Genomic DNA, 56961 nt, shown 5'->3' on the forward strand with positions numbered 1-56961 from the left:
GGCCATGGTCTGGCCGACCAGCTGCGGGACCGTGACCTTCTGCGGGCCGTCCTTCTTGTCGAAGAGCGAGACACCGATGAAGATCGCGCCGACGAGCACCAGGACACCCGCGAGGGCCAGCAGGATCGTCGAGGTGTTCGACTTCTTCTGGCCACCGCCGCGACGGCGGTCCGGACGGTCGTCGTAGCCGTAGCCGCCGTCGTCCGGGTTGACCGGCGGCAGCATCGACGTCTGGCCGGCCGGGTCGGCCTGGCGCAGCGCCGTGGTCGGCTGGTCCTCCGGCGGATAGCCGCCGTAGCCCCCGCCGTACGCGGGCGCGCCCGCCATGCCCATCCCCATCGCGGCGGCGGCCGCGACCGGCTGACCGTCGAGGCAGGCCTCGATGTCCGCGCGCATCTCGTCGGCGGACTGGTAGCGGTAGTCGGGGTCCTTGACCAGCGCCTTCAGGACGATGGCGTCCATCTCGGGCGTGATCTCGGGGTCGAAGTTGCTCGGCGGCTGCGGCTCCTCGCGGACGTGCTGGTACGCGACCGCGACCGGGGAGTCGCCGATGAACGGGGGCCGGACGGTGAGCAGCTCGTAGAGCAGGCAGCCGGTGGAGTACAGGTCGGAGCGGGCGTCGACCTGCTCGCCCTTGGCCTGTTCCGGGGAGAGGTACTGGGCCGTGCCGATCACCGCGGCGGTCTGCGTCATGGTCATGCCCGAGTCGCCCATGGCGCGCGCGATGCCGAAGTCCATGACCTTGACCTGGCCGGTGCGCGTCAGCATGACGTTCGCCGGCTTGATGTCACGGTGCACGATGCCGGCGCGGTGCGAGTACTCCAGCGCCTGGAGGATGCCGACCGTCATTTCGAGCGTGCGCTCGGGCAGCAGCTTGCGCCCGGAGTGAAGCAGCTCACGCAGGGTCGACCCGTCGACGTACTCCATCACGATGTACGGGATGGAGACCTGGTCGACGTAGTCCTCGCCGGTGTCGTAGACCGCGACGATCGCCGGATGGTTCAGCGAGGCGGCGGACTGTGCCTCACGGCGGAACCGGGCCTGGAAGGACGGATCACGGGCCAGGTCGGCCCGCAGCGTCTTCACGGCGACGGTGCGGCCGAGCCGGGTGTCCTGGGCGAGGTACACCTCGGCCATGCCACCACGGCCGAGCACCGGGCCCAGCTCGTACCGGCCGCCGAGGCGACGCGGCTCTTCCATAGCTAATCCAGCCCTCTCCGTCTGTCCCGACCGCACCCATGGGTGGTCCGGCGGTGTGTGCTGTTCGCGCATACGCTACCGGCCCCGGGAAGGCGTTCCGCCCGGGGCCGGTAGCTGATACCTGACCGGTACCTGGCTCGTACGGGGTCCGGGGGGTCAGCCCCGGCTCTTGATGACCGCCTTCATCACGGCCTTCGCGATCGGGGCGGCCAGGCCGCCACCGGTGATGTCCTCACGGTCGGTGCCCGCCGAGTCCTCGACGACGACGGCGACCGCGACCGGGGAACCCTCGGCCGTCTTGGCATACGAGATGAACCAGGCGTAGGGACGCTTGGCGTTCTTCTCGCCGTGCTGGGCCGTACCCGTCTTGCCGCCGACCTTCACGCCGTCCATGTTCAGGTCGGCGTTGCCGCCGGTGCCGTTGGAGACGACGTTCTCCATCATCTGCTGGAGCTTCTGGGCGGTCTCAGGGGAGACCGGGCGGCTCATCTCCTCGGGCTCGTTCTGCTTGATGATGTCGAGGTTCGGGGCCCGCAGCTGGTCGATCATGTACGGCTTCATCAGCTTGCCGTCGTTGGCGATCGCCGCTGTGACCATCGCCATCTGCAGCGGGGTGGTCGCGGTGTTGTACTGGCCGATGGACGAGAGCGCGTTGCCGCCCTTGTCGGCCTTCTTGTCGAAGACGGAGGCCGAGGAGCGGACCGGGGTGAACTGCTCGGCGTTGAAGCCGAACTTCTCCGCCATCTCGACCATCTTGTCGCGGCCGACGTCGTCGCCGAGCTTCGCGAAGACCGAGTTGCAGGAGATCTCCAGCGCGTGGTTGAGGCTGGTGTTCGCGCAGCCCTTGGCGTGGTTGACCATCTCCCTGTTGGAGAGCGGGATCTTCCAGCCTTCGGGGGTGTCGGTCGGCGCGTTGATGTCGGTGACCTTGCCGTTCTCCAGCGCGGCGGCGGCGGTCACGACCTTGAAGACGGAGCCGGGCGGGTAGATCTCGCGGATCGCGCGGTTCAGCTTCGGCTTGTTCTTGTCCTTCTCCAGCGCGACCCAGGCCTTCTCGTCCTTGCCGGAGTAGCCGGCGAAGGTGGAGGGGTCGTACGAGGGCGTGGACGCCATCGCGAGGATCTTGCCGGTGCTCGGCTCGATGGCGACGACCGCGCCGGTCTTGTCGCCGAGGCCCTCGTAGGCGGCCTTCTGCGCGGCGCCGCTGAGGGTGGTGACGACGTCGCCGCCCTTCTTCTTCTCACCGGTGAACATGGCGAGGGTGCGGTCGAAGAACAGCCGGTCGTCGTTGCCGGTGAGGATGCCGTCCTCGATCTTCTCGATCTGGTTGGCGTCGTACGCCTGCGAGGCGTAGCCGGTGACCGGGGCCCACATGGGGCCGTCCATGTAGGTCCGCTTGTACTTGTAGAACTTGTCGCCCGAGTCGGCGGAGCCCGTGATCGGCTTGCCGTCGACGATGATGTTGCCGCGCTCGTTCGAGTACCGCTCGATCTGGACGCGCCGGTTCTTGGGGTGCGCGTTCAGCTCGTCGGCGCGGACCAGCTGGAGCCAGTTGTCCCGCAGGAGCAGGGCGAGGACCAGCAGGCCGCAGAAGATCGCGACCCGCCGCAGCGGCTTGTTCACGGACGGACCACCTGGGTCATCTCGGCGTCGGGGGACGGGGCGGGCGCGGGCGCGGGACGGCGCGCGGTGTCGCTGATCCGGATGAGGATGCCGATCAGGGCCCAGTTGGCGATCACGGACGAACCGCCGTACGCGAGGAACGGCATGGTCATACCGGTGAGCGGGATGAGGCCCATCACACCGCCGGCGACGACGAAGATCTGGAGCGCGAAGGCGCCGGACAGGCCCATCGCGAGCAGCTTGCCGAAGGGGTCGCGGGCGGCGAGGGAGGTACGGATGCCGCGCTCGATGATCAGGCCGTACAGCAGCAGGAAGACCATGACGCCGGTCAGGCCGAGCTCTTCGCCGACCGTGGCGAAGATGAAGTCGGAGTTGGCGGCGAACTGGATGAGGTCGGAGTTGCCCTGGCCCAGACCGGTACCGAGGATGCCGCCCGAACCGAACGACATGAGCACCTGTGTCATCTGGTCACAGGCGTTCAGCATGTTCTGGTCGGTGGCGGTCTCCAGGCAGCCGAAGGGGTCGAGCCACGCGGCCACACGCGACTTCACGTGACTGGCCGTGGAGCCGACGACCACCGCGCCCGCGACGGCCATCAGCAGACCCATGACGATCCAGCTGGTCCGCTCGGTCGCCACGTACAGCATGATCACGAACATGCCGAAGAACAGGAGCGAGGTACCGAGGTCGTTCTCGAAGACCAGGATGAGGAGGCTGACCGCCCAGATCGTCAGGATCGGGCCGAGGTCACGGCCGCGCGGCAGGTAGAGCCCCATGAAACGGCGGCTGGCCAGGGCCAGCGCGTCCCGCTTCACCATCAGGTAGCCGGAGAAGAAGACGGCCAGCACGATCTTGGCGAACTCGCCGGGCTGGATCGAGAAGCCGCCGATGCGGATCCAGATCTTGGCGCCGAAGACGTCCGCGCCGAGGCCCGGGACGAGCGGCAGCAGCAGCAGGACGAGGGCCACGACCATGGAGATGTACGTGTAGCGCTGGAGGACGCGGTGGTCCTTGAGCAGCAGCAGCACGCCCGCGAACATGGCGACGCCGACCGCCGAGTACATCATCTGGCTGGGGGCGTCGGGGCTGAAGCTCTTGTACAGCCGCATCGAGGTCGCGATCAGCCGCGGCGACTGGTCGAGACGCCAGATCAGCACCAGGCCCAGCCCGTTGAGCAGGGTCGCCAGCGGCAGCAGCAGCGGGTCCGCGTACGGGGCCCACTTGCGCACCACGAGATGGGCGACGGTCGCGAGCAGCGCCAGGCCGAGGCCGTACCCGGCCATGCCGGCCGGGACCTTGCCGTCGATGGCCAGGCCCACGTTGAGGTACGCGAACACCGGGATGACGACGGCGAACGCGAGCAGCGCCAGCTCGGTGTTGCGGCGGCTCGGCGCCTCGATCGCGCCGATGGTGGTCGTGTTGGTGACAACGCTCATGGTGGTGAAAGGCCCCCTACGGGTGCTTACTGCTTGCCGCAGTTCGAGGCCAGCTTCTGCTCCTCCGCGGTGAGGGTGGGACCCGGGGACGGAGCGGCTGTGGTGGGCTTGGAGTCAGGGGTGGCGGTGCCGTTCGGCTTCTGGGTGGCCGGCGGCTTGCTCGCCTGGTCGGCGGCCTTCTCGGCGGCGGCGTGCCGCTGCTCGGCCTTCTTGCAGGCCGAGGCCTGCACGGCGAGCTCGGAGATCTTCGTCTCGGCCTTGCCGAGGCTGCCGCCCGCGATCGTGTCCTCGACCTGCTTCCGCTGGTAGGCGGGGAGGTACTTGAGTTCGATCTCGGGGTGGTCCTTCTCGACCTTCGAGAGCGACACCCACGCCAGGTCCTGGCTGATGCCCTGGTACAGCGCCACGTGCTGGTCCTTGGCACCCACGAAGTACTGCGTCTGGGTCCAGCGCCAGGCGCCGTAGAGGCCGCCGCCGACGACGGCGAGGGCGAGGACGATGAAGAAGGAGCGCTTGAGCCACTTGCGGCCGGTGCGCGGCTTGACGAAGTCGTCGTCCGCGTACGAGTCGAAGGAGCCCTGCGGGGGCATGCCGCCGTAGCCGTGGTCCTCGCCGCTGCCGGGCGGACCGAAGCCGCCGGCGGGCGGCTGCTGGTGCGGCGCGGGGCGGCCGAGGCCCGAGGCCCGGCCGGCCGGGGTCTGCATCGCCCCGCCGTCGTTCAGCTGTGCCTGCTGGTTCTCGGCGACGGCGCCCACGATGACCGGGGTGTCGCTGAGGTGACCGGCGAGGGTGTCGCCGCCGTCGACGTCGAGGACGTCGGCGACGATCACCGTGATGTTGTCGGGGCCGCCGCCGCGCAGCGCGAGCTGGATCAGCTCCTGCACGGTCTCCTGCGGGCCCTGGTAGCTGGCGAGGGTGTCCTCGAGGGTCTGGTGCGAGACCACGCCGGACAGGCCGTCGGAGCAGATCAGATAGCGGTCGCCGGCCCGGACCTCACGGATGGAGAGATCGGGTTCGACGTGGTCGCCGCTGCCGAGCGCGCGCATCAGGAGCGAGCGCTGCGGGTGGGTGGTGGCCTCTTCCTCGGTGATCCGGCCCTCGTCGACGAGGCGCTGGACCCAGGTGTGGTCCTGGGTGATCTGGGTGAGGACACCGTCGCGGAGCAGATAGGCGCGCGAGTCTCCGACGTGCACGAGACCGAGCCGCTGGCCGGTCCACAGGAGGGCGGTGAGCGTGGTGCCCATGCCCTCCAGCTGCGGGTCCTCCTCGACCATCATCCGCAGCTGGTCGTTGGCGCGCTGCACCGCCGTACCCAGCGAGGTGAGGATGTCGGAGCCGGGGACGTCGTCGTCGAGCGTGACGAGCGTGGAGATCACCTCGGAGGAGGCGACCTCGCCGGCGGCCTGGCCGCCCATGCCGTCCGCGATGGCGAGCAGCCGGGGACCGGCGTAGCCCGAGTCCTCGTTGCCCTCGCGGATCATGCCCTTGTGCGAGCCCGCGGCGAATCGCAGGGACAGAGTCATGCGCACCTGCCCTGTCGACGCTGCATCGGGGTACAGCCGGTCTCGACCCACACTGCCCACCCTCCGGTCGCTCCGGCCACGCCGGTCGATTCAGTCGCTCCGGTCGGGAGCGCGGCACGTCCCGCGGCGGGGACCGTCCCGGCTCGCTCGCTCCGCTCGCGCTCATTCATGATGTAGCACTACTTCCGAAGCTCGATGACGGTCTTGCCGATCCGGATCGGCGCGCCCAGCGGAATGGGTGTGGCGGTGGTGAGACGGTTCCGGTCGAGATACGTGCCGTTGGTGGACCCGAGGTCCTCGACGATCCACTGGCCGTCCCGGTCCGGGTAGATCCGGGCGTGGCGGCTGGACGCGTAGTCGTCGTCGAGGACGATCGTCGAGTCGTGCGCCCGGCCCAGCGTGATCGTCTGGCCCTGGAGGGCGACGGTCGTGCCGGTGAGGGTGCCCTCGGAGACGACCAGCTTGGTCGGGGCGCCGCGGCGCTGGCGGCCGCCCGTGTTCTGCTGGCCGCGCTGCTGCGGCGGCGTGGCGGCCTGGCGCGCGTTCTGCTGGGGTCGCGCCTCCTGGCGCCGCGAACCGCGCTGGGTGACCCGCGTACCGAAAAGGTCGCTGCGGATGACCTGGACGGCCACGATGACGAACAGCCACAGAACGGCCAGGAAACCCAACCGCATGACCGTCAGGGTCAGCTCTGACATTGCCCCCGCTTCACCCTTCGGCTTGCCGGTAAACGATGGTGGTGCTGCCCACGACGATCCGCGAGCCGTCGCGGAGCGTAGCGCGGGTGGTGTGCTGCCCGTCCACCACGATGCCGTTGGTGGATCCCAGATCCTGGATCGTCGAGGGCGTTCCGGTCCGGATCTCGCAGTGCCGGCGGGAGACGCCGGGATCGTCGATCCTCACGTCCGCGTCGGTGCTGCGGCCGAGGACCAGGGTCGGGCGGGAGATCTGATGGCGGGTGCCGTTGATCTCGATCCAGCGGCGCACCGGAGCGCCCGCTCCGCCGTGGGTGGCGGGGCCGGGCATGGATCCGGGGCCGCCCGCCGGGCGTCCGGCGGGCGCCGTCGGCCGGTGGCCGGGCGCGCCGGGAGGCGGGGAGGCGGGCATGGGCGGGGCGCCGGCCGGGGGGTACCCGTAGCCGCCGCGGCCCTGCTGCTGCTGGTGCTGCGGCCCCCCGGAGGGCGGCTGCGGCTGTGACGTACTCGACGCGAGCGTGCGGCTGCGGACGCGGTACAGGCCGGTGTCGAGATCCTCGGCCTTCTCCAGGTGGACCTTGATCGGGCCCATGAAGGTGTACCGCTGCTGCTTCGCGTAGTCCCTGACCAGGCCGGCGAGCTCGTCGCCGAGCTGGCCCGAGTAGGGGCTGAGACGCTCGTAGTCGGGCGTGCTCAGCTCCACGATGAAGTCGTTGGGGACGACGGTCCGCTCGCGGTTCCAGATCGTCGCGTTGTTGTCGCACTCGCGCTGGAGCGCGCCGGCGATCTCGACGGGCTGGACCTCGGACTTGAAGACCTTGGCGAAGGTGCCGTTGACCAGACCTTCGAGACGCTGCTCGAAACGCTTCAGGACTCCCATGGGGCACCTCCTCCGTCGTTGTCGCCCTGGTACTGCTTACTGATCGTATCCACGCGTCGGGAAATCGGCTGGTTCCCCTTCTCTGCCCTGTGGACGAGTGTCACCTCTCACAGGCTTTCCCCACGGATCGTAGAGGCGGCCTGTGGACAGTGTCCCGCACCCGGCTGTGGGAGCGGAGGCTCGGGCCGGGGTTCCGGCACGGTCCGTCCGCTTCCTCCCTCCTTCTCCCTTCCTTCTCCCCCTCCTCCCTCGTCCCTTCCTCCCTCCTCCCCTGCTCCTCTCCGTGCCTGCGCTTCCCCACTCCTCCCCGCTTGCGCTCTCGCGGTCCAGGCGCGCCTCCCTCCCTCCCTCTCCTTGTTCTCCGGGAGCGGGGGCGAAACAACGGATGTGAATCCACGGTCTGCGACGTGCTAATCTTCAGATGTCGCCAGGCGCTCCCACCGAAAAGTGAGAGGGCAGGGAGATCACCCAATGCGCGGGTGGCGGAATAGGCAGACGCGCTGGATTCAGGTTCCAGTGCCCGCAAGGGCGTGGGGGTTCAACTCCCCCCTCGCGCACCAGACGGAAGCCCCGTAGGTCATCGACCTACGGGGCTTCCGCGTTTGTCGGTACGGATGTGACCCTTCCCACCTCGTACGGGTGAGGGGGACGGGGAGCCGGAGGCTCGGCGGGTGGTCGGGGCCGCGACTTTGGTCGTCCGACCGCGAGACGAAAGAGGGACGTCCGGGACCCCGGCCGCTGCCTAGGGTTCGAGCGTGGACGACATGTCGAAGTCGGGGAGCCGGACCACGCGGGGGATCAGGTCAAGGGCCGCCGCCGGGTGGAGCTGGTTCGCCGTGCCCGGTCAGTGGTCGCGGCGCAGGATCACCGGTGAGGTGGCCCTCGCCGTGGTCCTCGCGCTGCTCGCGGCGGGGATCGAGGAACTCATGGGCGGCGAGGGATGGAGCCTCGCCGCGGTCGCCGCCGGCGCGGCCCTGCTGTCGCTGCTGCGGCGCAGACTTCCCGCGAGCGCGCTCGTCCTGACCGCCGCGCTCACGCCCTTCCTGCCCGGCCTCGCGCTCCTGCTCATCGTGCTCGGCTGGTCGTCCGGCCGGTACGTGGCCAGTGCCGGGCGTGCGCTCGCCGCCTTCATCGCCGCCTTCGTCCTCAACGTCGGCGGGACGCTCCTGGAGACCTGGGACCGGCAGAGACTGCTCTCCGTCGCCTTCCTGGCGACCCTCTACTACCTGGGCACCACCCTGGCTCCCGGGCTCGCCCACCGGTACTGGACCCAGCGGCGGACCCTGCTCCACGCCCTCCAGGAACGCAACGCGCAGCTGCTGCGGGAGCGGAGCATGGTGGTCTGGCACGCCCGGCTGCGCGAGCGGCAGCGGATCGCCCAGGACATGCACGACAGCCTCGGGCACCAGCTGGCGCTGATCGCCGTGCACACCGGGGCCCTCGAAGTGGACCGGGAGCTGGGCGAGCGGCAGCGCGAGGTGGTCGGCGTCCTGCGGACCGCCTCGGTGACCGCCATGCACGAACTGCGGGAGGTCGTCGGGATACTCCGCGACGGCGTCGCGGCGGAGGACGGGACGGCGTCTGCGCCCGCCCTGGCCGGGGACGAGACGGGACGGGCCGCCCGCGGGATCGCCGGCATCGAGGGGCTCGTGGCGGCGGCCCGGGCGGCCGGCACCTCGGTCGGACTGCGGCGGCTGGGGGACCGGAGACCGCTGGCGCCGGCCGCCGACCACGCCGCGTACAGGATCGTGCAGGAGGCCCTGACCAACGCCTACAAGTACGCGCCGGGCACGCCGATCGGCGTCGAGCTGCGGTACGAGCCGGACACCTTCGTCGTCGAGGTCGTCAACGGGGAGCCGGTGGACGGACCGGTGAAGGACGTCGTGAGCGGCGGGCAGGGCCTGGCCGGGCTCGCCGAGCGGGCCCGGCTCGTGGGCGGCATGTGCCACGCGGGCCCGGCCGACGGCGGCGGGTTCCGGGTGGCCGGGATGCTGCCGTACGGAGCGGCGCCGGTCGCCGAGGCAGCGCCTTTGGTCGATGCGGCCGACGACTTCCGGCAGCAGACCACGAAACCGCTGGCGGGCGATGGTCGTCCGGTCGCGGTCGGACCTGCCGACTGGACGTTCACGGAGCGGGAGCTGGCGATGGCGGTGCGTGGGGGCAGGGGCAGGAGCACGGGCGGGTCGATCGCGCTGGGCTGCGGGATCGCGTTCGCGGCGCTCGTCCTGCTGGTGGTGGCCGGTGGCTTCGGTCTCTACTTCCTGATGGGCTCGCTGAAGGAAGGGATGATCGACCCCGCCCAGTACGAGGCGGTGAAGGTCGGGATGACCGAGAAGGAAGTCCGTGACCAGCTGCCCTCGGGCGACACCATAGCCACGGCAGGCCTCGGCGGGTCGGGGCCCGCCCGGCCGGAGGGCTCCAGCTGCCTGGTGCTGATGTCCTCCGAGATGGGCGAGACCTATGAGGAGGAGCCGGTTTTCCGGTTCTGCTTCAAGGACGGCAAGCTGATCGAGAAGAAGTCGTACGTGGTCGAGCAGCGGTAGCGCCGCACCGCCCGTACCGGAGGCGTGGGGGAGAAGCTGTGGCAGGGCAGCCCATCAGGGTCGTGATCGCCGACGACGAGCCTCTGATCAGGGCCGGGATCCGGATGATCCTCATCTCGGACCCGGGGATCGAGGTCGTGGGGGAGGCGGCCGACGGACGGGCGGCGGTCGAGGCCGCGCGGGCGCACGCCGCCGACGTGGTGCTGCTCGACATCCAGATGCCGGTGCTCGACGGACTCTCGGCCCTGCCGGAGCTGCGCCGGGCGGCGCCCGCGGCCCGCGTGATCATCCTGACGACCTTCGGGGAGCGGGAGAACGTCCTGCGGGCCCTGGAGCACGGGGGTGCCGGGTTCCTGCTCAAGGACACCGCGCCCGCCGAGCTGATCGGGGCGGTGCGGGCGGCCGCGGCGGGCGACGCGTATCTGTCGCCGGCGGCGACCCGGCACGTCGTGGAGCGGCTGGCCGGCGGCCGGGAGTCGGCCCGCGCCGAGCAGGCGCGGGCACGGGTGGCGGCCCTCAGCGAGAAGGAGCGCGACGTCCTGGCGCTGCTCGGGGAGGGACTCTCCAACGCGGACGCCGGAAGGCGGCTGCACATGAGCGAGGCCACGGTGAAGACGTACGTGAGCCGGATCCTGTCCAAGCTGCACTGCGAGAACCGCGTACAGGCGGCCCTGCTCGCGCGGGACGCGGGGCTGTAGGAGGGGCGGGGGCGCGGCTCAGTTCGCCGGGGTGCCCCGCGGCTCAGTTCGCCGGGGTGCCGGGGCCGGGGCCCGGGGCCGCGGCGTTGTAGCGCAACAGGTACGCGGCGAAGCGGTCGAGGTCCTCGGCCGACCAGTCCCCCAGGCGCTCCTGGAAGGCGGCCATGCGGCTCGTCTGGGCCGCGGCCAGGACCTTCGTACCGGCCTCCGTGGGATGCAGGACGTGCACCCGGTGGTCGTCCGGGGCCGGGCGGCGCTCGACGAAACCGAGCTTCTCCAGGCCGGCGACCTGACGGCTCACCGTCGACTTGTCCAGGAGGTAGTGGGCCGCGAGGTCGGTGGCGCGGCAGCCGCGCTGCTCCTCGATGTGGGCGAGGAGCGTGTACGAGACGAGCGGGAGCTCGGGATGGACCCGGGCCGCCGCGGCGCGGGCCCGGCGGGCGAAGGCCGTCAGCTCGCGCTGGATGACGTCCAGGGACGCCTCGCGGGATGGCTGTGCGCCGCCGGTCATCGTGCGCTCCCTGCTGTGGTTCGGGGTGGTCCGGACGCCGGTCGACCCCTGCGGGCTTTCGGTTGTATAGTACAACGGTTCTTTAGTTGTAAAAGCCAACCATGGAGGTCTCGGTGTCCGCAGGACCGAACACCGGCGGTGCGTTGCGGCATGTCCTCGGACATCTGCTCACCCCCCTGTTGATGTGCGTCGGCATGGGGCTCGCCTACCTCGGCGCCTTCCACGCGCCCGAACCCCACGACCTGCGCGTCGACGTCGTCGGCTCCGGCCCCACCACACAGGTCCTCGCACAGACCCTCCAGGACAAGGGCGCCGGCGCCCTCGACGTCCGTACCGTCGCCGACCGGGACACGGCCGTCTCCGCACTGCGCGAGCAGCGCAGCTTCGGCGCCTACCTCCCCGGCGAGAAGCCCGAGCTGCTCGTCGCCTCGGGCTCCTCCGACACCAGCGCCATGGCGGTCGAGAAGGTCTTCACCCAGGTCGCCGCCGCCCAGGACGCACCCCTCGAGGTCACCGACATCGCCCCCACCGCCTCCGGCGACCCCACGGGCCAGGGCGTCTTCTTCCTCCTCGTCGCCCTCAGCATCGGCGCCTACGCCTCGGTCGCCGTCATCGGCGGAGCCGGAGCCGTCCTGTCCATGCGGATCAGGGCCCTCCTCGCCGCCGGCATGTCGCTCGTCGTCAGCCTCATCGGCACCCTCTTCGCCGGGCCCGTCTTCCACCTCGTCGACCAGGGCCTCGGCGGCGTATGGGCGCTGTCCTGGCTGTACGCGGCGGGCATCCTCGCCGTCGGCGTCGGCCTGCACACCTTCCTGCGCCGCTGGACCACGCTCGGCGTGATGGTGCTCTTCGTCATGCTCAACTTCACGAGCTCCGGCGGCATCTACCGGCCCGAGCTCCAGCCCGGCTTCTTCGGCGCGCTGCACGCCTTCTGGAACGGCGCGGGCTTCGTCGAGGGCGTCCGCGGCCACGTCTACTTCGACGGCCACGGGCTCGGCCGCAACATCCTCGTCCTCGCCCTCTGGCTCCTCGCCGGTGCCACGCTCGTCGTCCTCGCCGGGCTCACGGAAGCCCGCCGCAAGAGGGCGGGCGGCCCGCTCGTCCAGAGGCCGGCCCCGGCCGAGATCGCGGAGGAAACGGAGAAGGAAGCGGAGAGGGAAATGGAGGAGGCCGTCGCGGTCTGAGAGTTGTCCACAGGGCGTTGTCCACAGGGGGAGACGGCTGATCGGGAACGGCGGTACGGTCTGGGCCGGATGATGTTGGACATCGCATCGGGGGAGGGCGTCCCATGGACGAGATCCGGGCCGTCGTGCCAGGACAGCGCGGTACGGACGGAGCGCAGGACGGGGCGCGCGTCCCGCACGTGCCGGGCTTCGCGCGCCGCGCCGCCCCCGGCGCCGGCGTCTCCCCCAGGGACCGCGGCAAGCAGCTGCGCGAGCGGGTGCCCCGTTCCTCGCACGACCGGCCGGCCCTCGCCGCCGACCGCCCGGACGCCGTGCGCGCCGTCGAGGAATCGAGCCGCGGCCGGGTCCCCGAGCTCGCGCCCATACGGGTCGGCAGGATGGCGGCGAGCCCCTTCGCCTTTCTGCGCGGCTCCGCCGGGCTGATGGCCCAGGACCTCGTCGGGACGCCCGTCACCGGGATCGCCGCCCAGATATGCGGCGACGCGCACGCCGCCAACTTCGGCCTCTACGGTGACGCCCGCGGCCGGCTCGTCATGGACCTCAACGACTTCGACGAGACCGTCGTCGGCCCCTGGGAATGGGACCTCAAGCGGCTCGCCACCTCACTCGTCCTCGCCGGCCGTGAGGTGGGGGCGAGCGAGGACGTGTGCCGGGCCGCCGCCTTCGACACCGTCGGCGCGTACCGGCGGACCATGCGCCTGCTCGCCCGGCTGCCCGCACTCGACGCCTGGAACGCGATCGCCGACGAGGAACTCGTCTCGCACACCGACGCCCGCGACCTCCTCGGCACCCTGGAGCGGGTCTCCGCCAAGGCCCGCAACAACACGAGCGCCCGGTTCGCCGCCCGGTCGACCGAGGCCGTCGCGGACGCCGAGGGCGGCGGCCGCAGGTTCGTGGCCGCTCCCCCGGTACTGCGCAGGGTCCCGGACGCCGAAGCGGCCGAGGTCGCCGAATCCCTCGGCGCGTACCTGGAGACCGTGTCCGAGGACAGACTGCCGCTCCTCGCCCGGTACGCCGTCCACGACGTGGCCTTCCGAGTGGTCGGCACCGGGAGCGTCGGCACCCGCTCCTATGTGGTCCTGCTGCTCGACCACCGGGGCGAGCCGCTGGTGCTCCAGGTGAAGGAGGCCCGGCCCTCGGCCCTGCTGCCCCACCTGCCGGCCGCCGGCTTCACCGTGCCGGACGCCGGTCACGAGGGGCGGCGCGTGGTGCTCGGGCAGAAGCGGATGCAGGTCGTCAGCGACATCCTGCTCGGCTGGACCACGGTCGACGGGCGGCCGTTCCAGGTGCGGCAGTTCCGCAACCGCAAGGGCAGCGTCGATCCCGCCGCCCTCACCGCGGACCAGCTCGACGACTACGGACGGATGACCGGCGCCCTGCTCGTCCGTGCGCACGCCCACAGCGCCGATCCGCGCTTGATATCCGGCTACTGCGGCAAGAACGAGGAGCTCGACGAGGCCGTCGCCTCCTTCGCCGTCGCGTACGCGGACCGCACCACGGCCGACCACGCCGACCTGCTCGCGGCCGTCCGCACGGGCCGCATAGCGGCGGAACTGGGCGTCTGACGTTCGCCCGCGCGGGAGCACGCGGGAGCGTGCGTCCGGGCCGGTGCGAGCCCGCGGGGCGGGCGGGGCAACTGAGGGGGGAGGGGGAGGGAGGGGGGGAGGCCCCCCGGAGGACCGTAGGCTGGGTGGGACGAGGCGGAACGAGGACTTGGGCGGCGTGGACGTGAGCGTGGACCAGGGTGTGAACGAAGGACCCGGGGACGAGCGGCCCGAGGCCGGCCGACTCGGGGACGAGCAGGCGGAGGCCGCGCAGGCGGAGACCTCGCGGGCCGGGGACGAGCAGGCGGAGGCCGCGCAGGCGGAGACCTCGCGGGCCGGGGATGAGCAGGCGGAGGCCGCGCAGGCCGGGGGCGAGCGGCCCGAGGCTCGGTTGGAGCGGGCCGTGCGGGTGGCCGAGCAGGCGCTGATCGAGTTCGAGATCGCCGTCGAGACCTTCCGGGTCGAGGTGGACAACTTCTCGCGGCTGCACCACCAGAAGCTCGGGCCCATGTACGCGCGGCTCGACGAGCTCGACGCGCGGATCGCCGAGGCGCGGGCGGCCCGTACCGGGGACCCCGAGGATCTGCGGCGGGCGCAGGAGGCGCGGGCCGCGGTGCTGCCGATGCCCGGGGTGGACGAGCTGTTCCACGACTGGATCGACTCCGACGGCATCTCCCCCGAGGCCGCCGCGATGCTCACCGACCGGCCGGTGCAGCCGCCGAAGCGCGTCCGGCCCGGCGAGGAGGTCCGCAGGCTCTACCGCGAGCTGGCCCGCAAGGCCCACCCCGACCTGGCGCGCGAGGAGGACGAGCGGAAGCGGCGCGAGGAGTTCATCACGCGGGTGAACGCCGCCTACGCCCGCGGCGACGAGGCCCTGCTGCGTGAGCTCTCCGCGGAGTGGGAGGCCGGACCGGTGCCGGTCGAGGAACGGCTCAGCGAGAGCGAGGAGCTGTACGCGCGCCTGGAGTGGCTGGCCGAGCGCAAGGACATGCTGTCGGCGGTGGCGCGCGAGCTGGAGGAGAGCGCGATCGGCGCGATGCTGCGGATGGCGCCCGACGACCCGGATCAGCTTCTGGAGGAGATCGCCGAGCAGCTGCTCGCCCAGGTCTCCGAGCGGGAGGACGAGCTGGCGGAGCTGGTGCAGTAGGTTTTCCGTGCGCCCGAGCCCTTCGGGCGGTACTGACGAGAGAAGGCCTGTCCCATGAATTTCTCCCCACTGCCCTCGGTGGACGCGGCTTCCGTGCCGGCCGATGCCCTGGTGCTGGACGTCAGGGAGGACGACGAGTGGGCTGCCGGTCATGTCGAGGGCGCGCTGCACGTGCCGATGAGCAACTTCGTGGCCCGCTTCGGTGAGGTGACGGAGGCCGTGGCCGAGCACGGTCGCGCGTATGTGATGTGCCGGGTGGGCGGCCGTTCGGCGCAGGTCACCCAGTACCTGGTGCAGCAGGGCTTCGACGCGGTGAACGTGGACGGCGGGATGCAGGCGTGGGACGGCGCCGGGCGTCCGATGGTCGCGGAGAGCGGCAGCCCGGCGTTCGTCCTCTGACGCGGGTCTGAGGCTTCAGTCGAGGGGGTGGGCGGCCAGCAGGTCGCCCAGGGCCTCCTCGTGGGCCGCGGCGGGGCCGAGGGACAGTTCGAGGTGCTTGGCCCAGGCGTGGTAGCGGTGCAGAGGGTAGTCGGTGTCGGCGCCGAAGCCGCCGTGCAGGTGCTGCGCCGTCTGCACGACGCGGCGTACGCCTTCGGAGGCCCAGATCTTCGCGACGGCGATGTCCCCCGCGGCGGGGAGGGCTCCGTCCGCTCCGCTGGACAGACGCCAGGCGGCCTGCCAGAGGGTGGCTTCCATGGCGCGCAGGTCGATGTAGCGGTCGGCGGTCTGGACGGCGACCGCCTGGAACGTGGCCACGGGGTGCCCGAACTGCTCGCGTTTCCCGGTGTACTGGCTCGTCATGGCGAGGACGGCCTCGCCGAGACCGAGGGCGAGCGCGCAGGTGCCGGTGGTGAGGAGGTCGCGCAGCCGTTCCCAGGCGCCGTCGGTGTCGATGACGTCCGTGTCGTCGAGGCGTACGGCGTCGAGGCGCAGCTCGGCGAGGAGTTCGCCGCTCGTCGAGTACTGGGCGGTGAGGGTGAGGCCCTCGTGGGTGCGGGGCAGCAGGGCGAGGAGCGTGCGGTCCTCGGTGGTGTGTGCCGGTACGGCGATGAGGTCGGCGCTCCGGGCCCAGGGGACGGCGGTCTGGAGGCCGTCGAGGATCCAGCCGGCTCCGTCGCGGCGCGCGGTGACGGCTCGGTCGGCGGGTTCGTGGCCGGTGCGTCCCTGGGAGGCGGCGGTGAGGACGAGTTCGCCGCGGGCGACCCGGGGGAGGAGTGCCGCGGCCGTACGGGGGTGGGCGTACCGCTCGACGGTCAGGGCGACGGCGCTGGTCTCCAGGAGGGGGACGCGGGCCAGGACGCGGGCGGACTCGCGCAGGACGAGGCAGAGGGCGACGGGATCGAGTCCGGCGCCGCCGTGCTCGGGGGCCAGGGTGAGGCCGAGGAGGTCGGCTGCGGCGAGGCGGGACCAGAGCGGCCGGTCGTGTTCCTCGGCCACGGCGCCCGGGGTGAGGGCGGGGCTCGGGACCGCGTCGGGTGCGACGTCCTTGAAGACCGCCTTGGCCGTCTCGACGGCCGCCTGCTGTTCTTCGGTGAAGGTGAAGTCCACGGTGCTGCCTTCCCGTTGCCGTCGCCTGTCTCTCTGTCTGACGGATCGTCAAGATAGAACAGGTTCTAGGGGAAGGGAATGGTGGCGCCGCACTTCGTCGGCGCCACCCTCTCGGTACTTCTCCGCGGTCCTCAGCGGTGCTCAGCGGTCGAAGTCCAGCTCCACGTCCGGGGTGGCCGGGTGGGACTGGCAGGCCAGGACGTATCCGGCGTCGGTCTCCTCCGGCTCCAGGGCGAAGTTGCGGTCCATCCGCACCTCTCCGCCGACGACGAAGGCACGGCAGGTGCCGCACACCCCGCCCTTGCAGGCGTACGGGGCGTCCGCGCGGGCGCGGAGCACGGTGTCGAGGAGTGTCTCCCCCCGCTCCACCGGCCAGGTGCCGGAACGGCCGTGCAGCGTCGCGGTCAGGGTGGCGTGCGCCGGGGCGTCGGCCGCGGGGGCCGGGGCGGGCGCGGAGCCGTCGTCGACGTGGAAGATCTCCTGGTGGATCCGGCCGCGGTCGACGCCCAGGCCGCGCAGCGCCTTCTCGGCGCCCTGGACGAGGCCGAAGGGGCCGCAGAGGAACCAGCCGTCGATCGCGTCGACCGGCAGCATCGCGGGCAGCAGCTCGGCGAGCCGCTCGCGGTCGAGACGGCCGGACGGCAGACCCGCCTGCTGCTCCTCCCGGGAGAGGACCGTGACGAGCTGGAAGCGGTCCGGGTAGCGGTCCTTGAGGTCGGCGACCTCGTCGAGGAACATCGTGGACGCGGCGGTGCGGTCGCTGCGGATCAGGCAGAACCGGGCCTCCGGCTCGCGGGCGAGCAGGGTGGCCGCCATCGACAGGACCGGGGTGATGCCGCTGCCGCCGACGACGGCGGCGAAGTGGCCGGGGCGCGGGGTGAGCGCGAAGCGGCCCATCGGCTCCATGACCTCGACGAGGTCGCCGACGGCCAGTTCCTTGAGCGCGTACGTCGAGAACGAGCCGCCGTCGACGAGGCGGATGCCGACGCGCAGGACGGGGGGCTCGCCGGCCGGGGCGGCGGGGGCGCAGATCGAGTAGGTGCGCCGGATCTCCTCCCCGTGTTCGCCGGTGCGGCGCAGAGCGAGGTGCTGGCCGGGGACGTGGCGGTACGCCTCGTGGAGTTCGGCCGGGACCGCGAAGGTGACGGCCACGGAGTCGTCCGTGAGCCGGTCGACCTCGCTCACCCTGAGGGAATGGAATCCGGCCCGTGCGGCGGCTGAGGACTCCATCTACAACTCCTTGAAGTGGTCGAACGGTTCGCGGCAGGCGGTGCAGCGGCGCAGTGCCTTGCACGCGGTGGAGGAGAAGCGGCTCAGGAGCTCGGTTTCCGTGGATCCGCAGTGCGGGCAGCGGATCGCCAGGGTGAGGGCCACGGGGCCGTCGGCGGGGCCCTGTGGGCGGGGTGGGGCGATGCCGAACTCGGTGAGCTTGCGACGCCCTTCCTCGCTGATGTCGTCGGTGGACCAGGCCGGGGCGAGGACGGTGACGATGGTGACGTCCGGTACGCCGTGCTCGTGGAGGGCCTGCTCGATGTCGGCTGCCATCGCCTCGATCGCGGGGCAGCCGGTGTAGGTGGGGGTGAGGGAGACCTCGACCCGGCCGGGGCCGAGGACGTGCACGCCCCGCATGACGCCGAGTTCCTCCAGGGTGAGGACGGGCAGCTCCGGATCGGGGACGGAGCCGGCGACGCGGCTCAGTTCCTCTTCCAGGGCCGTCATGGTCACCATGTCGCACCCGGGTGGCTGCGGTGCAGGTGCTGCATTTCGGCGAGCATCCGTCCGAAGGGCTCGGTGTGCAGGCCCTGCCGGCCGGCGCCCGCGCTCCAGGCGCCGGTGCGGGGTCCGGAGGGGACGGTGAGGGAGGCCCGGCCGAGGACGTCGGTGAGCGAGTCCAGCCAGGCGGTCTCCAGGGCGGGGAGGTCCAGGTCGAGGCCGTCGACGGGCTGGAACAGTTCGCCGGTGTACCGCCAGAGGGCGTCGCAGGCCCGCTGCATCCGCTGGTGGCTCTCGGGGGTGCCGTCGCCGAGGCGGAGGGTCCAGTGCTCGGCGTGGTCCTGGTGGTAGGCGACCTCCTTGACGGCCTTGGCGGCGAGGCCGGCGAAGGGGCCGTCGCCGGTGGCCAGCTGCCCGTACAGGAGGTGCTGGTAGGTGGAGAAGTAGAGCTGCCGGGCGATGGTGTGGGCGAAGTCGCCGTTGGGCTGCTCGACCAGCTGGCTGTTCCGGAAGGAGCGCTCCTCGCGGAGGTAGGCCAGTTCGTCCTCGTCGCCGACGAGGGAGAGCAGGACGCGGGCCTGGCCGAGGAGGTCGAGGGCGATGTTGGCCAGGGCGACCTCCTCCTCCAGGACGGGGGCGGAGCCGGCCCACTCCCCCAGGCGGTGGGAGAGCACGAGGGCGTCGTCGCCGAGGGCGAGCGCCGCGGCGGCGGTGACGGTGTCGAGGGTGCCGGTCACAGGTGCTTCACCCCCTCCGGGATCTCGTAGAAGGTCGGGTGGCGGTAGGGCTTGTCCGCGGCCGGCTCGAAGAAGGGGTCCTTCTCGTCGGGCGAGGAGGCGGTGATCGCCGCCGAGGGGACGACCCAGATCGACACGCCTTCGGACCTGCGGGTGTACAGGTCGCGGGCGTTGCGCAGGGCCATCTCCGCGTCGGGTGCGTGGAGACTGCCCGCGTGGGTGTGGGACAGTCCGCGGCGGGAGCGCACGAACACCTCCCACAGCGGCCAACCGTCGGTCGTCATGCCTGTGCCTCCCCGTGCTTTCCGGTGTGCTTCTGCGCGTAGGCCGCCGCCGCTTCCCTGACCCAGGCGCCGTCCTCGTGGGCCTGGCGCCGCTTGCTCAGCCGCTGGTCGTTGCAGGGGCCGTTCCCCTTGAGGACGTCCCAGAACTCGGTCCAGTCGATCGGGCCGAAGTCGTAGTGCCCGCGCTCCTCGTTCCACCGGATGTCGGGGTCGGGGAGGGTGAGGCCGAGGGCCTCGGCCTGCGGGACGGCGATGTCGACGAAGCGCTGGCGCAGCTCGTCGTTGGAGTGGCGCTTGATCTTCCAGGCCATCGCCTGGGCGGTGTGCGTCGACTCGTCGTCGGGCGGGCCGAACATCATCAGCGAGGGCCACCACCAGCGGTCCACCGCGTCCTGCGCCATGGCGTGCTGGGCCTCGGTGCCGTTCGACAGGGCGAGGAGTGCCTCGTACCCCTGGCGCTGGTGGAAGGACTCCTCCTTGCAGACCCTGACCATCGCGCGAGCGTACGGGCCGTAGGAGCAGCGGCAGAGGGGGACCTGGTTGGTGATCGCGGCGCCGTCGACCAGCCAGCCGATCGCGCCGACGTCGGCCCAGGTCAGCGTGGGGTAGTTGAAGATCGAGGAGTACTTCTGGCGGCCGGAGTGGAGCTTGTCGAGGAGCTCGTCGCGGCTGGTGCCGAGGGTCTCGGCCGCGCTGTACAGATACAGGCCGTGGCCGGCCTCGTCCTGCACCTTGGCCATGAGGATCGCCTTGCGCCGCAGGGAGGGCGCCCGGGTGATCCAGTTCGCCTCGGGCTGCATGCCGATGATCTCGGAGTGGGCGTGCTGCGCGATCTGGCGGACGAGCGAGGCCCGGTAGGCCTCGGGCATCCAGTCGCGCGGCTCGATCCGCTCGTCGGCGGCGACGGCGGCGTCGAACACGGCCTCGTAGGCGGCCTGCTCCGCCGCCGCGGCCGTGTCCGACACGCCGGGCACGCCCGTGGTCCCTGCCGTCCCTGCCGTCACTGCGGTCATCAGACCCCCTACCGACCGATCGTTCGGTTGAATGACTTCAATGGTGGGTCGACGGCCCGTATGGTGTCAACCCTGTGGATAACCGAGGTGGGCCGATCGGGATCGGGGCGGGATGGACGCGTACGTCGAAAAGGACGCGGTCGAGGTGAGTGACGGCGGGCGGAGACCCCCCGAGGACCCGCCGGTCAGCCCTCCCGAAGACCCGCCGGTCAGCTCTCCCGAGGACCCGCCGGTCAGCTCTTCCGAGGCCCCGGGCACCGATGCCCGGACCCAGGACGGAAGCCAGGGGACGGGAACCCCCGGCACCGGTACCACCGGCACCGGGATCATGGCCCTCTCGCTGCCGTACCAGGTCGTCGTCGCCGTCGCGCTCGCCGTCGTCGCGGTGTTCACCTGCGTGCACCTGGCGATGGTCTTCCTGCACGTGGCGCCGTCCAACACGCTGACCAAGCGGCACGGCGAGGCCGTCGACGACTGGATCTACCCCGAGTTCGAGCAGAACTGGAAGCTCTTCGCGCCCAATCCGCTCCAGACGAACATCTCCGTCGAGGTCCGCGCCGAGCTCGCCACCGCCGGCGGCCGCCGCACCACCGGCTGGATCGACCTCACCGCGCAGGACATCGACGCCATCCGGTACAACCCGATGCCCAGCCACGCGCAGCAGAACCAGCTCCGCAGGGCCGTGGACTTCTACCTCAACACGCACGACGACGCCAACCGCTCCAACGGACTGCGCGGCGACCTCTCGGAGCAGTACATGCGCCGGATCGCGATGCTCAGGCTCGACGACCTCGAAGGCACCGACGGGCGCGCCCTGGGCCCCGACGTGCGGCGCATCCAGCTCCGCACCGTCTCCCGGCCCGTCTCCTCCCCTCAGTGGAGCACCGAGAAGTCGCGCTCCAACCCGTCCTACCGGGACTTCCCGTGGTGGGGGATCACCGAGGCCGACCGGTCCGCCGGCGCCGACGCGAGCCGCACGGAGGCGGGCCGATGAGTACTTCCCACGCCACGCGCGCGGGTGCCCGCGAGCCCTTCGACCGCCGGCTCGCCCGCGGGGTGCAGGCCGTCACGGGCCGCACCCTCGCCCCGTACCAGAGCGCGATCGTACGGATCGGCTTCTCGCTGACCTGGCTGCTCTTCCTGCTGCGCGAGCTGCCGCACCGGCATCTGCTGTACGGGCCCGAAGGCCCCTGGTCCTTCGAGCTGGCGCAGCGGCTGATCGCCGACAACCGGGCCTTCACCGTGCTCCTGTGGTCGGACGGCCGGGTGTGGTTCGAGCTCGTCTACGGGCTCGCGGTGCTCTCCGCCGCACTGCTCCTGGTGGGCTGGCGCACCCGGGCCGTGTCCGTGGTCTTCATGGTCGGTGTGCTCTCGCTGCTGAACCGCTCCGTGTTCGTGGGCGACGGCGGCGACAACGTCCTCCACATCGTCTCGATCTATCTGGTCTTCACCCGCTGCGGCCAGGTGTGGTCCCTCGACGCCCGACGGGCGGCCCGTGAGGCCCGCGCGGCCGAGGCCGGGGAGGCCCCGCGCCGCGATGTCGTCGGACCGCTGCTGTGGGTCGTGCTCGGAGGCTTCCTCCTCGCCGCCACGTGGTTCAGCGATGTCACCGGCGAGTGGTGGGTGCCGGTGCTGCTGTGGGTGCTGTGGCTGGGGAACGGCCTGTGGTGGCTGGTCTGCCGGCTGGCGCCCGGGGAGCCGCGGACCATGCTCGACGCCCTCGCCAACCTCGCGCACAACGCCGTCCTCGTCGTGCTCATGGTGGAGGTCTGCCTGATCTACGCCACGGCCGGCTGGTACAAGATCCAGGGCTCGCGCTGGCAGGAGGGGACGGCGCTGTTCTACCCGCTCCACCTGGACTACTTCGCGCCCTGGCCCGCCCTGTCCGACCTGCTCGGGGCCAGCGGGATCATGGTGATGCTGCTGACCTACGGCACGGTGATCGTCCAGGTCGCCTTCCCGTTCACGCTCTTCAACCGCAAGGTCAAGAACGTCCTGCTCGTCGTGATGATGATGGAGCACGCCGGGATCGCGGTCCTTCTCGGACTGCCGGTCTTCTCGCTCGCGATGATCTCCGCGGACGCCGTGTTCCTGCCGACGGCGTTCCTGGTGTGGCTGGGCGCCCGGGTGGTGAAGGGCCGGGACCGCCTGCTGAGGCGGGCCCCCGCGGGGGCCCCGGCCGGGACGCCCGACGGCACCTCCGGCGAGCCGCTGCCCGAGCAGCGCCGTACGGGTGAGGAGCAAGGCCCCCGTACCCTCGTCGGGTGAGCACCACGGAAGAACAGCCCGAGCCGGTCCAGTACGACGAGGGGTTCGGCCCCGAGATCGGCGTCGGGCCGCACCCGGAGCCGTGGCCGCGGGACGAGCGGTACGACCCCGAGCTGCTCGCCGGCGGCGACCGGCGCAACGTCGTGGACCGCTACCGGTACTGGACGCGCGAGGCGGTCGTCGCCGACCTGGACACCCGCCGCCACGACTTCCACGTGGCGGTGGAGAACTGGGGCCACGACTTCAACATCGGCTCGGTGGTACGGACCGCCAACGCGTTCCTGGCGAAGGAGGTCCACATCGTGGGCCGGCGGCGCTGGAACCGGCGGGGTGCCATGGTCACCGACCGCTACCAGCACGTGCGGCACCACCCGGACACCGAGTCGCTGACCTCGTGGGCGGCGGCCGAGGGCATCCCGGTCATCGGCATCGACAACCTGCCGGGCGCCGTCCCGCTGGAGCGGACCGTGCTGCCCCGCCGCTGTGTGCTGCTCTTCGGGCAGGAGGGGCCGGGTCTCACGGAGGAGGCCCGCGCCCACGTGGAGATGGTCTGCTCGATCGCCCAGTTCGGCTCGACCCGGTCGATCAACGCGGGCGCCGCGGCCGCGATCGCCATGCACGCGTGGGTGCAGCGGTACGCGGAGATCGAGGCGTCCTAGGCGGCCTGGGCGTTCGAGGCTTCCCGGGAGTCCGAGGCGGCATGGGCGTCCGGGAGTCCCAGGTGGCATGGGCGTCCGGGAGTCCCAGGCGGCATGGACGTCCGGGAGTCCCAGGCGGCCTGGTTCTCGTGGAGGCCCCGGAGGGTCTCCACGAGCCTGTGGATCAGGCCTGGCGGCGGACCTCCACCACCCGGAAGCGGTTGGAGACGAAGGCACCGTCGCACAGCGCGGCGTTCGCCGCCGGGTTGCCGCCCGAGCCGTGGAAGTCGGAGAACGCGGCCGTCTGGTTCACGTACACCCCGCCCGTCAGGTTCAGCGAGAGCTGGGCCGACTCCTCCAGGCAGACCTCCTCCACCGCGCGCTCGGTGTCCGCCGAGGTCGTGTAGGCGCCGACCGTCATGGCGCCCTTCTCACGGACCGTGCGGCGCAGCAGCTCCAGGGCGTCGGCGGTGGAGTCCACCGAGACGGCGAAGGAGACCGGGCCGAAGCACTCCGAGAAGTACGCGGCCTGGGCGTCCGGCTTGGAGCCGTCCAGCTTCACGATGACCGGCGTGCGGACCACGGCGTCCGGGTACTCCGGGTTGACCACCTCGCGGGAGGCGAGCGCGACCTCGCCGAGCCCGGCGGCGGCCTCCAGGCGCGCCTTCACGTCCGGGTTGACCAGCGCGCCCAGCAGACCGTTCGCCCGGGCGTCGTCGCCGAGCAGGCCGCCGACCGACGCCGCGAGGTCGGCGACGACCTCGTCGTACGACTTGGGGCCCTGGTCGGTGGTGATGCCGTCGCGGGGGATCAGCAGGTTCTGCGGGGTGGTGCACATCTGGCCGCTGTACAGGGACAGCGAGAAGGCCAGGTTGGCCAGCATGCCCTTGTAGTCGTCGGTGGAGTCGACCACGACCGTGTTGACGCCGGCCTTCTCGGTGTAGACCTGGGCCTGCCGGGCGTTGGCCTCCAGCCAGTCGCCGAAGGCGGTGGAGCCGGTGTAGTCGATGATCCGGATCTCGGGGCGGACGGCCAGGGTCTTGGCGATGCCCTCGCCGGGGCGCTCGACGGCGAGCGCGACCAGGTTCGGGTCGAAGCCGGCCTCGGCGAGCACCTCGCGGGCGACCTTCACCGTGAGCGCGAGCGGCAGCACCGCGCGCGGGTGCGGCTTGACCACGACGGGGTTTCCGGTGGCGAGGGAGGCGAACAGGCCCGGGTAGCCGTTCCACGTGGGGAAGGTGTTGCAGCCGATGACCAGGGCGATGCCGCGGCCGACCGGGGTGAACTCCTTGCTCAGCTCCAGGGGGTCGCGCTTGCCCTGCGGCTTGGACCAGCCGGCCCGCCCCGCGGGCGTGCGGGTCTGCTCCTCGTACGCGTAGGCCACGGCCTCCAGGCCACGGTCCTGGGCGTGCGGGCCGCCGGCCTGGAACGCCATCATGAACGCCTGGCCGCTGGTGTGCATGACGGCGTGCGCGAACTCGTGGGTGCGGGCGGAGATCCGGCCGAGGATCTCCAGGCAGACCAGGGCACGGGTCTCGGCGCCGGCGTCCCGCCAGGCGCCCATGCCCGCGCGCATCGCGGGGAGCAGCACGTCGAGGTCGGCGTGCGGGTACTCGATGCCGAGCGAGGGGCCGTACGGCGAGGTCTCGCCGCCGGTCCAGCCGTCCGTGCCGGGCTGGTCGAGGTCGAAGCGGGTGTTCAGCGCGGACTGGTGGGCGGCGAGGCCCGCCGCAGCGTCGAGCGAGCCGTCGGCGCCGTACGCCTTCGGGTGCTCGGGGTACGGCGACCAGTAGGCGCGGGTGCGGATGGTGTCGAGCGCCTGGTCGAGTGTGGACCGGTGCTTCTCGGCCAGACGGTCGGTGGTCAGCTGAGCGGTGGCCATCGATGGACCAACTCCTCGTCGAGCTGGGCAGGGAGACGCGTACGGAGTTAGAGTAACCGAACGATCGGTCGGGACAAGGGGGTCCGTCGATCCTGTGGAAAACCCATCGGGGAGGATCACTCCTATGAGCGCCAACGTGACCGTCAGGGGGAGCGACGACGTGACCGCCAGTGAGACCGCCGCCGAGGGGCAGGGCAGCGCCGCAGCCATCGGACGGGACCGCACCGTCGCCGTCGTCGGCACCGGGACCATGGGGCAGGGCATCGCCCAGGTCGCGCTGGTCGCCGGCCACCCCGTGCGCCTCTACGACAGCGCCCCCGGCCGGGCCGCCGAGGCCGTCGCCGCCCTCACCGCCCGCCTGGACCGGCTCGTGGAGAAGGGGAAGCTGGACGCCGCGGCGCGCGAGGCGGCGGTCGGCCGGCTGCACGCGGCCGAGGACCCCGCCGAGCTCGCGGACGCCGCGCTCGTGATCGAGGCGATCGTCGAGGACCTCGCGGTCAAGCAGCGGCTCTTCACCGACCTGGAGAAGATCGTCGGCGACGACACCGTCCTCGCCACGAACACCTCCTCCCTCTCCGTCGCGGCCATCGCCGGAGGGCTGCGGCTGCCCGGCCGGTTCGTCGGACTGCACTTCTTCAACCCGGCGCCGCTGCTCCCCCTCGTCGAGGTCGTCAGCGGCTTCGCCACCGACGCGGACGTCGCCACGCGCGCGTACGAGACGGTCAAGGGCTGGGGCAAGACGCCGGTGCGCTGCGCGGACACCCCCGGCTTCATCGTGAACCGGGTCGCCCGCCCCTTCTACGCCGAGGCGTTCCGAATCTTCGAGGAGGGCGGGGCCGACCCCGCCACCATCGACGCGGCCCTGCGCGAGTGCGGCGGCTTCCGCATGGGGCCCTTCGAGCTGACCGACCTCATCGGCCAGGACGTGAACGAGGCCGTCACGCGGTCGGTGTGGGAGTCCTTCTACCAGGACCCCAAGTTCACCCCCTCGCTCGCGCAGCGCCGGCTCGTCGAGTCGGGGCGGCTCGGGCGGAAGTCGGGGCACGGCTGGTTCTCGTACGCGGAGGGCGCCGAGCGTCCCGCGCCGCACACGGCGGAGCCCGCGAAGGCGCCCGAGTGGATCACTGTCTGGGGTGACCTCGGGCCGGCGGAGCCGCTGGTGGGGCTCTTCGAGGCGGCCGGAATCACCGTCCTGCACAAGAAGGGCGGCGGCCACATCGAGCTGCCGGGCGGCGGCGAGCTCAGCCTCACGGACGGCGAGACCTCCTTCGAGTACGACGAGGAGGCGATCATCTACTTCGACCTCGCGTACGACTACGCGGCCGCGAGCCGGATCGTGCTGTCGACCCGCGAGGACGTCGACCCCGGCGTCCTCGGCGAGGCCGTGGGCCTCTTCCAGGCACTCGGCAAGCAGGTCTCCGTGATCGGCGACGTGCCCGGCATGATCGTCGCGCGGACGGTCGCGATGCTGGCCGACATCGCGGTCGACGCGGTCGACCGGGGGGTCGCGACCGCGGAGGACGTGGACACGGCGATGCGGCTCGGGGTCAACTATCCGGCCGGACCGCTGGAGTGGGCCGGGCGGGTCGGCCACCGGCGCACGTGCGGTCTGCTCCGCGAGCTGCACGCGCGGTACGCGACAGGCCGGTACGCGCCGGTGCTCGGCCTCGTGCGCCGGGCGGCCGCCGAGGAAGCGGAGGACTCCCGATGACCACCGCCAAGCGCGACACCTACACCCCCGAGACGCTGCTCTCGGTCGCCGTGCGGGTCTTCAACGAGCGCGGTTACGACGGCACCTCGATGGAGCACCTGTCCAAGGCGGCAGGGATCTCCAAGTCCTCGATCTACCACCACGTCTCCGGCAAGGAGGAGCTGCTGCGGCGCGCGGTCAGCCGGGCGCTCGACGGGCTCTTCGCGATCCTCGACGAGCCGGGCGCCGGGCGCGGCCGGGCCGTCGACCGGGTCGAGTACGTCACGCGGCGCACCGTCGAGGTGCTGATAGCGGAGCTGCCGTACGTGACGCTGCTGCTGCGGGTGCGGGGCAACACGGCCACCGAGCGGTGGGCGATGGAGCGGCGCCGGGAGTTCGACCACAAGGTGGCCGATCTGCTGAAGGCCGCCGCCGCCGAGGGCGACCTGCGGGCGGACGTGGACATCCGGCTCGCGACCCGGCTCCTCTTCGGCATGATCAACTCGCTGGTGGAGTGGTACCGGCCGCACCCGGACGCGACGGCGGAGCGGGAGCAGCTCGCCGAGACCGTCGTCCACCTGGCCTTCGACGGGCTGCGGACGGCGCGCTGAGGCCTCGTACGGGCGCATGGGGGGTCGTGCGGGGCCAGAGCCTCGTACCGGCTCCGGCTGGGGCTCGTACCGGCTCCGCCTGCCCCTCGTAGGGCTGCGCTGCCCCTCGTACGGGCGCATGGGGCGTCGTGCGGGGCGCTGAGGCCTCGTACCGGCTCCGCTGGGCCCTCGTACGGCCCCCTGCCCTCGTACGGCCCCCTGCCCTCGTACGGGCCCCCTGAGGGGTCAGCGGGTCGTGTCCCGGTGGTCCGGGTCCAGGTCCGTCTCCTCGAAGACCAGCAGGGTCCGGGTGGAGAGCACCTCGGGGATCGACTGGAGCTTGGTGAGCACCAGCTCGCGCAGGGTCCGGTTGTCGGGCGTGTGGACGAGCAGCAGGACGTCGAAATCGCCGCTGACGAGGGCGATGTGCGCGGCTCCCGGCAGGGCCTGGAGCTGTTCGCGCACGGTCCGCCAGGAGTTCTGGACGATCTTGAGCGTGATGTAGGCGGAGGCGCCGTGGCCCGCCCGCTCGTGGTTGACGCGGGCGCTGAAGCCGCGGATCACCCCGTCGTCGATGAGCCGGTTGATGCGCGCGTACGCGTTGGCCCGGGAGACGTGCACCCGCTCGGCCACGGAGCGGATCGAGGCGCGGCCGTCCGTCTGCAGGATGCGGAGGATGTCGCGGTCGATGGCGTCCAGCGGGCGTGCCGGGACGCCTGGGGTCACCGGTGCCGACGCCGGTGCGACGACCCGATCCCAGTCCTCGGCCATTTGTTCATCCGCCATGTGCCCCCGCCTCTCTCCGGTGGACGACCTGCCCTTATCCCAGGCTGTGGAGAACCGTTTGTCCACAGGCTGGAGGTGCCTGTAGCCAAAATGCCTCCACGACCGAACAATCGGTAGGTGAGGCGCGCCACACTCGCGCCACCCGCCTTCGGGTCTTATGCCCGCTCCCACGAGGAGGTGGACTCGTTGCAACAGCGCAGTTCGACAGTCCAAGAGCCGCCCGGTGCCGCTGACGCCCACCGGACCACCCCGCCGCCGGCCTGGCAGCCGCGGACCGACCCCGCGCCGCTGCTGCCCGAGGCCGAGCCGCTCCGCGTGCTCGGCACGGACGCCGTGGCCGACGCCGACCCCGCGCTGCTGCTCCGGCTCTACGCGGAGCTGATCCGCGGCCGCCGGTACAACGCGCAGGCCACCGCCCTCACCAAGCAGGGCCGGCTCGCCGTGTACCCGTCCACCACCGGCCAGGAGGCGTGCGAGATCGCCGCCGCCCTCGCCCTGGAGGAGCGGGACTGGCTCTTCCCCTCGTACCGCGACACCCTGGCGGCCGTCGCCCGGGGCCTCGACCCCGTCCAGGCCCTGACCCTGCTCCGCGGCGACTGGCACACCGGGTACGACCCGCACGAGTACCGCATCGCGCCGCTGTGCACGCCGCTCGCCACCCAGCTCCCGCACGCCGTGGGCCTCGCCCACGCCGCCCGCCTCAAGGGCGACGACGTCGTGGCCCTCGCCATGGTCGGCGACGGCGGCACCAGCGAGGGCGACTTCCACGAGGCCCTGAACTTCGCCGCCGTCTGGCAGGCCCCCGTGGTCTTCTTCGTCCAGAACAACGGCTTCGCGATCTCCGTGCCGCTCGCCAAGCAGACCGCGGCCCCCTCCCTCGCCCACAAGGCCGTCGGATACGGGATGCCGGGCCGGCTCGTCGACGGAAACGACGCGGTCGCCGTCCACCAGGTGCTCACCGAGGCCGTGGCCCGCGCGCGGCGCGGCGGCGGACCCACCCTGGTCGAGGCCGTCACCTACCGGATCGACGCCCACACCAACGCCGACGACGCCACCCGCTACCGCGCGGCCGGCGAGGTCGAGGCCTGGCGGGCGCACGACCCGATCCTGCTGCTCGAACGGGAACTGACGGAGCGTGGCCTGCTCGACGAGGACGGCAGGCGCGCGGCGGCGGAGGCCGCCGAGACGATGGCGGCGGAGCTGCGCGAACGGATGAACGCCGACCCGGTGCTCGACCCGATGGAACTCTTCTCCCACGTCTACGCGGAGCAGACGACGCAGCTGCGCGAACAGGCGGCGCAGCTGCGCGCCGAGCTCGAAGCCGAGGGTGAGGCGTGATGACGACCGCGACGACCGGCCCCACGGCCGCCAAGGCCGGCGGGAACGCCGCGAAGCCGAAGCCCGCCACGATGGCGCAGGCGCTCCAGCGCGCCATGCGCGACGCGATGGCCGAGGACCCGACCGTCCATGTGATGGGCGAGGACGTCGGCACCCTCGGCGGTGTGTTCCGGGTCACCGACGGACTCGCCAAGGAGTTCGGCGAGGACCGCTGCACCGACACCCCGCTGGCCGAGGCGGGCATCCTCGGCGCGGCCGTCGGCATGGCCATGTACGGCCTGCGGCCGGTCGTGGAGATGCAGTTCGACGCGTTCGCGTACCCGGCGTTCGAGCAGCTGCTCTCGCACGTGGCGAAGATGCGGAACCGGACGCGCGGCGCGATGCCGATGCCGATCGTGATCCGTGTGCCGTACGGCGGCGGGATCGGCGGCGTCGAGCACCACAGCGACTCCTCCGAGGCCTACTACATGGCCACCCCTGGGCTGCACGTCGTCACGCCGGCGACCGTCGAGGACGCGTACGGGCTGCTGCGCGCGGCCATCGCCTCCGACGACCCCGTGGTCTTCCTGGAGCCCAAGCGGCTCTACTGGTCGAAGTCCGACTGGTCCCCCGAGGCGCCCGCGGCCGTCGAGCCGATCGGCAAGGCCGTCGTGCGGCGCCCGGGCACCGGCGCCACCCTGATCACCTACGGTCCCTCCGTGCCGGTCTGTCTGGAGGCGGCGGAGGCCGCGCAGGCCGAGGGCTGGGACCTGGAGGTCGTCGACCTGCGCTCGCTCGTTCCGTTCGACGACGAGACGGTCTGCGCCTCGGTGCGGCGCACCGGCCGCGCGGTCGTCGTCCACGAGTCGACCGGCTTCGGCGGCCCCGGCGCGGAGATCGCCGCGCGCGTGACCGAGCGCTGCTTCCACCACCTGGAGGCGCCGGTGCTGCGGGTCGCGGGCTTCGACATCCCGTACCCGCCGCCGATGCTGGAGCGGCACCATCTGCCGGGCGTGGACCGGGTCCTGGACGCGGTGGCGCGACTGCAGTGGGAGGCGGGCAGCTGATGGCACAGGTCCTTGAGTTCAAGCTGCCCGACCTCGGTGAGGGGCTCACCGAGGCCGAGATCGTGCGCTGGCTGGTCGCCGTCGGCGACGTCGTCGCCATCGACCAGCCGGTCGTCGAGGTCGAGACGGCCAAGGCGATGGTCGAGGTGCCCTGCCCGTACGGCGGTGTCGTCACCGCCCGGTACGGCGAGGAGGGCACCGAACTGCCCGTCGGCGCACCGCTCCTGACGGTCGCCGTGGGCGGCACGGGCGCGCCGGAGGAGCTGGCGGAGGCCGCTCCGGGAGCGGCACCCACGGTGGTCGGGGCCGATGCCGAGTCGGCCGTCTCCTCGGAGTACTCGGGCAACGTGCTCGTCGGCTACGGCACGGCCGGGCCCGCCGCCCGGCGTCGCCGGGTGCGGCACACGAACCCGGCGGCCGCCCCGGCTCCGGTGGCCGCCCCGGCCGCCGCTCCGGCCCCGGTCGCTGCTCCGGCGGCCCCGGCAGCGGCCGGGCACGAGGGGCCCGTGCCGGTCATCTCGCCGCTCGTGCGGAAACTGGCCCGTGACCGCGGCCTCGACCTGCGGGAGGTGCGCGGATCCGGGCCCGAGGGGCTGATCCTGCGGGCCGACGTGGAGCTCGCCCTCGCGGCCCTGGAGCGGCCGGTCGCCGCCCCGGCGCCCGGCCCGGTCCCCGCCGTGGCCCCTGCGGCCTCCGTCGCGACGGCCGGTGAGCGGGTTCCGCTGCGCGGTGTCCGCGGCGCGGTGGCGGACAAGCTGTCCCGCAGCCGTACGGAGATCCCCGACGCGACCTGCTGGGTCGACGCCGACGCGACCGAGCTGATGGCGGCACGGAAGGCGATGAACGCGGCCGGCGGGCCGAAGATCTCGCTGCTCGCGCTTCTCGCGCGCATCTGCGTCCACGCCCTGGCCCGGTTCCCCGAGCTCAACTCCACGGTGGACACGGCCGCACGGGAGATCGTCCGGCTGCCGTCCGTGCACCTGGGCTTCGCCGCCCAGACCCCGCGCGGGCTCGTCGTCCCCGTGGTCAAGGACGCGGGGACCCGGACCGCCGAGTCGCTGACGGAGGAGTTCGCCCGGCTGACGGAGGCGGCACGGCAGGGTGCGATCACCCCGGCCGATCTGACCGGCGGCACGTTCACCCTCAACAACTACGGGGTGTTCGGGGTCGACGGCTCCACGCCGATCATCAACCACCCCGAGGCCGCCATGCTCGGTGTCGGCCGGATCATCCCCAAGCCCTGGGTGCACCAGGGCGAACTGGCCGCCCGTCAGGTGGTGCAGCTCTCGCTCACCTTCGACCACCGCGTCTGCGACGGCGGCACGGCCGGCGGCTTCCTGCGGTACGTGGCGGACTGCGTCGAGCAGCCCGCGGTCCTGCTCCGCACGGTCTGACAAGGACGGTCTGACGCGGACGGTCTGACAAGGACGGTCCGACGCGGACGGTCCGACGAGGACGGTCCGACGCGGACGGTCCGACGGGCCCGTCTCGGGCACCTCCGTACGACGGGCCCGTCTCAGCAAGGGAGACGGGCCCGTCGGCCGTGGCCCCCCGCGGCCCATACTGCTGGGGTGACCACCGCATACGACGCCGTCGTGCTCGCCGGGGGCGCCGCCCGGCGTCTCGGCGGCTCCGACAAGCCCGGGGTACGGATCGGGGGCCGGACCCTCCTCGACCGGGTGCTCGCCGCCTGCCCCGACGCCGGCCGCACCGTGGTCGTCGCCGACCCCCGCCCGACCGCCCGCCCCGTCCACTGGACCAGGGAGGACCCGTCCGGCGGTGGCCCGCTGGCCGCCCTCGGCGCCGGCGTACGGGAGACCGGCGCCGACGTCCTCCTCGTCCTCTCCGCCGACCTGCCCTTCCTCGACGGGGCCACCGTCGGCCGCCTCCTCGACGCACTCGCCGCGGACCCCGGGGCCGAGGCCGTGCTCCTCACCGACGCGGAGGGGCGGGACCAGCCGCTCGTCGCCGCGTACCGCCGCACTCCCCTCCTGCGCGAGCTGGACCTCGTCGTGGAACAGCGGGGCACCCTCGACGGCGGACCGCTGCGCCGGCTCACCGGGGGACTCCGTCTCAGCCGCGTCGCCGCGGGCCCCCTCGCCTCCTTCGACTGCGACACCTGGGAGGACATCGCCACGGCCCGGACCCGCATCAGGGAGCATGGGACCGTGCTGGATGAATGGATCACCGCAGTCAAGGAAGAACTGGGCATCGAACTGGACGTCGACACCGGCGTGCTGCTCGACCTCGCCCGCGACGCCGCCCACGGCGTGGCCCGCCCCGCCGCGCCCCTGACCACCTTCCTGGTCGGCTACGCGGCGGCCCGCGCGGGCAGCGAGGGCGGACCGGAGGCGGTCGCCGAGGCCGCCCGCAAGGCCGCGGCGCTCGCCCAGCGCTGGGCCGCCGAGCAGGACGAGGCCGGATGACCCTGAAGGAGCCCGCCCCCGTGGCCCAGGGAACGACCACCGGCACGAAGGCCGAGCCGCCGCACCGCGCCACCGCCTGGCCCGAGGCCCGGGCCGCCGCCGCCCGCGCCGGGACCGCCGCGCGGGCCGGACGCGAGCCTCGGCGCCTTCCGCTCGGGCAGGCGCTCGGCCGGGTCCTGGCCGGGCCGCTGCTCGCCCTCACCGACCTGCCCTCCTTCGACACCTCCGCCATGGACGGCTGGGCCGTCGCGGGCCCGGGCCCCTGGACCGTCCGCGCCGAGAGCCCCGTCCTCGCCGGTCACGCGCCCGCCGCCGCCCTGGCCGACGGCGAGGCCGTACGGATCGCCACCGGCGCCCCCGTCCCGCCCGGAACCACCGCCGTCATCCGCAGCGAGCACTCCCGTACGGAGCGGACCGAGACCGCGGGTCTCGTGCTGCACGCCCTGCGCGAGGTGCATCCCCGACAGGACATCCGGCCCCGGGGCCAGGAGTGCCGCTCCGGCGACGAGCTGCTCCCCGCGGGCACCGCCGTGACCCCCGTCGTCCTGGGCCTGGCCGCGGCCGCCGGGTACGACGAGCTCCCCGTACAGGCGCGCCCCCGCGTGGAGATCCTCGTCCTCGGCGACGAGCTGCTCACGGCCGGGCTCCCCCACGAGGGGCTCATCCGTGACGCCCTCGGTCCGATGCTCGGCCCCTGGCTCACGGCGCTGGGCGCCGAGGTCCTCGCCACCCGGCGGATCGGCGACGACGCCGAGGAGCTGTACGCGGCCGTCACCGGCTCCGCCGCCGATCTCGTCGTCACCACCGGAGGCACCGCCGCCGGGCCCGTCGACCACCTCCACCGGGTGCTCGACAAGGCGGGCGCCACGCTCCTCGTCGACGGGGTGAAGGTCCGCCCCGGCCACCCCATGCTCCTCGCGGCCCTCGGCGGCCACCGCCACCTCGTCGGCCTGCCCGGCAACCCGCTCGCCGCCGTCTCCGGGCTCCTCACGCTCGCCGAGCCGCTGCTCGCGGCCCTGGGCGGCGAGGAGCGGCCCTCTCGCCCCGGGAGCCGCGCCCCCGTCGCGGACGAGGTGCACGGGCATCCGCACGACACCCGGCTCGTCCCGGTCGTCCGGCGGGGCGAGCAGCTCGTTCCGCTGCGCTACAACGGGCCCGCCATGCTCCGGGGCATCGCCGTCGCGGACGGCATGGCCGTCGTCCCGCCCGGCGGCGCCCGATCCGGCCAGGAGCTGGACGTCCTCGACCTTCCCTGGCCGCCGACGTCGGGCGCCGTACCGGCCCAAGGAGCGTGTTTCACGTGAAACTTCCCAGCCGGGACGCGATGGCCCGCCACGAGGACGAGCGGGCCTCGGGCCCTCAGGTACGGCTGCCCCGCAGGGTCGTCGAGAGGCCGCTGCGCCAGGTCGGCAAGCGGCTGCTGATGGCGCTCGGCGTGCTGCTCGTGACGGTCCTCATCGTCTACGTCGACCGCGACGGCTACCACGACAACGCCGACGAGACGCTCGACTTCCTCGACTCCGCCTACTACGCGACCGTGACGCTCTCCACCACGGGATACGGCGACATCGTCCCGTACAGCGACTCGGCCAGGCTCGCCAACATCCTCCTCGTCACGCCGCTGCGCGTGCTCTTCCTGATCATCCTGGTCGGCACCACTCTCGAGGTCCTCACCGAGCGGACCCGGGAGGAGTTCCGGCTGAACCGCTGGAGGTCCACCTTGCGCGACCACACCGTCATCGTCGGTTTCGGGACGAAGGGCCGGTCCGCGATCCAGACGCTCTGCGCGACCGGCCTCCGCAAGGAGCAGATCGTCATCGTCGACCCCTCCACCAAGGTGATCGAGACGGCGAACGCGGACGGATTCGTCGGTGTCATCGGCGACGCCACCCGCAGCGACGTACTGCTGCGGGCCGAGGTGCAGCGGGCCCGGCAGATCGTGATCGCCACCCAGCGCGACGACACGGCGGTCCTGGTCACCCTGACCGCACGCCAGCTCAACCGGGGCGCGAAGATCGTCGCCGCGGTCCGCGAGGAGGAGAACGCGCCGCTGCTCCGCCAGTCCGGTGCGGACGCGGTCATCACCAGCGCCAGCGCCGCCGGGCGGCTCCTCGGCCTCTCCGTGCTGAGTCCCAGCGCCGGCACGGTGATGGAGGACCTCATCCAGCAGGGCTCGGGCCTCGACCTCGTGGAACGGCCGGTGACCAAGAGCGAGGCCGGCAAGAACGTGCGCGAGACGCGTGACCTGGTGGTGAGCGTGCTCCGAGGCCACCGGCTGCTCGGTTACGACGATCCCGCGGCCAGCCCGCTCCAGCTCACCGACCGGGTGATCACCATCGTGCGCGCCACCCCGGTGACCCCGCTCTCCACGCCGCCCGAGGACTAGGGCCTGTCCGGCCCGCGCTCGGACCCGGACCGGCACGGCCGACCGCGTCCGCCCGGGGACCGGGCCGCCCGGGGGCCGAGCCGCCCGAGGACCGAGCCGCCCGGGGACCGAGCCGCCCGGGGACCGAGCCGCCCGAGGACCGAGCCGCCCGGGGACCGAGCCGCCCGACGAGTAGCCTCGCCGCCATGTATGCGATCACGATTCCGGAACCCGGTGGCCCCGAGGCCCTCGTCTGGGCCGAGGTGCCCGATCCCGTACCCGGCGAGGGCGAGGTGCTCGTCGAGGTGGTGGCGAGCGCGGTCAACCGCGCCGACCTGCTCCAGCGCCAGGGCTTCTACGACCCGCCGCCGGGCAGCTCCCCGTACCCGGGCCTGGAGTGCTCGGGCCGGATCGCCGCGCTCGGCCCCGGGGTGTCCGGCTGGGCCGTCGGCGACGAGGTGTGCGCCCTGCTCGCCGGCGGCGGCTACGCCGAGAAGGTCGTGGTCCCGGCCGGGCAGCTGCTGCCGGTCCCGGAGGGCGTCGACCTGGCCACGGCCGCCGCGCTCCCCGAGGTCGCGTGCACCGTCTGGTCCAACATCTTCATGCTCGCGCACCTGAGGCCCGGCGAGACGCTGCTCGTGCACGGCGGCGCGAGCGGCATCGGCACGATGGCGATCCAGCTGGCGAAGGCGGTCGGCGCGCGGGTCGCGGTCACCGCCGGAGGCCCCGAGAAGCTGGCGCGCTGCGCCGAGCTGGGCGCGGACGTCCTCATCGACTACCGCGAGCAGGACTTCGTCGAGGAGCTGGCGAAGGCGACGGACGGGGCGGGCGCGGACGTCATCCTGGACATCGTCGGCGCCAAGTACCTGGAGCGGAACGTGAAGGCCCTGGCCGTGAACGGCCGGCTGGTCGTCATCGGCCTCCAGGGCGGGGTGAAGGGCGAGCTGAACCTCGGGGCGCTGCTCGCGAAGCGCGCCGCGGTCCTGGCGACCACGCTGCGGTCCCGCCCGGCGCAGGAGAAGGCGGCGATCGTCGCGGCCGTACGGGAGCACGTCTGGCCGCTGATCGGCGCGGGCACGGTCCGGCCGGTCGTCGACCGCACCGTGCCGATGCCGGAGGCCGCCGAGGGGCACCGGGCCCTCGAGGGCGGCCGCCACGTCGGCAAGGTGCTGCTGCTCGTACCGCAGGACTGAGCGCGCAGGTACGGAGGAGGGGCCCGGCACATGAGCTGTGCCGGGCCCCTCCTCCGTACCGGGATACCGGTCGCGACCTACAGGTACGGTCCCGAGCGGACCGCGTGGCCGTGGCCGTGGTCGTCGTCATCGTCGTGGGACGCACCCGGAGGCAGTGCGCGCCGCATCTGCTCCAGCTGCGCGCGGGCCGCCATCTGCTGGGCGAACAGCGCCGTCTGGATGCCGTGGAACAGGCCCTCGAGCCAGCCCACCAGCTGCGCCTGCGCGATGCGCAGCTCCGCCTCGGAGGGGATCGCCTCGTCCGTGAACGGCAGGGAGAGCCGCTCCAGTTCCTCGACGAGCTCGGGAGCGAGCCCGTCCTCCAGCTCCTTCACGGAGCTGGCGTGGATGTCCTTGAGCCTGACCCGGCTCGCCTCGTCCAGAGGGGCCGCCCGTACTTCCTCCAGGAGCTGCTTGATCATGCTGCCGATCCGCATGACCTTCGCAGGCTGCTCGACCATTTCCGTCACCGGGACCTCGCGGGGTTCGTCGTCGCCCTGAGTGCCGCCGAGCGCCATCCCGTCCTGTCCCACGATGAGGACCTGGGGGCTCTCCTGCGACCTGTCATTCCTCGGCATCTCCATGCCGCCATTCTCTCGTACACAAGCGTCACCACAGGGTGTGCCCCTGTACGGGGGTGATCCACCCTCGTACAGGGGCACAGGACGGGAACGAAGACCGTCAGGTCGCCGCGCGCCGGGCCAGCGCCCCGCGCGAGCGGGTCACCAGGGCGGCGAGGAGCGCGGCGCCGAGCGGGACGGCGACGAGCAGGCCGGCCAGGGTCTCCCAGGGGATGACGATCGGCACGTCGGGCGGGGTGAGCTCGCCGCTCCAGCCCTCGGCGAGGCTCTGCTCGTAGTAGCGGAGCTGGTCGCGCTCCTCGGTGAGCCGGAGCCCCACGGCGGGCAGCAGTCCGGCGGCCGAGCCGAGGAGCACGCCCATCGCGGCGACGACTCCGCACTGGAATCCGCTGAGCGTGCGGCGGACCCGGGGCGGGGCGCCCACGGCGGCGAGGGTCTTCAGGTCGGCCTCGGCGTCGGCCTGGGCGAGTCCGGTGGCGATGCCGGCGGCGCCGATGGTGACCAGGCCCGCGAAGATCGCCAGCGAGAGCAGGATGATCCCGTTGTCGTTGACGAAGCCCTCCTCCAGGTGCAGTTCGACATTGCTGCCGAGCTTGGCGAGGTCGCTGTCGAGCTTCTGGCGCTGCTCGCTGTCCGGCATCCGGTCGGTGCTGACGTACACGCCCAGCGGCACCGTGGACAGGCCGGCGGCCTTGGCGGTGGCCGGGGTCATGAGGGCCTGGACGCCGTAGGACTTCTTGCCGCCGGGCACCAGGTAGGCGGGCAGGGCGCTGACCTTGCCGGGGGCGGGGCGGCCCTGCTCGGAGGCCTTGTCGGCGGCGGCGATGTCGGTGATCTGCTTGATCCCGACGGTGCCGTCCTTCTCGACCAGGGCGCGGTTGAAGCTGACGATCCTGCCGTCGGCGAGGGCCTTCACGGTCGCGGGGTCGTCGACGCCGAGGACCTGGAGCAGCTTGGCGTCACCGACGACCAGGCCGCCGTCGGAGACGTACATGCCGCTGCTCGCGGAGTCCTTGCACCGCCAGTCCTCGGTCATCATCTTCCGGCGTTCGGCGGGTGTGTACTTGTCCGCGGGGTCGCCGCCGCCCGGGACCGTGGCGTACATCGGGCACTCGTTCGCCGGAGGCATGACGACCTCGTAGCGGCCGCAGCCGGCGCCGCCCCAGGACGGGCAGCCGGGCTTGCCGACCGAGACGCGCCCGACGTCGGCGCGGACGTCGACCGGGAAGTTGCGCTGGATCGCGTCGCGGACCGCGGGGACGTCCCGGCCGCCCTCCTCCTGGACGAAGGCGGAGGCGACGCCGTACGGCAGGGTGGCCTCGTATTCGGCCCTGGTCTGGGCCTCGCGGCTGGCCATGTACGTGGAGACGGCGACCGTGCCCGCGACGGCGGCGAGGACGGCGGCGACGGCGGGTGCCGTACGGCCCCGGTTGCGGACGGCGTCCCGCAGCGCGAGCCGCGGGGAGAGCGGCAGCCAGCGGCCGGTCCGCCCGAACAGGCCCACCAGGGCCGGGGTCATGGCGACGACGCCCAGCTCGGCGAGGGCGGAGCCGGCCGCCACCAGGGTGACCTGCTGGGAGACCATGGAGCCGAAGAGGGCGACCGCGCCGCCGACGAGGAGGGCCGCCAGGCCGATCAGGGGCAGTACGCGGCTGCTGCGGCGGATTCCGCGCCGACCGGTGAGCGAGGCGAGGACGGTCTGCCGGGAGGCGGTGACGGCCGGGACGACGGCGGCGAGCAGACCGGTGAGGACCGCGAGCAGCGCGATGCCGAGGAGTTCGACGGGCCGGACGTCGAAGGAGCCGAACCGCTGGCCCATGGTGTCTTCGAGGACCGGCTGCAGCAGCAGCGTCAGGATCAGGGCGAGGACGGTGCCAGTGACGGCGGCCGCGACGCCGATGACCAGACCGCCGCTCAGCACGATGGCCCGGATGTGGCTGCGGGCACCGCCGTTGGCCCCGACCAGACCGAGCTGGCGGCGCGAGCGGCGGGCGCCGACCGCGAAGGCGGGTCCGGCGAGGAGGCAGATCTCCAGCATCGCCAGGCCGACGACGGTCGCGAGGGAGGCGAGTTCGGCGGCATCGGCCCCCGCGCTGGACTCGTAACCGCCCCAGCCGTCCTTCTGGTTGAGCGGCACCTCGGAGGCGGCGGGCGGGTCGAGCAGCACGGCCCGCGAGACGACGGCGACGCCCTTGGTGTTGATCTCCTTGACGGTGTTCCACGTGAAACCACCGGGCTTGCGTACCAGGTACGAGACGGAGACGTCGGGCGCGGGCAGACCGGCCTTCTCGACCGCCTTCGCGTACGGGGCGAGGAAGGCCCCCGGGAGCGTGTTGACCTGGTCGGTGCTGAGCGTGTCGGGAAGTTCGTAGGAGCCGACGATCCGGTACGGGCGATCGAAATTGCGGGCGGAAAGGGTAGAGCCGACCGACAGGCCGCTGGTCTCCAGGAAGTGCGAGGTCGCGACGACCTCGTCGTTCTTCTCCGGGAAACGTCCGTCGAGGAGCGTCAGGATGCCGCGGGCGATCGGATCGGAGGCCTTCAGCTCACGCACCTCGGTCATGAGCAGACCGTGGGCCGTCGTCAGCTTCGCCGAACCGATGGTGTCCGTGAGGACGGTGGAGCCGGCGGGGACGGTCTTCGTGACGTCGGTGGGGCCGCTCGGCCACGGCTCGTTCTCGTAGTCCTTGGCCGGTGTGTGCATCTCGCCGGTCGGGTCCTGGTAGATCGGGACACCGCCGACCTGGGCGTCCCGGAAGCGCGCGTCGGCCGCGCCGATCGTCCGCTCCACCCGCTCGGCGGGGGAGAGTTCGGAGCTGCGGTAGGTCAGGTCGAGGCCGCTGACGCCCAGGATGGGCAGCGCGATCATCGCGAGGACGAGGGCGCTGCGGCCCTTGGAACGCCAGGCGTCGCGTCGGGCTATGCGGATCGCTGCCCGCCAGGAGTGGAGCCAGGTCTTCACGCTTCGGCCACCTGGCCCGAGAGGAGGGAGTCGGCGTCGCTGCGCACGGTCTGGTCGACGATGGCGCCGTCCCGCAGGAACACCACCCGGTCGGCCCAGGCGGCGAACCGCGGCTCGTGGGTGACGAGGACGCCGGCGGCGCCCGCGTCGCAGCGGGAGCGGAGCAGGGCGAGCACGGACTCGCCGGTCTCGGAGTCGAGGGCGCCGGTCGGCTCGTCGGCGAGGACGAGCCGACGGTCGCCGACGAGGGCGCGGGCGATGGCCACGCGCTGCTGCTGGCCGCCGGACATCTCGTCGGGGAAGCGGTCGGCGAGGTGCCCGAGCCCCATCTCCTCCAGGGCGGCGAGGGCCTCGACGCGGGCCTTGCGGGCGGAGGTGCCGTCCAGCTCGCGGGGCAGGGCGACGTTCTCGGCGGCCGTCAGGGCCGGGATGAGGTTGTAGTCCTGGAAGACGTAGCCGATGCTGCGGCGGCGCAGGGCGGCGAGCTGCTTGACGCTCGCGGTGGTGATGTCGGTGTCCTCGACGATCACCCGGCCCGAGCTGGGGGTGTCCAGGCCGCCCGCGATCGTGAGCAGCGTGGACTTGCCGGAGCCCGACGGGCCCATGACGGCGACGAGTTCGCCGGGGTACACGGCGAGGTCGATGCCGCGCAGGGCATGCACCTCGGTGGCGCCCGCGCCGTGGACGCGGGTCAGGTTCTGGAGTTGCAGCACGGGCTGCTGTGCGGTCATGGAGGGGTCCCCCCGATTGGCCGTACGCCGGCGGTCGGGCCGGGTACGGGAGCGTGCGGTGGAAGGTGGTGCGTCGGCGGTACGGGAGGGGCGCGGGCGTGCGGGCGGCGCGCCCCGGGCGTACCGGTGGTCGAAGTGCGCTACGAGGCCGAAGTGCCCGGGGCGGACGGGGCGGCCGTGGCAGTCGGGGTGTTCGGGGTGGTCGAAGCCGACGGGGCGGCCGTGGCGGCCGGGCCGCTCGGGGTGGCCGAAGCCGATGCGGCGGCCGTTGCCGACAGGCGGATCAGCCGGGACTCGCAGTGGTCCAGCCAGCGGGCCTCCGCCTCGGTCTGGAAGATCAGCTGCTCCAGGACGAGCAGCCAGGCCACGTCGTCCCGCGCCCCGGCCCCGCCGCCGCCCTCGACGGCGAGCAGGGCCTGCGCCTTGAGCCGGGTGTAGTCCTGCATGGCCTTCACGGTGTGCCGGCGCTGGGACTGGATGACGTCGCGGATGTCGACGCCGGGCGCGCCCACGGCCATGGCGAGCTTGATGGCCAGCTCGTCGCGGGCGGGGCTGGTGCGGTCCACCGGCTTCTCGAACCAGGTCCTGAGCTCGGCGCGGCCGCTGTCGGTGATCGCGTAGAGCGTGTGCCCGGCCTCGTCCTCGCCGCCCTGGGCGACCATGCCGTCTCGTTCGAGGCGGTTGAGGGTCGTGTAGACCTGGCCGACGTTGAGCGGCCAGGTGGAGCCGGTGCGGGACTCGAACTCCGTACGGAGCTGGGAGCCGTAGCGAGGGCCGCGTTCGAGGAGGGCGAGGAGCCCGTGGCGGATCGACATACTCAGTATGTATACCGGGTATGTCGCGGCGGACAACCGTCCTCGGAGGGAGGCGGGAGGTCCGACTCAAGGGGGACCCGGCGGCCCCGGCGGGCTCAGCGGCGGCGCATCCGGAGCCCGAGGAAGCCGATGCCGAGCCCCATCAGGGCGAGCCCCACGCCCAGGGTGAGGACGGGAATCCGCTGGTCGACGAGGGTGGGCGCGGCATCGGCGGCGAGTCCGGGGCCTCCGGCGGGCAGGCTGGCGGGCGCCGCATCGGGCAGCACCGGGTCCTCCTCGCGTACCGGCTCGCCGGCCTCCTCGACGGTCTTGCGCCCGCGCGAGCTTGTAGCGGTTTCGGTACGAGAGGGGCCGGGCGACGGTGCCGATGCGGTCGCGGAGGGCGCCGCGGACTCGCCGCGCCCGGGGCGGGTCCGCCCCTCGCCGGCGGGTCGCCCCGCGAGGGAGGCGGAAGCACTGGGGGTGGGCGCGTCGGACGGTTCGGCGCTCGGCCCGGGCGGGGCGGACGGCACCCCGGTGCCGGTGGGTGCGGGAGCGGGGGAGGCGGGGGCGGGGGTGCCCCCCGTGGAAGCGCCCGGGGAGGCGGAGGGGGAGGCGGTCGCGGAGGGGCCGTCCGGCGACGCGGCCGACGAGGACGCGGTCGCCACCGGAGTCGTGGCGGTGCTGCCCATCGAGGTGCCGGGGGCCTGTACGCCGTACCCGACGGGCGCGGCGTACAGGGCGCAAGCGCAGGTGAACGCGCAGGTGAGCGCCGGGCGGAGGGCCCGCGCGCGTGCCTTGCGGAGTGCTGGAGTCACCGGGTGACCCCCTCCCGTGCCGAGCCGCCGAGGTGTTCAACACAGCGTAAACATGTCGGGACAATTCCGGCATCCGGGACGGGGGCAGGGGGCGTACGGCGGCCCTCGCGGCTACTGCGGCGGGTTGCCCGTCGAGATCTTGAGGGTGAACTCGGCGTCCTCGTCCGTGATGTCCTCACCGGCCGGCGGGTACTGCTCCAGGACCGTGCCCTCGCCGTACGTGGCCTCGTCCACCGGGGTCTGGGTCATGATCTTCCACCCGGCCGCCTGGACGCAGTCCTTCACCGACTGGATGTTCTTGTAGGTGAAGTTCGGGGCCTCGAACTTGGCCGGGTCGTCGCTCGACTCCGAAGGCTGCGTGCACTTCTTCGGGTCGATCGTCTTGGTCAGGTCGGGGCCCTTGTGGCCGGGCGCCGCCGACTCGCTCTGCTGGGTCTCCGAGCCACCCGTGCCGCCCGCCTGCGGGTCCTGCTCGTCCTTGTTCAGGTTGAGCGCGACGAGCAGGCCGCCGATCGCGAGCAGCGCGACGGCGATCGCGCCGACGATCACCGGGGTGTTCCGCCGGGAGCCGGAGCCGGACGAGCCGGAGCCGCCCGCGACCGTGGCGGATCCGGGCATGGGCGCCGGCGTGGGCGCGTACGGCGCGGGGGCCGGGGTCGGGGCGTACGGCGCGGGCGTCGGCGCCTGCTGCGGGTAGCCGTAGGCCGGGGCGGGCGCGGGGGTCGCGGGGCCGTACGGGCCGGGCTGCGGCGTCGGCGGCAGGTACGGCTGCTGCACGCCGGGGTGCGGGGTCGGCGGCGGGGTCTGGCCGACGGGCGGGAAGACCGCCGAGCCGACGCCCGCACCGCTGCTGACCGGACCGCCCGGGACGATCACCGGGGCGCCGGTCTGGCCGGCCGAGAGGACCCGCAGGCACTCGTCGCGCATCGCGGCCGCGCTCGGGAACCGCTCGTTCGGGTTCTTCCGCAGCGCGCGGGCGACGAGCGCGTCCATCGCCGGCGTCACCGAGCGGTTGACGGAGGACGGGGCGACCGGCTCCTCCTGCACGTGCGCGTAGGCGATGGCGAGCGGCGAGTCGGCGTCGAAGGGCAGCCGGCCCGTCAGCAGCTGGAAGAGCATGATCCCGACCGAATAAAGGTCGGAGCGGGCGTCCACCGCGCGGCCGAGGGCCTGCTCGGGGGAGAGGTACTGGGGGGTGCCGACGACCATGCCGGTCTGCGTCATCGAGGTGACCCCGGACTGCATGGCGCGCGCGATGCCGAAGTCCATGACCTTGACCACGCCGCGCTTGGTCGTCATGACGTTGCCCGGCTTGATGTCGCGGTGGACCAGGCCCATCTCGTGGCTGACCTCGAGGGCCGCGAGGACGTCGGCCGTGACCTTGAGCGCCTTGTCGGCGGGCATCGCGCCGTACTGCTGGACGTCGGCGGCGAGGACCGAGCCGAGCGGCTGCCCCTCCACGTACTCCATGACGATGTACGGCATGACGGCGCCGTCGAGGGTGTCCTCGCCGGTGTCGAAGACCGAGACGATGTTCGTGTGCGACAGCTTCGCGACGGCCTGCGCCTCGCGCCGGAACCGCTCGCGGAAGGACTGCTCCCGGCCGAGCTCCGTGTGCAGCGTCTTGATGGCGACCTGGCGGTCGAGGGCGCTGTCGTACGCCAGGTACACCGACGCCATGCCGCCCTCGCCGAGCAGGTCACGCAGCTGGTACCGGCCGCCCGCGACCGAACCGCCCGCATAGCGGCCCTGTGCGCCGTCCTGGCTCATCTGTGCTTCCCCCTACGCGCGCGTGGCGGCGTTGATCCGGAATTTCCTGGCGCAAGTCTGCCGTAGGGCAGTGACACGTCAAGCCGGGCACCGGTTCGGTACCCGTTCCGTGACCCTCCGCACAGGAAGGTTCGCCGAAGCGTTTCCGCGCTCTCGGGGGAAACGCGTCGAATTTGCACAGGTGTACGTCGAGGGGGTTGGATGGCCGGTCCATCTCGGACCGTGGTGTCGTACGGAGCCTGTAGCGTGACGACTGGACACGGCACGACAGACGACGGCGAGGACTGATGGCACCCGAATCCGGAGCAGGTAACGGTGTGCCGGACGCGTCGGCGGAATCCTGGGGCGAGGGCGGAGTCGTCGGCGACGGCCGGTACCGCCTGACGCACCGTCTGGGCCGGGGCGGCATGGCGGAGGTCTTCGCCGCCGAGGACGTACGGCTCGGCCGCACCGTGGCCGTCAAGCTGCTGCGCGCGGACCTCGCCGAGGACCCGGTCTCCAAGGCCCGCTTCACCCGTGAGGCGCAGTCCGTCGCCGGGCTCAACCACCACGCGATCGTCGCCGTGTACGACTCCGGCGAGGACCTCGTGGGCGGCCGGCCCGTGCCGTACATCGTGATGGAGCTGGTCGAGGGCCGCACCATCCGCGACCTGCTGCTCAGCGCCGAGGCGCCCGGTCCCGAGCAGGCGCTCATCATCGTCTCCGGGGTCCTGGAGGCGCTGGCCTACTCGCACCAGCACGGAATCGTGCACCGCGACATCAAGCCGGCGAACGTGATCATCACGCACACGGGTGCGGTGAAGGTCATGGACTTCGGCATCGCGCGCGCCCTGCACGGCGCGCAGTCGACGATGACCCAGACCGGCATGGTCATGGGCACGCCGCAGTACCTCTCCCCCGAGCAGGCCCTCGGCAAGGCGGTCGACCACCGCTCCGACCTCTACGCGACGGGCTGCCTGCTCTACGAGCTCCTCGCGCTGCGTCCCCCCTTCACCGGCGAGACCCCGCTGTCCGTCGTCTACCAGCACGTGCAGGACGCGCCGGTCCCGCCGTCCGAGGTGACGGGCTCCGTGCCGCCGGAGCTCGACGGCCTGGTGATGCGCTCCCTCGCGAAGGACCCGGACGACCGGTTCCAGAGCGCCGAGGAGATGCGCGGGCTCATCCAGTACGGCCTGCAGATGCTCCAGCAGCAGGGCGGCCACATCGGCACGTGGAACACCGGGCCGGTCGAGATCTACGAGGGCGGGCACACCCCGGGCGGCGGCATGGCCGCGACGACCGCGATGGGCCACCCGATGCACGGCGAGACCGCGCAGGGCCCGATCCTCCCGCCGATGAACCCCGACGACGGCGGTTACGGCGGGTACGACGGCGGCACGGGCGGCACCGGCGGCTACGGCGGAGGCAACGGCGGCAAGGGCGGCCGGGGCAAGGTGTGGCTCTTCGCCGCGCTCGCGCTGATCGCGGTCGTCGCCGGCGTCGTGTACGCGATCGACAAGGCGAAGGACTCCGGCGGCACGGTGAACCCGCCGACGAGCATCAGCAACTCGCCGTCGACGGCCTCCGAGGAGCCCACGGCCACGGAGGAGCCCTCCCAGGAGAGCACCGAGGAGCCGGGCACGTCGACCGGCGGCTCGACCCAGGACACGTGGAACCCGCCGACGACGGAGGCGCCGACCGAGCCCACGGGCACGCCGACGACCGAGCCGCCGACGCAGCCGACGACCGCGCCGCCGACCCAGCAGACGACCCCGCCGACGAAGACGACCGCGCCGCCGACGGACAACCCGACGGAGCCGACGGGCGAGCCGACCGACGACACCTCCGGCGGCAACGGCAACCCGGACACCCCGACGACGGGCACGGGCGCCGAGACCGGCTGACCCCCGTGACGCCCCGCCGGCGTGCTCAGCCGGCGAAGGCGTCGCGGACCGCCGCGTACTCACGCGTCCACCACACCGCCAGGGCCGACACCGCGGGAAACTGCGGGTCGGCCCTGCGGTCGTGCAGCTGGTAGCGCCAGCGCAGGGTCCAGAAGTCGTTGAGCCGCTCCCACCACACCCGGTGCGCCGCCGCCGCCAGCTCGGCGCCGTCCGCGCCCGTCGCCCGCCGGTACGCGCGCGCGTACGCCCGCACCTTCTCCAGGGCCAGCTCCCCCTCCGGCCGTACGAAGAAGATCGCGGCGGCCCTGACCGCCTCCTCGGCCCTGGGGCGGACCCCGAGCCGGTCCCAGTCGACGATCGCGGCGGGTTCCGCGCCCCGGTACAGCAGGTTCAGCGGATGGAAGTCGCCGTGCACCCAGCCGGCGGCGGACGCGGGCGGCGGCCGGTGGTGGGCGTGCTGGGCGAGCAGCCGGCGCCGCTCCCTGAGCCGGTGCTCGGCGAGCGCGTCGAAGCTGTCGCGGGGGCGGTGCGCGCGGGCGAGGCGGAGCAGTTCCTCGATGGCCCGGAAGGTGTCCTCGGGGTGGGCGCTCTCGTGCTCGCCGCCCGGCGGCGGAGACTCCATGACCTGCTCCAGACAGGTGTGGACGCGGCCGAGGAGGGTGCCGAGCCGCCGGGAGCAGCCGGTGGAGAGCTGGGCGCCGTCGCGGTGGCGGCCGTCGACCCAGGGGTGCAGGGCGTAGCAGTGGCCGCCGACGAGCGCGACCGTGCGGCCCCGGCTGTCGGGGAGCGGCGGGGCCACGGGCAGGCCGAGGGCGTGCAGGCGCTGGGTGGCCCGGTGCTGGCGGGTGATGGTGGCCCGGTCGGAGGTGGGGGCGTCCAGGTGCTGCTTGAGGAAGTAGGAGCCGCGGGTGGTGGAGAGCCGGTAGCCGCGATTGAGCAGGCCCTCGGTCACGGGGACGCAGGAGAGGGGCTCGCCGACGTCCCGGTAGCGGCGCAGGAGAGGGCCTACGGGCGGAGCTAAGGATACAGATGAGCGCGGCACTCCGCAGATGTTAGATCACGCTGCGTGGTGGAGGGGCCGCTCCGCGGAACGGGCCTGGGTGGGTGCTCCGGCGGGGCTCTCGGCGTGCGCCCCGGTCTCCGCGCGGCCGCCGGAGTCGTGGGCGTCGGAGCCGTGGCGGCTGGACTCCTGGCCGTCGGAGCCGTGGCGGCTGGAGTCCCGGCCACCGGAGCCGTGGCCACCGGAGTCGTGGCGGCTGGAGTCGTGCCCGTCGGAGGCGTGGCCGCCGGAGCCGTGGCGGCTGGAGTCGTGGGCGCCGGAGCCGTGGCGGCCGGAGTCGTGGGCGCCGGAGTCGTGGCGGCTGGAGTCGTGCCCGTCGGAGCCGTGGCTGCCGGAGTCCCGGTCACCGGAGCCGTCGCGACTGGAGCCGTGCCCGCCGGAGCCGTGGCCGCTGGAGGCCTGGCCGCTGTAGTCGAGCTCGTGGACCGTCACGAACTGCGGTTCGATACGCATGAACACCGGAGTGAAGGGCTCGCCGTCCACCCGCACCGGCTCGGGCCCGAAGGCCGCCGTCTCCTCCTCCGTCGGCTCGACGATCTCCGCGGTGCCGGTGAACTGCACGGACCAGATGCGCTCGGCGCCGGAGTCGAAGTTGTCCGCGCCGTACGCGACGACGCTGCCGTTGCACGCGCGGTGGTAGCCGAGGCCGCGGTGCATCCGGAGCAGGACGCGGCCGTCGGACACGATGTGGCGGGCGGGGGCGACGAACGGCATCGCCCGCATGCTCGTCGCCACCCGGCCGTACGACACACGGCTGAGCAACTCGATGGCGCGGATCTCGTCGGTGGACATGGTTTCCACTCTCCGCCACCGGCACCGTGTCGGAAAAGGGGCCCCTGCCCCGGTTCGGCGGGGACGTAGGTCCCGAAACCGGGCCGTCGACCCCGGCCTGGCCCGTACGGGTGGGACCGGGGCCGGGTGCTCCTCAGCGACGCTCGGCCTGGAGCCGCGCCACGTACGCCGCGGCCTGCGAACGCCGCTCCATGCCCAGCTTCGACAGCAGGCTGGAGACATAGTTCTTGATGGTCTTCTCCGCGAGGTGGAGGCGCTCGCCGATGACCCGGTTGGTCAGGCCCTCGCCGATCAGGTCCAGGATCTTCCGCTCCTGCTCCGTCAGGTTGGCGAGCTTGTCGTCGCTCTTCGGGTTGTTGCCGTCGCGCAGCCGCTCCAGGACCCGGGCGGTTGCCACCGGGTCGAGCAGGGACTTGCCGGCCGCCACGTCCCGCACGGCGTTGAGGAGTTCGTTGCCCCGGATGGCCTTGAGGACATAACCCGAGGCCCCGGCCATGATCGCGTCGAAGAGCGCCTCGTCGTCCGCGTACGAGGTCAGCATCAGGCACTTGATCGACTCGTCCTGCGAGCGGATCTCCCGGCACACCTCCACCCCGCTGCCGTCCGGCAGGCGCACGTCGAGCACGGCGACGTCCGGGCGGGTCGCGGGGATCCTGACCAGCGCGTCCGCCGCCGTCCCGGCCTCGCCGACCACCTCGATGTCGTCCTCCACGGAGAGCAGCTCGTGGACGCCGCGCCGGACGACTTCATGGTCGTCCAGCAGAAATACCCGGATTTTTCCTTCTTCGCGCACGCAGTCAGTCTCACATATTGGGTCTTCCGGCGCCCGGGGTGCGCGGGATAACGTGCCGGGTGTTCCGACGACGGCGTCGGGCCGTTGTCCATGCGCTGACCAGCAGCGCTTCCCCCATTTCTCGATTTACTTGGAAATCCAAGCAAAATCGCAGGTCAAGTGGGGTTTCGCGGGAATGCCGCGTAATGGGTAACGTGCCTATGACGGCGCTCGCCGGGGCACCTGTCACGCCCGACTCCGGCCGCGTCGCACCCACCCCGTGCGAAGGTACGGACAAGGCGGAGCCGCACTGGCCTCACCGGCGAACCCGGAGGCCGGACCGACGGAGGAGCACGCACGTGACCGTGGAGAGCACTGCCGCGCGCAAGACGACGCGACGCAGCAGCGGCACCAAGCGCACCGCAAGCGCGAGCACGAGCACCACCAAGAAGGCGACGGCCACCACGGCCACGGAGCCCGAGCTCGTTCAGCTGCTGACGCCCGAGGGGGAGCGCGTTCAGCACCCCGAGTACGACATCGACCTGAGCGCCGAGGAGCTGCGCGGTCTCTACCGCGACATGGTCCTCACCCGCCGCTTCGACGCCGAGGCGACCGCCCTGCAGCGTCAGGGCGAGCTGGGCCTGTGGGCCTCGCTGCTCGGCCAGGAGGCCGCACAGATCGGTTCCGGCCGGGCTCTGCGCGACGACGACTACGTCTTCCCGACCTATCGCGAGCACGGCGTCGCCTGGTGCCGCGGGGTCGACCCGACGAATCTGCTGGGAATGTTCCGCGGCGTGAACAACGGCGGCTGGGATCCCAACAGCAACAATTTCCACCTGTACACGATCGTCCTCGGCTCGCAGACCCTGCACGCCACCGGCTATGCCATGGGCATCGCCAAGGACGGCGCGGACTCCGCCGTGCTCGCGTACTTCGGCGACGGCGCCTCCAGCCAGGGCGACGTCAACGAGTCGTTCGTGTTCTCCGCGGTCTACAACGCCCCGGTCGTCTTCTTCTGCCAGAACAACCAGTGGGCGATCTCCGAGCCCATCGAGAAGCAGACCCGCGTCCCGCTCTACCAGCGTGCCCGCGGCTTCGGCTTCCCCGGCGTCCGCGTCGACGGCAACGACGTCCTGGCCTGCCTGGCCGTGACCCGCTCCGCCCTGGAGCGCGCCCGCCGCGGCGAGGGACCGACCCTCATCGAGGCGTTCACGTACCGCATGGCCGCCCACACCACCTCCGACGACCCGACGCGCTACCGCCGCGACGCGGAGCGCGAGGCCTGGGAGGCCAAGGACCCGATCCTGCGTCTCAAGGCGTACCTGGAGAACGAGGGCCACGCCGACGCGGCCTTCTTCGAGGAGCTGGAGGCGGAGAGCGAGGCTCTCGGCAAGCACGTCCGCGAGGTCGTCCGCGCCATGCCCGTCCCGGACCACATGGCGATGTTCGACAACGTGTACGCGGACGGGCACGCGCTCGTCGACGAGGAGCGCGCGCAGTACGCCGCCTACCAGGCGTCCTTCGAGGGCGGAGAGGCCGAGTAATCATGGCTGTTCAGAAGCTTCCCCTGGCGAAGGCGCTCAACGAGTCCCTGCGCAAGGCCCTGGAGACCGACCCCAAGGTCGTCATCATGGGCCTGGACGTCGGCAAGCTCGGCGGTGTCTTCCGGATCACCGACGGTCTGCAGAAGGACTTCGGCGAGGACCGGGTGGTCGACACCCCGCTCGCCGAGTCCGGCATCGTCGGCACCGCGATCGGCCTCGCCCTGCGCGGCTACCGGCCGGTCGTCGAGATCCAGTTCGACGGCTTCGTCTTCCCGGCGTACGACCAGATCGTCACCCAGCTGGCGAAGATGCGGGCCCGTTCGCTCGGCACCGTGAAGATGCCGATCGTCATCCGCATCCCGTACGGCGGCGGCATCGGCGCCGTCGAGCACCACTCCGAGTCCCCCGAGTCGCTCTTCGCGCACGTCGCGGGCCTCAAGGTCGTCACCCCGGCGAACTCCTCCGACGCCTACTGGATGCTCCAGCAGGCGATCCAGAGCGACGACCCGGTCATCTTCTTCGAGCCCAAGCGCCGCTACTGGGACAAGGGCGAGGTCGACACCGAGGCCATCCCCGGCGAGCTGCACAAGGCCCGCGTCGCCCGCGAGGGCACGGACCTCACCCTCGTCGCCTACGGCCCGATGGTGAAGACCTGCCTGGAGGTGGCCGCCGCCGCGGCCGAGGAGGGCAAGTCGATCGAGGTCGTGGACCTGCGCTCGATCTCGCCGCTCGACTTCGACACCATCCAGGCCTCGGTCGAGAAGACCCGCCGCCTGGTGGTCGTCCACGAGGCCCCGGTGTTCTTCGGCTCCGGCGCGGAGATCGCCGCCCGGATCACCGAGCGCTGCTTCTACCACCTGGAGGCCCCCGTCCTGCGGGTCGGCGGCTACCACGCGCCGTACCCGCCGGCGCGCCTGGAGGAGGAGTACCTGCCGGGCCTGGACCGCGTGCTCGACGCCGTCGACCGCTCGCTGGCGTACTGAGGAGAGCACGATGACGATCCGCGAATTCAAGATGCCCGACGTGGGCGAGGGCCTGACCGAGGCCGAGATCCTCAAGTGGTACGTCCAGCCCGGTGACACCGTCACCGACGGGCAGGTCGTCTGCGAGGTCGAGACGGCCAAGGCCGCCGTCGAGCTGCCGATCCCCTTCGACGGCACGGTCCACGAGCTGCTGTTCCCCGAGGGCACCACGGTCGACGTCGGCCAGGTCATCATCTCGGTGAACGTCGGCGGCGCCGCCGCGCCCGAGGCGCCGGCGGCTCCGGCTCCGGCCGTTGTCGAGGCCCCCGTGGCCGAGGAGCCCGCGCCGGAGGGCCGCCAGCCGGTCCTCGTCGGCTACGGCGTGGCCGCGAGCTCCACCAAGCGCCGGGCCCGCAAGGCGACGGCCGCCGCGCCCGTCTCCGTACCGTCGGTCCCCGAGCAGCTGAACGGTCACGCCCCCGCGGCCGCCCGCCCGCTGGCCAAGCCGCCGGTGCGCAAGCTCGCCAAGGACCTCGGCGTCGACCTGGCGTCGGTCACCCCGACCGGCCCGGACGGGATCATCACCCGCGAGGACGTCCACCGCGCGGCCGCTCCCGCGCCGGTCGTGGAGGCGGCTCCGGTCGCCGTGGCCCCGGCTCCGGTCGCCGCGGCCGTGCCCGCCCCGGCGCCCGCCGTCTCGGCGGACGCCCGGGAGACCCGTATCCCCATCAAGGGCGTACGGAAGGCCACGGCGGCGGCGATGGTCGGCTCGGCCTTCACCGCGCCGCACGTCACCGAGTTCGTGACCTTCGACATCACGCGCACGATGAAGCTGGTCGAGGAGCTCAAGTCCGACAAGGACATGGCGGGCCTGCGGGTCAACCCGCTCCTCCTCATCGCCAAGGCCGTCCTGGTCGCGGCCAAGCGCAACCCGGACATCAACGCGGCCTGGGACGAGGCGGCGCAGGAGATCGTCCTCAAGCACTACGTGAACCTGGGCATCGCCGCGGCCACCCCGCGCGGTCTGATCGTGCCGAACATCAAGGACGCGCACGCCCAGACCCTGCCCGAGCTCTCGAAGTCCCTGAGCGAGCTCGTCGCCACCGCCCGCGAGGGCAAGACGACCCCGGCGGCGATGCAGGGCGGCACCTTCACCATCACCAACGTCGGCGTCTTCGGCGTCGACACCGGTACGCCGATCCTGAACCCCGGCGAGTCCGCGATCCTCGCGGTCGGTGCGATCAAGCTCCAGCCGTGGGTCCACAAGGGCAAGGTGAAGCCGCGTCAGGTCACCACGCTGGCCCTCTCCTTCGACCACCGCCTGGTCGACGGCGAGCTCGGCTCCAAGTTCCTCGCGGACGTCGCCGCGATCCTGGAGAACCCGAAGAGGCTCATCACCTGGGCGTAGTGCGTGGGTTCGCCTGTTTCACGTGAAACATCCGGCGGTGGCCCCTGCCACCGCCGGATGTTTTTTTGCGTCCTTGTTTGCAAGCCTGGTAGGGCTGTTCCGGTTCGCGAACAAGACGCACAGGGGGAAGCATGGCGGTCACGGTGCCCGGCTGGGCGGACACGCTCCTCGACCTCATAGGCGTGGCCTGGCCCAATGTGGACGAGGACGCCTACCGGGACATGGCGGATGCCCTGCGGGAATTCGCCGACGACCTGGAGGACGACGGACAGCTCGCCAACAACCATGTGCAGCGGCTGCTCTCCTCCGGGCACGGCGAGGCCCTCGACGCCCTCAACGGTCACTGGGGCAAAGTCAAGGACAAGCACATCAAGGACATCGCCTCGGCGGCGCGCACCATCGCCGACGGTGTCGACGCGGCCGCGGTGGCCGTCGAGGTCATGAAGGGCGCGGCCCTCGTCCAACTCGGCTATCTGGCCTCGGAAGCCGGTATCGCCCTCTCCCTCATCCCGGTCACCGGCGGGCTCTCCGCGCTGATCGGCGCGGGCGCGATGCGGGCCACCCAGGAAGTGGTCAAGCGCCTCATCAAGGAGTGCATGGAGGAGGCGGTCTCCTACATCGTCTCGGCGATGACCGAGCCGGCCGTCGCCGCCCTGGAGAACCTCGCCGCCGATCTCGTCGTCCAGCTCGGCGCCACCGCCCTCGGCCTCCAGGACGGGGTCAACCTCGACCAGGCCAAGCAGGCGGGCGCGGACGGCTTCAAGGACGGCGTGCAGTCCTCCAAGGACGCCCTGAAACTCGCCTCCGCGGGTGGTTCGGGCGGCGGCCCCGGCGGCGGCAAGGGCTTCTCCATCGACCATGCCGAGCACGACCACGCCGGCACCCAGCTCAACGGCGTCAGCGTCGCCATCCACGGCAAGACCAGCGGGAAGCTCACCAAGGCCCGGTCGCACCACGGCCGCACCCGTGGCCGTGACTCCATCGCCCAGGCCCTCGACCCGGTCCTCGACAAGGCGATGGACGCCCTCGCCAAGTCCGCCACGACCATGGGGGACCACGTCGGCAAGACGCTCCCCAAGGCCGTCAAGCAGATCTCCGTCGACCACAAGAACCACGACGACGACGTGCGCGTCCGTCTCGCCAACGAGCGCCGCAAGCACGGGGACGGCGACGGCAAGGGCCCCGGCGGCGGCCCGAACGACAAGCGCGGCCCGTCCGCCGTGAAGCCCGACTCGATGAAGGACGCGAAGGACGATCCCCGGGGCAAGGGCACCCCCGTCAACACCCGCCGCTGCGCGACCGACCCGGTCGACATCGCCTCCGGCGAGATGATCCTCGCCCAGACCGACCTGGCCCTGCCCGGCGTCCTGCCCCTGATCCTGCGCCGCACCCATCTCTCCGGCTACCGCTACGGCCAGCTCTTCGGCCGCAGCTGGGCCTCCACCCTCGACGAACGCATCGAGCTCGACCCCCGGGGCGGCGCGCTCCTGGCCCGCGAGGACGGCTCCGTGCTCGTCTACCCGAGGCTCCCGCAGGGCGAGGACGACGAGGTGTGGCCGGTCGAGGGGGCCCGGCTGCCGCTCTCGCTCGCCGACGCGGGCGCGCTCGGCGAGGTCACGTACGCGCTGCGCGACCCGCACGCCGGACTCACCCGCCACTACACCGGCAACCCGTTCCGCGGCACGCTCTACTACTGGCTCCGCTCGATCGAGGACCGGCACGGCAACGTCGTCCACATCCAGCGCGGCGACGACGGCCTGCCCTCCTCGGTCGTCCACGAGGGCGGCTACCGCGCCCTCGTCCTCACCGACCCGGAGGCGGGCCGGGTCACCGGCCTCTCCCTGTACGCCCCGGAGGGGGCCAGAACCCTCGCCTCCTTCGGGTACGACCCCTACGGCAACCTCGACACCGTCACCAACTGCTCCGGCCGCCCGCTCCGGTTCACCTACGACGACCAGGCCCGCGTCACCTCCTGGACGAACCGCAAGGGAGCCGTCTACCGGTACGTGTACGACGCCGCCGGCCGGGTCGTCGAGACCGTCGGCCCCGACGGCTTCCTCTCCTCCCGCTTCGCCTACGAGACCGACGCCGCCACCGGACACCGCGTCACCCGCTTCACCGACTCCACCGGGGCCGTCGCGGCCGTCCGGCTCAACGAGCTCGGCCAGGTCGTCGCCGAGACCGACCCGCTCGGCAACACGGTGCTGCGGAGCTGGGACCGCCACGACAACCTGCTCTCCCGCACCGACCCGCTCGGCAACGAGGCCCACTTCACCTGGGACGACCACGCCGACCTCACCCGTATCCGCTTCCCCGACGGCACCGAGGCCACCACCGCCTACGACGCCCTGCACCTGCCGGTGGCGGTCACCGGACCGGACGGCACGACCTGGCGCCAGACCTTCGACGCGCGCGGCAACCGCACCGAACTCCTCGCCCCGGACGGCGCGGTCACCCGCTTCACCCACGACGCCTTCGGCGCGCTCACCGCGCGCACCGGCCCCGACGGGGCCACCGAGCGCTTCACCACCGACGACGCCGGGGTCACCCTCACCGCGACCGACGCCCTCGGCCACGGCTACGCCGTCGCCCGGGACGCCTACGGCCGCCCGGTGCGCGGCACCGACCCCACCGGCGCCGTCACCGCCATGGAGTGGACGCCCGAGGGCTGGCTCTCCCGGCTGACCGGCCCGGACGGCAGCACCGAGAGCTGGACCTGGGACGAGGAGGGCAACTGCGCCTCCCACACCGACGCGACCGGCGCCACCACCCGCTTCGAGTACGGCCACTTCGACCTGCTCACGGCCCGCACGGGCGCGGACGGGGCCCGCTACGCGTTCCGCTACGACACCGAGCTCCGGCTCACCGAGGTCCTCGGCCCGCAGGGCCTCACCTGGACGTACGTCTACGACGCCGCCGGCCGGCTGGTCGCCGAGACCGACTTCGACGACCGCACCGTCCGCTACGCCTACGACGCCTGCGGCCGGCTCGTCGGCCGCACCGGCCCGCTCGGCGACACCACCACCCTCACGTACGACGTCTGCGGCCGGCTCCTCACCAAGGAGATCGCGGGCCGGACCACGCGCTACACCTACGACGCCGCCGGGCGGATCACCGCGGTCACGGCACCCGACTCCGCCCTGACCCTGGAACGGGACGCCCTGGGCCGGGTCCTCGCCGAGACCGTCGACGGCCGCACCCTGCGGTACGAGCGGGACGCGGCGGGCCGGGTGGTGCGCCGCACCACGCCGACGGGCGCGGTGTCGACCTTCGCCTACGACGCCACAGGGCAGCGCACCGAGCTGGTCACCGGCGGGCACGCGCTGCGCTTCGGCCGGGACGCCAGGGGCCGTGAGCTCAGCCGGGTCTTCGGCGAGGCCGACGGGCCCGTGACGCTGGCCTCCGAGTGGAACGCGGCGGGCAGGCTGGCCGGGCAGACCCTCACGGGCCCCCGCGGCGAGCTGCGCTCACGCGGCTACGCCTACCGGGCCGACGGCTGCCCGGAGGAGGTGACGGACCGGCTGACCGGCCGTGTCACCCTCTTCGGTCTCGACGTGGTGGGCCGCCCGACCGAGGTGACCGCGGACGACTGGTCGGAGCGCTACTCCTACGACTCCATGGGCAACCAGACCCACGCCGACTGGCCGGACCGGGCGCTGCGGGACGAGGGCCGGGGCGCCCGCAGCTACGGCGGCACCCGGGTCCTGACGGCCGGCGCGGTCCGCTACGAGTACGACGCCGCGGGCCGGGTGGTGCTCCGGCAGCGGACCCGGCTCTCCCGCAAGCCCGAGACCTGGCGCTACACCTGGGACGCCGAGGACCGGCTGACGGCCTGCCGGACACCGGACGGGACGCTGTGGACGTACGCCTACGACCCGCTGGGCCGGCGCACGGCCAAGCACCGGATGGCGGAGGACGGGCACACCGTCGTGCAGTCGGTCCGGTTCACCTGGGACGGCAGCCGGCTCGTCGAGCAGACGGACTCGGCCCAGGGCACCGCGCTCACCTGGGACTACGAGGGCCGCCGGCCGCTGGCCCAGCTGGAGCGGCGCACGGACACCGAGGAGAGCCGCTTCTTCGCGATCGTCACGGACCTCATCGGCACCCCGAGCGAACTCGTCGGCGAGGACGGGGAGGTCGCCTGGCACAGCCGGACCACCGTGTGGGGCCACACCACCTGGAACCGGGACGCCGTCGCGTACACCCCGCTGCGGTTCCCCGGCCAGTACGACGACCCGGAGACGGGCCTCCACTACAACCTGCACCGCCACTACGACCCGGCGACCGCCCGCTACGCCAGCCCCGACCCGCTCGGCCTCGGCGCGGCGCCCAACCCGGTCGCCT

General features: G+C 72.6%; 47 protein-coding genes, 1 tRNA gene and 1 pseudogene (2 of these 49 only partly in view). 25 read left to right on the forward strand and 24 right to left on the reverse strand.

From position 1 onward, the window contains the following. The 6 genes from pknB to ACF07V_RS30030 all read right to left on the reverse strand — a co-directional run. Positions 1–1200 carry the 5' portion of a Stk1 family PASTA domain-containing Ser/Thr kinase gene (pknB, locus tag ACF07V_RS30005; RefSeq protein WP_392158813.1) on the reverse strand. 807 nt of this gene lie to the left of the window's left edge, so only the first 1200 of its 2007 coding nucleotides appear in the window; it begins with the start codon at positions 1198–1200; its stop codon lies off the left edge, out of view. A gap of 156 nt (positions 1201–1356) precedes the next feature. Next, positions 1357–2823, reverse strand: coding sequence for a peptidoglycan D,D-transpeptidase FtsI family protein (locus ACF07V_RS30010; RefSeq protein WP_392158814.1), 1467 nt, complete (start codon positions 2821–2823; stop codon positions 1357–1359). After that, on the reverse strand, positions 2820–4259 hold the full coding sequence (locus ACF07V_RS30015; protein WP_392158815.1) for an FtsW/RodA/SpoVE family cell cycle protein: 1440 nt from the start codon (positions 4257–4259) through the stop codon (positions 2820–2822). The genes ACF07V_RS30010 and ACF07V_RS30015 overlap by 4 nt, the downstream gene beginning before the upstream one ends. 26 nt (positions 4260–4285) lie before the next feature. Continuing rightward, entirely contained in the window at positions 4286–5782 is a 1497-nt protein-coding gene (locus ACF07V_RS30020; RefSeq protein WP_392158816.1) for a Stp1/IreP family PP2C-type Ser/Thr phosphatase, read from the reverse strand. Positions 5783–5961: 179 nt separating this feature from the next. Then, positions 5962–6480 (reverse strand): FHA domain-containing protein, encoded by a 519-nt coding sequence (locus tag ACF07V_RS30025; RefSeq protein WP_392158817.1) that lies wholly within the window; start codon positions 6478–6480, stop codon positions 5962–5964. Between the two features lie 10 nt (positions 6481–6490). Continuing rightward, positions 6491–7357 (reverse strand): FhaA domain-containing protein, encoded by an 867-nt coding sequence (locus ACF07V_RS30030; RefSeq protein ID WP_392158818.1) that lies wholly within the window; start codon positions 7355–7357, stop codon positions 6491–6493. Positions 7358–7830: 473 nt separating this feature from the next. Here ACF07V_RS30030 and ACF07V_RS30035 point away from each other — a divergent pair. The 3 genes from ACF07V_RS30035 to ACF07V_RS30045 all read left to right on the forward strand — a co-directional run bounded on the left by ACF07V_RS30035 (position 7831) and on the right by ACF07V_RS30045 (position 10598). Then, positions 7831–7917 (forward strand) — tRNA-Leu (locus ACF07V_RS30035). Positions 7918–8121: 204 nt separating this feature from the next. After that, complete coding sequence (locus tag ACF07V_RS30040; RefSeq protein WP_392158938.1) at positions 8122–9900, forward strand: sensor histidine kinase; 1779 nt, start codon at positions 8122–8124, stop codon at positions 9898–9900. A gap of 38 nt (positions 9901–9938) precedes the next feature. After that, positions 9939–10598, forward strand: coding sequence for a response regulator (locus tag ACF07V_RS30045; RefSeq protein ID WP_392158819.1), 660 nt, complete (start codon positions 9939–9941; stop codon positions 10596–10598). 43 nt (positions 10599–10641) lie between these two features. Here ACF07V_RS30045 and ACF07V_RS30050 read toward each other — a convergent pair whose 3' ends face one another. Continuing rightward, entirely contained in the window at positions 10642–11109 is a 468-nt protein-coding gene (locus ACF07V_RS30050) for a MarR family winged helix-turn-helix transcriptional regulator (protein WP_392158820.1), read from the reverse strand. 101 nt (positions 11110–11210) lie between these two features. Here ACF07V_RS30050 and ACF07V_RS30055 point away from each other — a divergent pair, with 101 nt between their 5' ends. The 4 genes from ACF07V_RS30055 to ACF07V_RS30070 all read left to right on the forward strand — a co-directional run bounded on the left by ACF07V_RS30055 (position 11211) and on the right by ACF07V_RS30070 (position 15383). Then, complete coding sequence (locus tag ACF07V_RS30055; protein WP_392158821.1) at positions 11211–12293, forward strand: hypothetical protein; 1083 nt, start codon at positions 11211–11213, stop codon at positions 12291–12293. A gap of 104 nt (positions 12294–12397) precedes the next feature. Continuing rightward, the gene (locus ACF07V_RS30060) at positions 12398–13858 is read left to right on the forward strand and encodes a DUF2252 domain-containing protein (protein ID WP_392158822.1); all 1461 of its coding nucleotides are present in this window, start codon (positions 12398–12400) and stop codon (positions 13856–13858) included. 370 nt (positions 13859–14228) lie between these two features. Further along, the gene (locus tag ACF07V_RS30065; RefSeq protein ID WP_392158939.1) at positions 14229–14984 is read left to right on the forward strand and encodes a hypothetical protein; all 756 of its coding nucleotides are present in this window, start codon (positions 14229–14231) and stop codon (positions 14982–14984) included. 54 nt (positions 14985–15038) lie between these two features. Next, positions 15039–15383: a rhodanese-like domain-containing protein gene (locus tag ACF07V_RS30070; protein ID WP_392158823.1), complete on the forward strand. Its 345-nt coding sequence runs from the start codon at positions 15039–15041 to the stop codon at positions 15381–15383. A 15-nt stretch (positions 15384–15398) separates the two neighbouring features. On the opposite strand, the gene ACF07V_RS30075 is transcribed toward ACF07V_RS30070, so the two are convergent. From ACF07V_RS30075 to paaA, 6 genes are all read right to left on the reverse strand, one after another. Further along, complete coding sequence (locus ACF07V_RS30075; RefSeq protein WP_392158824.1) at positions 15399–16532, reverse strand: acyl-CoA dehydrogenase family protein; 1134 nt, start codon at positions 16530–16532, stop codon at positions 15399–15401. A 141-nt stretch (positions 16533–16673) separates the two neighbouring features. Beyond that, positions 16674–17762, reverse strand: a complete 1089-nt coding sequence (locus tag ACF07V_RS30080; RefSeq protein ID WP_392158825.1) for a 2Fe-2S iron-sulfur cluster-binding protein — start codon at positions 17760–17762, stop codon at positions 16674–16676. Continuing rightward, complete coding sequence (gene paaD / locus ACF07V_RS30085; protein WP_392158826.1) at positions 17763–18260, reverse strand: 1,2-phenylacetyl-CoA epoxidase subunit PaaD; 498 nt, start codon at positions 18258–18260, stop codon at positions 17763–17765. Next, entirely contained in the window at positions 18254–18982 is a 729-nt protein-coding gene (gene paaC, locus ACF07V_RS30090; RefSeq protein ID WP_392158827.1) for a 1,2-phenylacetyl-CoA epoxidase subunit PaaC, read from the reverse strand. Before paaC ends, paaD begins: the two co-directional genes overlap by 7 nt. Beyond that, complete coding sequence (gene paaB, locus ACF07V_RS30095; protein ID WP_041130120.1) at positions 18979–19266, reverse strand: 1,2-phenylacetyl-CoA epoxidase subunit PaaB; 288 nt, start codon at positions 19264–19266, stop codon at positions 18979–18981. The genes paaC and paaB overlap by 4 nt, the downstream gene beginning before the upstream one ends. Continuing rightward, positions 19263–20279, reverse strand: coding sequence for a 1,2-phenylacetyl-CoA epoxidase subunit PaaA (gene paaA / locus ACF07V_RS30100; RefSeq protein ID WP_392158828.1), 1017 nt, complete (start codon positions 20277–20279; stop codon positions 19263–19265). Before paaA ends, paaB begins: the two co-directional genes overlap by 4 nt. 112 nt (positions 20280–20391) lie before the next feature. On the opposite strand from paaA, the gene ACF07V_RS30105 reads away from it, so the two are divergent. The 3 genes from ACF07V_RS30105 to ACF07V_RS30115 are packed head-to-tail and all read left to right on the forward strand — an operon-like array spanning position 20392 to position 23206. After that, positions 20392–21273, forward strand: coding sequence for a DUF5819 family protein (locus tag ACF07V_RS30105; protein ID WP_392158829.1), 882 nt, complete (start codon positions 20392–20394; stop codon positions 21271–21273). Beyond that, positions 21270–22547 carry an HTTM domain-containing protein gene (locus ACF07V_RS30110; protein WP_392158830.1) on the forward strand — a complete coding sequence of 426 codons (1278 nt, stop codon included), beginning with the start codon at positions 21270–21272 and terminating at the stop codon, positions 22545–22547. The genes ACF07V_RS30105 and ACF07V_RS30110 overlap by 4 nt, the downstream gene beginning before the upstream one ends. After that, complete coding sequence (locus ACF07V_RS30115; protein ID WP_392158831.1) at positions 22544–23206, forward strand: TrmH family RNA methyltransferase; 663 nt, start codon at positions 22544–22546, stop codon at positions 23204–23206. The genes ACF07V_RS30110 and ACF07V_RS30115 overlap by 4 nt, the downstream gene beginning before the upstream one ends. A 163-nt stretch (positions 23207–23369) precedes the next feature. Here the strand turns inward: ACF07V_RS30115 and paaN are convergent, their stop codons facing one another. After that, complete coding sequence (paaN, locus tag ACF07V_RS30120; protein WP_392158832.1) at positions 23370–25067, reverse strand: phenylacetic acid degradation protein PaaN; 1698 nt, start codon at positions 25065–25067, stop codon at positions 23370–23372. A 124-nt stretch (positions 25068–25191) separates the two neighbouring features. On the opposite strand from paaN, the gene ACF07V_RS30125 reads away from it, so the two are divergent. Continuing rightward, positions 25192–26778 carry a 3-hydroxyacyl-CoA dehydrogenase gene (locus ACF07V_RS30125; RefSeq protein ID WP_392158833.1) on the forward strand — a complete coding sequence of 529 codons (1587 nt, stop codon included), beginning with the start codon at positions 25192–25194 and terminating at the stop codon, positions 26776–26778. Beyond that, positions 26775–27368: a TetR/AcrR family transcriptional regulator gene (locus ACF07V_RS30130; protein WP_369145263.1), complete on the forward strand. Its 594-nt coding sequence runs from the start codon at positions 26775–26777 to the stop codon at positions 27366–27368. Before ACF07V_RS30125 ends, ACF07V_RS30130 begins: the two co-directional genes overlap by 4 nt. Positions 27369–27593: 225 nt before the next feature. On the opposite strand, the gene ACF07V_RS30135 is transcribed toward ACF07V_RS30130, so the two are convergent. Beyond that, positions 27594–28133 carry an Lrp/AsnC family transcriptional regulator gene (locus ACF07V_RS30135; protein ID WP_392158834.1) on the reverse strand — a complete coding sequence of 180 codons (540 nt, stop codon included), beginning with the start codon at positions 28131–28133 and terminating at the stop codon, positions 27594–27596. Between the two features lie 177 nt (positions 28134–28310). Here ACF07V_RS30135 and pdhA (ACF07V_RS30140) point away from each other — a divergent pair, with 177 nt between their 5' ends. The 7 genes from pdhA (ACF07V_RS30140) to ACF07V_RS30170 all read left to right on the forward strand — a co-directional run bounded on the left by pdhA (ACF07V_RS30140) (position 28311) and on the right by ACF07V_RS30170 (position 36501). Further along, positions 28311–29471, forward strand: coding sequence for a pyruvate dehydrogenase (acetyl-transferring) E1 component subunit alpha (gene pdhA, locus ACF07V_RS30140; protein WP_392158940.1), 1161 nt, complete (start codon positions 28311–28313; stop codon positions 29469–29471). Beyond that, positions 29471–30517 (forward strand): alpha-ketoacid dehydrogenase subunit beta, encoded by a 1047-nt coding sequence (locus ACF07V_RS30145; protein WP_392158835.1) that lies wholly within the window; start codon positions 29471–29473, stop codon positions 30515–30517. The genes pdhA (ACF07V_RS30140) and ACF07V_RS30145 overlap by 1 nt, the downstream gene beginning before the upstream one ends. Further along, positions 30517–31911, forward strand: a complete 1395-nt coding sequence (locus ACF07V_RS30150; protein WP_392158836.1) for a dihydrolipoamide acetyltransferase family protein — start codon at positions 30517–30519, stop codon at positions 31909–31911. The genes ACF07V_RS30145 and ACF07V_RS30150 overlap by 1 nt, the downstream gene beginning before the upstream one ends. Positions 31912–32088: 177 nt before the next feature. Further along, positions 32089–32943, forward strand: a complete 855-nt coding sequence (locus ACF07V_RS30155; RefSeq protein WP_392158837.1) for an NTP transferase domain-containing protein — start codon at positions 32089–32091, stop codon at positions 32941–32943. After that, positions 32940–34247, forward strand: coding sequence for a molybdopterin molybdotransferase MoeA (locus ACF07V_RS30160; protein ID WP_392158838.1), 1308 nt, complete (start codon positions 32940–32942; stop codon positions 34245–34247). Before ACF07V_RS30155 ends, ACF07V_RS30160 begins: the two co-directional genes overlap by 4 nt. Continuing rightward, on the forward strand, positions 34244–35329 hold the full coding sequence (locus ACF07V_RS30165; protein ID WP_392158839.1) for a potassium channel family protein: 1086 nt from the start codon (positions 34244–34246) through the stop codon (positions 35327–35329). The genes ACF07V_RS30160 and ACF07V_RS30165 overlap by 4 nt, the downstream gene beginning before the upstream one ends. 185 nt (positions 35330–35514) lie before the next feature. After that, the gene (locus ACF07V_RS30170) at positions 35515–36501 is read left to right on the forward strand and encodes an NAD(P)H-quinone oxidoreductase (RefSeq protein WP_392158840.1); all 987 of its coding nucleotides are present in this window, start codon (positions 35515–35517) and stop codon (positions 36499–36501) included. 77 nt (positions 36502–36578) lie between these two features. Here ACF07V_RS30170 and ACF07V_RS30175 read toward each other — a convergent pair whose 3' ends face one another. From ACF07V_RS30175 to ACF07V_RS30195, 5 genes are all read right to left on the reverse strand, one after another. Continuing rightward, entirely contained in the window at positions 36579–37124 is a 546-nt protein-coding gene (locus tag ACF07V_RS30175; protein WP_123453478.1) for a bacterial proteasome activator family protein, read from the reverse strand. A 97-nt stretch (positions 37125–37221) separates the two neighbouring features. Then, positions 37222–40083, reverse strand: a complete 2862-nt coding sequence (locus tag ACF07V_RS30180) for an FtsX-like permease family protein (protein ID WP_392158841.1) — start codon at positions 40081–40083, stop codon at positions 37222–37224. After that, positions 40080–40814 carry an ABC transporter ATP-binding protein gene (locus ACF07V_RS30185; protein WP_392158842.1) on the reverse strand — a complete coding sequence of 245 codons (735 nt, stop codon included), beginning with the start codon at positions 40812–40814 and terminating at the stop codon, positions 40080–40082. The genes ACF07V_RS30180 and ACF07V_RS30185 overlap by 4 nt, the downstream gene beginning before the upstream one ends. A 140-nt stretch (positions 40815–40954) precedes the next feature. After that, positions 40955–41629: a PadR family transcriptional regulator gene (locus ACF07V_RS30190; protein WP_392158843.1), complete on the reverse strand. Its 675-nt coding sequence runs from the start codon at positions 41627–41629 to the stop codon at positions 40955–40957. Positions 41630–41724: 95 nt separating this feature from the next. Then, complete coding sequence (locus ACF07V_RS30195) at positions 41725–41895, reverse strand: hypothetical protein (RefSeq protein ID WP_392158844.1); 171 nt, start codon at positions 41893–41895, stop codon at positions 41725–41727. 298 nt (positions 41896–42193) lie between these two features. On the opposite strand from ACF07V_RS30195, the gene ACF07V_RS30200 reads away from it, so the two are divergent. Next, complete coding sequence (locus ACF07V_RS30200) at positions 42194–42433, forward strand: hypothetical protein (RefSeq protein ID WP_392158845.1); 240 nt, start codon at positions 42194–42196, stop codon at positions 42431–42433. 104 nt (positions 42434–42537) lie between these two features. Here ACF07V_RS30200 and ACF07V_RS30205 read toward each other — a convergent pair whose 3' ends face one another. Further along, on the reverse strand, positions 42538–44196 hold the full coding sequence (locus ACF07V_RS30205) for a protein kinase (protein WP_392158846.1): 1659 nt from the start codon (positions 44194–44196) through the stop codon (positions 42538–42540). Positions 44197–44483: 287 nt separating this feature from the next. Between ACF07V_RS30205 and ACF07V_RS30210 the strand changes: the two genes are divergently transcribed. Beyond that, positions 44484–46079, forward strand: coding sequence for a protein kinase (locus ACF07V_RS30210; RefSeq protein WP_392158847.1), 1596 nt, complete (start codon positions 44484–44486; stop codon positions 46077–46079). 25 nt (positions 46080–46104) lie between these two features. Here the strand turns inward: ACF07V_RS30210 and ACF07V_RS30215 are convergent, their stop codons facing one another. From ACF07V_RS30215 to ACF07V_RS30225, 3 genes and pseudogenes are all read right to left on the reverse strand, one after another. Continuing rightward, positions 46105–47121, reverse strand: coding sequence for a phosphotransferase (locus tag ACF07V_RS30215; protein ID WP_392158848.1), 1017 nt, complete (start codon positions 47119–47121; stop codon positions 46105–46107). Positions 47122–47538: 417 nt separating this feature from the next. After that, positions 47539–47931 (reverse strand): annotated as a pseudogene (locus ACF07V_RS30220) (pyridoxamine 5'-phosphate oxidase family protein); the annotation flags it as partial. A 133-nt stretch (positions 47932–48064) separates the two neighbouring features. Beyond that, entirely contained in the window at positions 48065–48724 is a 660-nt protein-coding gene (locus ACF07V_RS30225; RefSeq protein WP_392158849.1) for a response regulator, read from the reverse strand. A gap of 338 nt (positions 48725–49062) precedes the next feature. Between ACF07V_RS30225 and pdhA (ACF07V_RS30230) the strand changes: the two genes are divergently transcribed. The 4 genes from pdhA (ACF07V_RS30230) to ACF07V_RS30245 form a co-directional block, all read left to right on the forward strand. Further along, positions 49063–50247, forward strand: a complete 1185-nt coding sequence (pdhA, locus tag ACF07V_RS30230; RefSeq protein ID WP_392158850.1) for a pyruvate dehydrogenase (acetyl-transferring) E1 component subunit alpha — start codon at positions 49063–49065, stop codon at positions 50245–50247. Between the two features lie 2 nt (positions 50248–50249). Next, positions 50250–51230 (forward strand): alpha-ketoacid dehydrogenase subunit beta, encoded by a 981-nt coding sequence (locus ACF07V_RS30235; RefSeq protein ID WP_392158851.1) that lies wholly within the window; start codon positions 50250–50252, stop codon positions 51228–51230. A gap of 10 nt (positions 51231–51240) precedes the next feature. Continuing rightward, complete coding sequence (locus tag ACF07V_RS30240) at positions 51241–52617, forward strand: dihydrolipoamide acetyltransferase family protein (RefSeq protein ID WP_392158852.1); 1377 nt, start codon at positions 51241–51243, stop codon at positions 52615–52617. Positions 52618–52748: 131 nt separating this feature from the next. Continuing rightward, positions 52749–56961 carry the 5' portion of a DUF6531 domain-containing protein gene (locus tag ACF07V_RS30245; RefSeq protein ID WP_392158853.1) on the forward strand. The gene runs 506 nt beyond the window's last position, so the window shows 4213 of its 4719 coding nt (coding positions 1–4213); its start codon is at positions 52749–52751; the stop codon falls past the right edge of the window.

This window comes from Streptomyces sp. NPDC015661 (genome assembly GCF_043077765.1).
Taxonomy (GTDB): Bacteria; Actinomycetota; Actinomycetes; order Streptomycetales; family Streptomycetaceae; genus Streptomyces.

Excerpts from the sequence above, each read along its gene's own strand:
- ACF07V_RS30030 (WP_392158818.1), bottom strand. The coding sequence starts at position 7,357 with ATGGGAGTCCTGAAGCGTTTCGAGCAGCGTCTCGAAGGTCTGGTCAAC.
- ACF07V_RS30135 (WP_392158834.1), bottom strand. The coding sequence starts at position 28,133 with ATGGCGGATGAACAAATGGCCGAGGACTGGGATCGGGTCGTCGCACCG.
- ACF07V_RS30185 (WP_392158842.1), bottom strand. The coding sequence starts at position 40,814 with ATGACCGCACAGCAGCCCGTGCTGCAACTCCAGAACCTGACCCGCGTC.
- ACF07V_RS30105 (WP_392158829.1), top strand. The coding sequence starts at position 20,392 with ATGGACGCGTACGTCGAAAAGGACGCGGTCGAGGTGAGTGACGGCGGG.
- ACF07V_RS30125 (WP_392158833.1), top strand. The coding sequence starts at position 25,192 with ATGAGCGCCAACGTGACCGTCAGGGGGAGCGACGACGTGACCGCCAGT.
- ACF07V_RS30025 (WP_392158817.1), bottom strand. The coding sequence starts at position 6,480 with ATGTCAGAGCTGACCCTGACGGTCATGCGGTTGGGTTTCCTGGCCGTT.
- ACF07V_RS30080 (WP_392158825.1), bottom strand. The coding sequence starts at position 17,762 with ATGGAGTCCTCAGCCGCCGCACGGGCCGGATTCCATTCCCTCAGGGTG.
- paaN (WP_392158832.1), bottom strand. The coding sequence starts at position 25,067 with ATGGCCACCGCTCAGCTGACCACCGACCGTCTGGCCGAGAAGCACCGG.
- ACF07V_RS30205 (WP_392158846.1), bottom strand. The coding sequence starts at position 44,196 with ATGAGCCAGGACGGCGCACAGGGCCGCTATGCGGGCGGTTCGGTCGCG.
- ACF07V_RS30160 (WP_392158838.1), top strand. The coding sequence starts at position 32,940 with ATGACCCTGAAGGAGCCCGCCCCCGTGGCCCAGGGAACGACCACCGGC.
- ACF07V_RS30055 (WP_392158821.1), top strand. The coding sequence starts at position 11,211 with ATGGAGGTCTCGGTGTCCGCAGGACCGAACACCGGCGGTGCGTTGCGG.
- ACF07V_RS30070 (WP_392158823.1), top strand. The coding sequence starts at position 15,039 with ATGAATTTCTCCCCACTGCCCTCGGTGGACGCGGCTTCCGTGCCGGCC.
- ACF07V_RS30015 (WP_392158815.1), bottom strand. The coding sequence starts at position 4,259 with ATGAGCGTTGTCACCAACACGACCACCATCGGCGCGATCGAGGCGCCG.
- ACF07V_RS30235 (WP_392158851.1), top strand. The coding sequence starts at position 50,250 with ATGGCTGTTCAGAAGCTTCCCCTGGCGAAGGCGCTCAACGAGTCCCTG.
- ACF07V_RS30150 (WP_392158836.1), top strand. The coding sequence starts at position 30,517 with ATGGCACAGGTCCTTGAGTTCAAGCTGCCCGACCTCGGTGAGGGGCTC.
- paaD (WP_392158826.1), bottom strand. The coding sequence starts at position 18,260 with ATGGTGACCATGACGGCCCTGGAAGAGGAACTGAGCCGCGTCGCCGGC.
- ACF07V_RS30050 (WP_392158820.1), bottom strand. The coding sequence starts at position 11,109 with ATGACCGGCGGCGCACAGCCATCCCGCGAGGCGTCCCTGGACGTCATC.
- paaB (WP_041130120.1), bottom strand. The coding sequence starts at position 19,266 with ATGACGACCGACGGTTGGCCGCTGTGGGAGGTGTTCGTGCGCTCCCGC.
- ACF07V_RS30240 (WP_392158852.1), top strand. The coding sequence starts at position 51,241 with ATGACGATCCGCGAATTCAAGATGCCCGACGTGGGCGAGGGCCTGACC.
- ACF07V_RS30190 (WP_392158843.1), bottom strand. The coding sequence starts at position 41,629 with ATGTCGATCCGCCACGGGCTCCTCGCCCTCCTCGAACGCGGCCCTCGC.
- ACF07V_RS30145 (WP_392158835.1), top strand. The coding sequence starts at position 29,471 with ATGACGACCGCGACGACCGGCCCCACGGCCGCCAAGGCCGGCGGGAAC.
- ACF07V_RS30210 (WP_392158847.1), top strand. The coding sequence starts at position 44,484 with ATGGCACCCGAATCCGGAGCAGGTAACGGTGTGCCGGACGCGTCGGCG.
- ACF07V_RS30175 (WP_123453478.1), bottom strand. The coding sequence starts at position 37,124 with ATGGAGATGCCGAGGAATGACAGGTCGCAGGAGAGCCCCCAGGTCCTC.
- ACF07V_RS30110 (WP_392158830.1), top strand. The coding sequence starts at position 21,270 with ATGAGTACTTCCCACGCCACGCGCGCGGGTGCCCGCGAGCCCTTCGAC.
- ACF07V_RS30020 (WP_392158816.1), bottom strand. The coding sequence starts at position 5,782 with ATGACTCTGTCCCTGCGATTCGCCGCGGGCTCGCACAAGGGCATGATC.
- ACF07V_RS30060 (WP_392158822.1), top strand. The coding sequence starts at position 12,398 with ATGGACGAGATCCGGGCCGTCGTGCCAGGACAGCGCGGTACGGACGGA.
- ACF07V_RS30040 (WP_392158938.1), top strand. The coding sequence starts at position 8,122 with ATGTCGAAGTCGGGGAGCCGGACCACGCGGGGGATCAGGTCAAGGGCC.
- ACF07V_RS30170 (WP_392158840.1), top strand. The coding sequence starts at position 35,515 with ATGTATGCGATCACGATTCCGGAACCCGGTGGCCCCGAGGCCCTCGTC.
- ACF07V_RS30130 (WP_369145263.1), top strand. The coding sequence starts at position 26,775 with ATGACCACCGCCAAGCGCGACACCTACACCCCCGAGACGCTGCTCTCG.
- paaA (WP_392158828.1), bottom strand. The coding sequence starts at position 20,279 with ATGACCGCAGTGACGGCAGGGACGGCAGGGACCACGGGCGTGCCCGGC.